The 55,649-nt window shown below is 63.1% G+C and carries 56 protein-coding genes (2 of these 56 cut by a window edge); 27 read left to right on the top strand and 29 right to left on the bottom strand.

The window, feature by feature from the left end; translation table 11 throughout:
- From fliF to fliR, 13 genes are all read left to right on the top strand, one after another.
- Window positions 1-1,523 carry the 3' portion of a flagellar basal-body MS-ring/collar protein FliF gene (gene fliF, locus ASD07_RS13505; protein WP_055930743.1) on the top strand. The gene continues 214 nt to the left of window position 1, outside the view, so only the last 1,523 of its 1,737 coding nucleotides appear in the window; its start codon lies off the left edge, out of view; the stop codon is at window positions 1,521-1,523.
- Window positions 1,516-2,514, top strand: coding sequence for a flagellar motor switch protein FliG (fliG, locus tag ASD07_RS13500; RefSeq protein WP_055930739.1), 999 nt, complete (start codon window positions 1,516-1,518; stop codon window positions 2,512-2,514). Before fliF ends, fliG begins: the two co-directional genes overlap by 8 nt.
- Window positions 2,514-3,260, top strand: coding sequence for a flagellar assembly protein FliH (gene fliH / locus ASD07_RS13495; protein ID WP_055930736.1), 747 nt, complete (start codon window positions 2,514-2,516; stop codon window positions 3,258-3,260). The genes fliG and fliH overlap by 1 nt, the downstream gene beginning before the upstream one ends.
- 1 nt (window position 3,261) lies before the next feature.
- A complete protein-coding gene (fliI, locus tag ASD07_RS13490) occupies window positions 3,262-4,665 on the top strand; it encodes a flagellar protein export ATPase FliI (protein ID WP_055930733.1) in 1,404 nt (467 codons plus the stop codon).
- A 34-nt stretch (window positions 4,666-4,699) separates the two neighbouring features.
- Complete coding sequence (fliJ, locus tag ASD07_RS13485; protein ID WP_055931840.1) at window positions 4,700-5,140, top strand: flagellar export protein FliJ; 441 nt, start codon at window positions 4,700-4,702, stop codon at window positions 5,138-5,140.
- Between the two features lie 12 nt (window positions 5,141-5,152).
- Entirely contained in the window at window positions 5,153-6,649 is a 1,497-nt protein-coding gene (locus ASD07_RS13480; RefSeq protein WP_055930730.1) for a flagellar hook-length control protein FliK, read from the top strand.
- A 129-nt stretch (window positions 6,650-6,778) separates the two neighbouring features.
- Complete coding sequence (fliL, locus tag ASD07_RS13475; RefSeq protein WP_055930727.1) at window positions 6,779-7,297, top strand: flagellar basal body-associated protein FliL; 519 nt, start codon at window positions 6,779-6,781, stop codon at window positions 7,295-7,297.
- A gap of 14 nt (window positions 7,298-7,311) precedes the next feature.
- A complete protein-coding gene (gene fliM / locus ASD07_RS13470; protein ID WP_055930724.1) occupies window positions 7,312-8,292 on the top strand; it encodes a flagellar motor switch protein FliM in 981 nt (326 codons plus the stop codon).
- A gap of 15 nt (window positions 8,293-8,307) precedes the next feature.
- Window positions 8,308-8,727 (top strand): flagellar motor switch protein FliN, encoded by a 420-nt coding sequence (fliN, locus tag ASD07_RS13465; protein ID WP_055930721.1) that lies wholly within the window; start codon window positions 8,308-8,310, stop codon window positions 8,725-8,727.
- Complete coding sequence (fliO, locus tag ASD07_RS13460; RefSeq protein WP_055930718.1) at window positions 8,724-9,341, top strand: flagellar biosynthetic protein FliO; 618 nt, start codon at window positions 8,724-8,726, stop codon at window positions 9,339-9,341. Before fliN ends, fliO begins: the two co-directional genes overlap by 4 nt.
- Window positions 9,331-10,077 (top strand): flagellar type III secretion system pore protein FliP, encoded by a 747-nt coding sequence (fliP, locus tag ASD07_RS13455; protein WP_055930715.1) that lies wholly within the window; start codon window positions 9,331-9,333, stop codon window positions 10,075-10,077. The genes fliO and fliP overlap by 11 nt, the downstream gene beginning before the upstream one ends.
- A gap of 11 nt (window positions 10,078-10,088) precedes the next feature.
- Window positions 10,089-10,358, top strand: coding sequence for a flagellar biosynthesis protein FliQ (gene fliQ, locus ASD07_RS13450; RefSeq protein WP_055930712.1), 270 nt, complete (start codon window positions 10,089-10,091; stop codon window positions 10,356-10,358).
- Window positions 10,359-10,361: 3 nt separating this feature from the next.
- The gene (gene fliR, locus ASD07_RS13445) at window positions 10,362-11,219 is read left to right on the top strand and encodes a flagellar biosynthetic protein FliR (protein WP_082507294.1); all 858 of its coding nucleotides are present in this window, start codon (window positions 10,362-10,364) and stop codon (window positions 11,217-11,219) included.
- On the opposite strand, the gene flgL is transcribed toward fliR, so the two are convergent.
- The 12 genes from flgL to flgB form a co-directional block, all read right to left on the bottom strand.
- Complete coding sequence (flgL, locus tag ASD07_RS13440; RefSeq protein ID WP_307144384.1) at window positions 11,177-12,406, bottom strand: flagellar hook-associated protein FlgL; 1,230 nt, start codon at window positions 12,404-12,406, stop codon at window positions 11,177-11,179. The two genes, fliR and flgL, sit on opposite strands and share 43 nt — an antisense overlap.
- Before the next feature lie 21 nt (window positions 12,407-12,427).
- Complete coding sequence (gene flgK / locus ASD07_RS13435; RefSeq protein ID WP_082507293.1) at window positions 12,428-14,377, bottom strand: flagellar hook-associated protein FlgK; 1,950 nt, start codon at window positions 14,375-14,377, stop codon at window positions 12,428-12,430.
- Window positions 14,378-14,439: 62 nt separating this feature from the next.
- Window positions 14,440-15,357: a flagellar assembly peptidoglycan hydrolase FlgJ gene (gene flgJ / locus ASD07_RS13430; protein WP_055930707.1), complete on the bottom strand. Its 918-nt coding sequence runs from the start codon at window positions 15,355-15,357 to the stop codon at window positions 14,440-14,442.
- Window positions 15,358-15,367: 10 nt separating this feature from the next.
- Complete coding sequence (locus ASD07_RS13425; protein ID WP_055930704.1) at window positions 15,368-16,474, bottom strand: flagellar basal body P-ring protein FlgI; 1,107 nt, start codon at window positions 16,472-16,474, stop codon at window positions 15,368-15,370.
- Between the two features lie 2 nt (window positions 16,475-16,476).
- Window positions 16,477-17,133: a flagellar basal body L-ring protein FlgH gene (locus ASD07_RS13420; RefSeq protein WP_055930701.1), complete on the bottom strand. Its 657-nt coding sequence runs from the start codon at window positions 17,131-17,133 to the stop codon at window positions 16,477-16,479.
- 15 nt (window positions 17,134-17,148) lie between these two features.
- Window positions 17,149-17,931 carry a flagellar basal-body rod protein FlgG gene (gene flgG, locus ASD07_RS13415; protein ID WP_055930698.1) on the bottom strand — a complete coding sequence of 261 codons (783 nt, stop codon included), beginning with the start codon at window positions 17,929-17,931 and terminating at the stop codon, window positions 17,149-17,151.
- 302 nt (window positions 17,932-18,233) lie between these two features.
- Window positions 18,234-20,582, bottom strand: a complete 2,349-nt coding sequence (locus ASD07_RS13410) for an EAL domain-containing protein (RefSeq protein WP_055930695.1) — start codon at window positions 20,580-20,582, stop codon at window positions 18,234-18,236.
- A 106-nt stretch (window positions 20,583-20,688) separates the two neighbouring features.
- Entirely contained in the window at window positions 20,689-21,432 is a 744-nt protein-coding gene (gene flgF / locus ASD07_RS13405; protein ID WP_055930692.1) for a flagellar basal-body rod protein FlgF, read from the bottom strand.
- 20 nt (window positions 21,433-21,452) lie between these two features.
- Entirely contained in the window at window positions 21,453-22,994 is a 1,542-nt protein-coding gene (locus ASD07_RS13400) for a flagellar hook protein FlgE (RefSeq protein ID WP_055930689.1), read from the bottom strand.
- A gap of 24 nt (window positions 22,995-23,018) precedes the next feature.
- On the bottom strand, window positions 23,019-23,711 hold the full coding sequence (locus ASD07_RS13395) for a flagellar hook assembly protein FlgD (RefSeq protein ID WP_055930686.1): 693 nt from the start codon (window positions 23,709-23,711) through the stop codon (window positions 23,019-23,021).
- A gap of 2 nt (window positions 23,712-23,713) precedes the next feature.
- Window positions 23,714-24,118: a flagellar basal body rod protein FlgC gene (gene flgC, locus ASD07_RS13390; RefSeq protein WP_055930683.1), complete on the bottom strand. Its 405-nt coding sequence runs from the start codon at window positions 24,116-24,118 to the stop codon at window positions 23,714-23,716.
- The gene (gene flgB, locus ASD07_RS13385; protein WP_055930681.1) at window positions 24,118-24,537 is read right to left on the bottom strand and encodes a flagellar basal body rod protein FlgB; all 420 of its coding nucleotides are present in this window, start codon (window positions 24,535-24,537) and stop codon (window positions 24,118-24,120) included. Before flgB ends, flgC begins: the two co-directional genes overlap by 1 nt.
- 128 nt (window positions 24,538-24,665) lie before the next feature.
- Here flgB and flgA point away from each other — a divergent pair, with 128 nt between their 5' ends.
- The 4 genes from flgA (at window position 24,666) to ASD07_RS13365 (ending at window position 27,882) form a co-directional block, all read left to right on the top strand.
- Complete coding sequence (gene flgA / locus ASD07_RS13380; protein ID WP_055931835.1) at window positions 24,666-25,352, top strand: flagellar basal body P-ring formation chaperone FlgA; 687 nt, start codon at window positions 24,666-24,668, stop codon at window positions 25,350-25,352.
- A gap of 95 nt (window positions 25,353-25,447) precedes the next feature.
- Entirely contained in the window at window positions 25,448-25,771 is a 324-nt protein-coding gene (gene flgM / locus ASD07_RS13375; protein WP_055930678.1) for a flagellar biosynthesis anti-sigma factor FlgM, read from the top strand.
- Between the two features lie 6 nt (window positions 25,772-25,777).
- Window positions 25,778-26,242, top strand: coding sequence for a flagella synthesis protein FlgN (locus ASD07_RS13370; RefSeq protein ID WP_229207136.1), 465 nt, complete (start codon window positions 25,778-25,780; stop codon window positions 26,240-26,242).
- 74 nt (window positions 26,243-26,316) lie between these two features.
- A complete protein-coding gene (locus tag ASD07_RS13365; protein WP_055930671.1) occupies window positions 26,317-27,882 on the top strand; it encodes a hypothetical protein in 1,566 nt (521 codons plus the stop codon).
- A 76-nt stretch (window positions 27,883-27,958) separates the two neighbouring features.
- Here ASD07_RS13365 and motD read toward each other — a convergent pair whose 3' ends face one another.
- From motD to ASD07_RS13325, 8 genes are all read right to left on the bottom strand, one after another.
- Window positions 27,959-28,720, bottom strand: a complete 762-nt coding sequence (gene motD, locus ASD07_RS13360; protein WP_055930669.1) for a flagellar motor protein MotD — start codon at window positions 28,718-28,720, stop codon at window positions 27,959-27,961.
- A gap of 1 nt (window position 28,721) precedes the next feature.
- A complete protein-coding gene (locus ASD07_RS13355; protein WP_055930664.1) occupies window positions 28,722-29,468 on the bottom strand; it encodes a flagellar motor protein in 747 nt (248 codons plus the stop codon).
- A complete protein-coding gene (locus tag ASD07_RS13350) occupies window positions 29,450-30,181 on the bottom strand; it encodes an RNA polymerase sigma factor FliA (protein WP_055930661.1) in 732 nt (243 codons plus the stop codon). The genes ASD07_RS13355 and ASD07_RS13350 overlap by 19 nt, the downstream gene beginning before the upstream one ends.
- A 17-nt stretch (window positions 30,182-30,198) precedes the next feature.
- Window positions 30,199-30,999: a hypothetical protein gene (locus tag ASD07_RS13345; RefSeq protein WP_055930658.1), complete on the bottom strand. Its 801-nt coding sequence runs from the start codon at window positions 30,997-30,999 to the stop codon at window positions 30,199-30,201.
- Window positions 30,992-32,341, bottom strand: coding sequence for a flagellar biosynthesis protein FlhF (gene flhF / locus ASD07_RS13340; protein WP_055930656.1), 1,350 nt, complete (start codon window positions 32,339-32,341; stop codon window positions 30,992-30,994). Before flhF ends, ASD07_RS13345 begins: the two co-directional genes overlap by 8 nt.
- Before the next feature lie 211 nt (window positions 32,342-32,552).
- On the bottom strand, window positions 32,553-34,679 hold the full coding sequence (gene flhA, locus ASD07_RS13335; RefSeq protein WP_055930653.1) for a flagellar biosynthesis protein FlhA: 2,127 nt from the start codon (window positions 34,677-34,679) through the stop codon (window positions 32,553-32,555).
- A 15-nt stretch (window positions 34,680-34,694) separates the two neighbouring features.
- On the bottom strand, window positions 34,695-35,831 hold the full coding sequence (flhB, locus tag ASD07_RS13330) for a flagellar biosynthesis protein FlhB (RefSeq protein ID WP_055930650.1): 1,137 nt from the start codon (window positions 35,829-35,831) through the stop codon (window positions 34,695-34,697).
- 81 nt (window positions 35,832-35,912) lie between these two features.
- Window positions 35,913-36,944, bottom strand: coding sequence for a fumarylacetoacetate hydrolase family protein (locus ASD07_RS13325; protein ID WP_055930648.1), 1,032 nt, complete (start codon window positions 36,942-36,944; stop codon window positions 35,913-35,915).
- Window positions 36,945-37,035: 91 nt separating this feature from the next.
- Between ASD07_RS13325 and ASD07_RS13320 the strand changes: the two genes are divergently transcribed.
- The 3 genes from ASD07_RS13320 (at window position 37,036) to ASD07_RS13310 (ending at window position 38,385) form a co-directional block, all read left to right on the top strand.
- Window positions 37,036-37,437, top strand: a complete 402-nt coding sequence (locus ASD07_RS13320; RefSeq protein ID WP_055930646.1) for a DUF2061 domain-containing protein — start codon at window positions 37,036-37,038, stop codon at window positions 37,435-37,437.
- 130 nt (window positions 37,438-37,567) lie between these two features.
- Window positions 37,568-37,945: a VOC family protein gene (locus ASD07_RS13315; RefSeq protein WP_055930643.1), complete on the top strand. Its 378-nt coding sequence runs from the start codon at window positions 37,568-37,570 to the stop codon at window positions 37,943-37,945.
- 8 nt (window positions 37,946-37,953) lie between these two features.
- Window positions 37,954-38,385: an EF-hand domain-containing protein gene (locus tag ASD07_RS13310; protein WP_057245423.1), complete on the top strand. Its 432-nt coding sequence runs from the start codon at window positions 37,954-37,956 to the stop codon at window positions 38,383-38,385.
- Here ASD07_RS13310 and ASD07_RS13305 read toward each other — a convergent pair whose 3' ends face one another.
- Window positions 38,386-39,102 carry a pseudouridine synthase gene (locus tag ASD07_RS13305; protein WP_055930637.1) on the bottom strand — a complete coding sequence of 239 codons (717 nt, stop codon included), beginning with the start codon at window positions 39,100-39,102 and terminating at the stop codon, window positions 38,386-38,388.
- A gap of 143 nt (window positions 39,103-39,245) precedes the next feature.
- Here ASD07_RS13305 and ASD07_RS13300 point away from each other — a divergent pair, with 143 nt between their 5' ends.
- Complete coding sequence (locus tag ASD07_RS13300; RefSeq protein ID WP_055930634.1) at window positions 39,246-39,539, top strand: hypothetical protein; 294 nt, start codon at window positions 39,246-39,248, stop codon at window positions 39,537-39,539.
- A gap of 127 nt (window positions 39,540-39,666) precedes the next feature.
- Here the strand turns inward: ASD07_RS13300 and ASD07_RS13295 are convergent, their stop codons facing one another.
- The 4 genes from ASD07_RS13295 to rluC are packed head-to-tail and all read right to left on the bottom strand — an operon-like array spanning window position 39,667 to window position 42,716.
- A complete protein-coding gene (locus ASD07_RS13295; protein ID WP_055930631.1) occupies window positions 39,667-40,665 on the bottom strand; it encodes a S49 family peptidase in 999 nt (332 codons plus the stop codon).
- Window positions 40,662-41,027, bottom strand: coding sequence for a Rieske 2Fe-2S domain-containing protein (locus ASD07_RS13290; protein ID WP_055930627.1), 366 nt, complete (start codon window positions 41,025-41,027; stop codon window positions 40,662-40,664). The genes ASD07_RS13295 and ASD07_RS13290 overlap by 4 nt, the downstream gene beginning before the upstream one ends.
- The gene (locus ASD07_RS13285) at window positions 41,027-41,686 is read right to left on the bottom strand and encodes an HAD-IA family hydrolase (RefSeq protein WP_055930624.1); all 660 of its coding nucleotides are present in this window, start codon (window positions 41,684-41,686) and stop codon (window positions 41,027-41,029) included. Before ASD07_RS13285 ends, ASD07_RS13290 begins: the two co-directional genes overlap by 1 nt.
- Window positions 41,687-41,696: 10 nt before the next feature.
- The gene (gene rluC, locus ASD07_RS13280) at window positions 41,697-42,716 is read right to left on the bottom strand and encodes a 23S rRNA pseudouridine(955/2504/2580) synthase RluC (protein WP_055930622.1); all 1,020 of its coding nucleotides are present in this window, start codon (window positions 42,714-42,716) and stop codon (window positions 41,697-41,699) included.
- 562 nt (window positions 42,717-43,278) lie between these two features.
- Here rluC and ASD07_RS13275 point away from each other — a divergent pair.
- The 4 genes from ASD07_RS13275 to glp are packed head-to-tail and all read left to right on the top strand — an operon-like array spanning window position 43,279 to window position 50,829.
- A complete protein-coding gene (locus ASD07_RS13275) occupies window positions 43,279-46,452 on the top strand; it encodes an Rne/Rng family ribonuclease (RefSeq protein ID WP_055930619.1) in 3,174 nt (1,057 codons plus the stop codon).
- Complete coding sequence (gene chrA / locus ASD07_RS13270; protein ID WP_055930615.1) at window positions 46,445-47,806, top strand: chromate efflux transporter; 1,362 nt, start codon at window positions 46,445-46,447, stop codon at window positions 47,804-47,806. Before ASD07_RS13275 ends, chrA begins: the two co-directional genes overlap by 8 nt.
- Before the next feature lie 13 nt (window positions 47,807-47,819).
- Window positions 47,820-48,932, top strand: coding sequence for a GTP 3',8-cyclase MoaA (moaA, locus tag ASD07_RS13265; protein WP_055930612.1), 1,113 nt, complete (start codon window positions 47,820-47,822; stop codon window positions 48,930-48,932).
- 7 nt (window positions 48,933-48,939) lie between these two features.
- Window positions 48,940-50,829, top strand: coding sequence for a gephyrin-like molybdotransferase Glp (gene glp / locus ASD07_RS13260; RefSeq protein WP_055930609.1), 1,890 nt, complete (start codon window positions 48,940-48,942; stop codon window positions 50,827-50,829).
- Here glp and ASD07_RS13255 read toward each other — a convergent pair.
- From ASD07_RS13255 to ASD07_RS13240, 4 genes are all read right to left on the bottom strand, one after another.
- Complete coding sequence (locus tag ASD07_RS13255) at window positions 50,826-51,767, bottom strand: substrate-binding domain-containing protein (protein WP_055930606.1); 942 nt, start codon at window positions 51,765-51,767, stop codon at window positions 50,826-50,828. The genes glp and ASD07_RS13255 overlap by 4 nt on opposite strands.
- A gap of 68 nt (window positions 51,768-51,835) precedes the next feature.
- The gene (locus ASD07_RS13250) at window positions 51,836-52,171 is read right to left on the bottom strand and encodes a hypothetical protein (RefSeq protein WP_055930603.1); all 336 of its coding nucleotides are present in this window, start codon (window positions 52,169-52,171) and stop codon (window positions 51,836-51,838) included.
- Window positions 52,172-52,174: 3 nt separating this feature from the next.
- A complete protein-coding gene (locus ASD07_RS13245; RefSeq protein ID WP_055930600.1) occupies window positions 52,175-53,425 on the bottom strand; it encodes a DNA recombination protein RmuC in 1,251 nt (416 codons plus the stop codon).
- Entirely contained in the window at window positions 53,425-53,817 is a 393-nt protein-coding gene (locus ASD07_RS13240; RefSeq protein ID WP_055930597.1) for a group II truncated hemoglobin, read from the bottom strand. Before ASD07_RS13240 ends, ASD07_RS13245 begins: the two co-directional genes overlap by 1 nt.
- 91 nt (window positions 53,818-53,908) lie before the next feature.
- Between ASD07_RS13240 and ASD07_RS13235 the strand changes: the two genes are divergently transcribed.
- Both ASD07_RS13235 and ASD07_RS13230 read left to right on the top strand, forming a co-directional pair.
- Window positions 53,909-55,138, top strand: coding sequence for a sensor histidine kinase KdpD (locus tag ASD07_RS13235; RefSeq protein WP_055930594.1), 1,230 nt, complete (start codon window positions 53,909-53,911; stop codon window positions 55,136-55,138).
- 3 nt (window positions 55,139-55,141) lie between these two features.
- Window positions 55,142-55,649, top strand: partial view of a response regulator gene (locus ASD07_RS13230; protein ID WP_055930590.1) — the 5' portion only. Its footprint extends 488 nt past the window's final position; 508 of the gene's 996 nt are visible here — the first part of the coding sequence; it begins with the start codon at window positions 55,142-55,144; its stop codon lies beyond the right edge, outside the window.

Genomic DNA, 55,649 nt, shown 5'->3' with positions numbered 1-55,649 from the left:
GCGCCATCACCGCTGCGCTGGACCAGATGCAGGTCAAGTACAAGCTGGCCGAAGGCGGCCAGGCCATCCTGGTGCCGGCCGAGCAAGTGCACAATGTGCGCCTGCGCCTGGCCCAGCAGGGCTTGCCGAAGGGCGGCAATGTCGGCTTTGAAGTCATGGAAAACCAGAAGCTGGGCGTGTCGCAATTCCTGGAACAGGTCAATTACCAGCGCGCGCTGGAAGGCGAGCTGGCGCGCTCCATCCAATCCATCGGCGCCGTCGAGTCGGCGCGCGTGCACCTGGCCCTGCCCAAGCCATCCGTTTTCGTGCGCGACCAGCAGAAGCCAACCGCTTCGGTCATCCTGCAACTGCATGCCAACCGCATGATCGATCCAGCCCAGGTCAGCGCCATCGTGCACCTGGTCGCCTCTTCCGTACCGGAACTGTCGCCGGCCAATGTGACCGTGGTCGACCAGGCCGGCAACCTGGTGTCCGACGTCAACAAGAACGGCAACGCGGCCAACAACGCCAAGAACCTCGATGCATCCCAGCTCAAATACGTGCAGGAGATGCAGAAGCAAGTCATCAAGCAGGTCGAATCGATCATCACGCCGATCGTGGGCGAAGGCAATGTGCGCGCGGAAGCGGTGGCCGACGTCGACTTCTCCGCCATCGAACAGGCCGCTGAAACGTACAAGCCGAATTCGCCGCCAGCCGCTTCCGCCATCCGCAGCCAGCAGAGCAGCGAGACCAGTGGCAATGCCAACGCCAATCCGGGTGGCATTCCCGGTGCGTTGTCGAACCAGCCGCCCGGCGTCGCCACCGCCCCGCTGACCACCACCCCGCCCGGCGCTGCCGGTGCGCCGGGCCAGCCGGGCACGGGTGCGGCGAGCACCGCGACCGGCCCCAGCCATAAGGAATCGACAACCAATTACGAAGTCGACAAGACCGTGCGCTATGAACAGAAGGCAATGGCCGGACTGAAGCGCATGACCGTCGGCGTCGTAGTAAACTATCGTCGGACCATCGATAAAAACGGCAAGGTCGTGGTCAAGCCGCTGAGTGCTGACGAAATGGCCAAGATCAACAGCCTGGTCAAGGAAGCCATGGGCTTCAACCAGGACCGCGGCGATTCCGTCAGCGTGGCCAATGCGCCATTCGACGGCGTCGACAGGGAGCCGGAAGCAGCGCTGGAATGGTGGCGCGACCCGGCCAACCTGCCGCTGGCCAAGGAATTGGCGAAGTTCCTGATCACGGCCTTGATCCTGCTCTACATCTTGCTGCGTATCGTGCGTCCAATGATGCGTCCGGTGTTCAAGAAGATCGATGCGATCAACGAGCCGGAACCGGAACCGGAACCAGCGCCGATCGTCGAGCCGCTGGGCCCGACGCCGGAAGAAATGCTGGCGGAGGAGATCGCCAAGATGGAAGAAAATACTGCCCGCACCTACCGCGACAACCTGGCGCTGGCGAAGAAACTGGCCGCGGAAGATCCGCGCATCGTCGCCAACGTCATCAAGGAATGGATAGGCAACAATGACTGAGAATACCGGACTGCAAAAGGCCGCCATCCTGATGCTGGCGATGGGCGAAGGCGAAGCGGCCGAGGTGATGAAATACCTCGGCCCGCGCGAAGTGCTGAAACTGGGCGCCTCGATGGCAACCATGAAGAACATCCCGCATGAGATGGTGGTCGACGTGCTGGACGATTTCCGCGACCAGTACGCGGCCGCCTCCACCGTGGGCATCGATTCGGACGAATACATCCGCCAGGTGCTGACCAAGGCGCTGGGCGACGACAAGGCCTCGGTGCTGCTGTCGCGCATCCTGGGCGGCAAGGATGCCTCCGGCATCGAGTCCTTGAAGTGGATGGATTCGCAATCGGTGGCCGAACTGATCCGCAACGAACACCCGCAGATCATCGCCACCATCCTGGTCCACCTTGAGCGCGACCAGGCTTGCGAAATCCTGGGCCACTTCACCGACCGCCTGCGCAACGATGCGGTGCTGCGTATCGCCACGCTGGACGGCGTGCAGCCGCAGGCCTTGCGCGAACTGAACGACGTGCTGACCAAGCTCCTGTCCGGTAATGAAAATATCAAGAAATCGACGCTGGGCGGCGTGCGCGCCGCGGCCGAGATCCTGAACTTCATGTCCGGCGAGCAGGAACAGAACGTGATGGACAACATCAAGAACTACGACAACGACATGGCGCAGAAGATCATGGACGAGATGTTCGTGTTCGACAACCTGATCGACGTCGACGACCGCGGCATCCAGCTGCTGCTGCGCGAAGTGCAGTCCGAAATGCTGATCATCGCGCTGAAAGGCGCGTCGCCGGACTTGCGCGACAAGGTCTTCAAGAACATGTCGGCGCGTGCCTCGGAAATGATGCGCGAAGACCTGGAGAACAAAGGCCCGGTACGCCTGTCCGAAGTGGAGACGCAGCAGAAGCAGATCCTGCAGATCGTGCGGCGCCTGGCCGATGAAGGCCAGATCGTACTGGGCGGCAAGGGCGAGGATTCCTTCGTTTGATGGCGAATATTCCAAAAGAACAGCAGACCGCGTACCAGCGCTGGGAATTGCAATCCTTCGGCGACACGCGCCCAAGCGCACTGGCGCAGCGCGAACGCGAGGAAGAGGAAGCACGCGCCATTGCCGCTGAAGAAGCCGCGGCACAGGCAGAAGTAGCGCAGGCAGAATACGCGGCGGAGCAGCCCCGCGCCCCCGACTATCCGAGCGAAGAAGGACTGGCCGCCATCCGCGAGGAAGCGCGCCAGCAGGGCTATGAGGCCGGCTTCAAGGCCGGCCACGACGACGGCGCCGCACAGGCGCTGGATGAGGCGCGCGCTGCCACCGAGCAGGCTATCGCGCCGGTGCGCGACATTGCCGGCAACTTCAGCGCCGCGCTGCGCGACGCCGACCAGGCCATCAGCAACGAAGTGCTGGAACTGGCGCTGCACCTGGCCAAGGGCATGATCAAGACCGCCCTGCGCGTGAAGCCGGAGCTGATCCTGCCGATCGTGCGCGAAGCCATCGAATACCTGCCGGTGCTGCAACAGCCGGCGCTGCTGATCCTGAACCCGGAGGATGCTGCCGTGGTGCGTGAAGGCATTGCCGAAGAACTCGACAAAGGCGGCTGGCGCGTGATCGACGACCCGACCATCGAGCGCGGCGGCTGCAAGGTCGATACCGCCTCCAACCAGATCGATGCCACGGTGCAGTCGCGCTGGCAACGCCTGAGCCTTGCGCTGGGCAAGGACCTGGACTGGATCGACTGAGATGGGCGCCGCCGACCCACAAGTGCACGCAGGCCGCTGGCGTTCTTACCTGAACGATTGCGCCACCCTGATCGACTTCGTCGAACCGATGCAGGTGTCGGGCCGCGTCACGCGCGTGGCCGGCCTGGTGATGGAGGCGGTCGGCCTGCGCCTGGCCGTCGGCGCCGCCTGCACCGTGCCCCTGCCCTCCGGCGGCAAGGTCGAGGCCGAAGTGGTCGGCTTTGAAGGCGACAAACTGTTCCTGATGCCGCAAAGCGATGTCGAAGGCATCATTCCCGGCACCCGCGTGTTCCCGGTGGAACAGAGCGTGCCCAAGCCGGGCAGCGTCAACCACCCGCGCCGCCGCCCCAGCGACCGCGCGCGCCACCTGCCGGTCGGCCCCGAACTGCTGGGCCGGGTGGTCGATGGCGCCGGCCGCCCGCTGGACGGCCTGGGCCCGATCCAGACCAGCGATTCGGCGCCGATCAATGTGCGCCCCGCCAACCCGCTGGGCCGTGCGCCGATCGTGGAAACGCTGGACGTGGGCGTGCGCTGCATCAACGCCATGCTGACCGTCGGGCGCGGCCAGCGCATGGGCCTGTTCGCCGGTTCCGGCGTCGGCAAATCCGTCTTGCTCGGCATGATGGCACGCTACACCGAAGCGGACGTCATCGTGGTCGGCCTGATCGGCGAGCGTGGCCGCGAGGTCAAGGAATTCATCGAACAGATCCTGGGCGAGGAAGGCTTGCGCCGTTCCGTGGTCGTGGCCGCGCCGGCCGATACGCCGCCGCTGATGCGCATGCAGGGCGCAGCCTATTCCACCGCGATTGCCGAGCACTTCCGCGACAAGGGGCAGAACGTGCTGCTGATCATGGACTCCCTGACCCGCTACGCGATGGCGCAGCGCGAAATCGCGCTGGCCATCGGCGAACCGCCGGCCACCAAGGGTTATCCGCCGTCCGTGTTTGCAAAATTGCCAGTGCTGGTGGAGCGTGCCGGCAACGGCGAACTGGGCGGCGGTTCGATCACCGCTTTCTATACCGTACTGACCGAGGGCGACGACCAGCAGGACCCGATTGCCGACTCGGCCCGAGCGATCCTGGATGGCCACATCGTGCTGAACCGCCGCCTGGCCGAAGCCGGCCATTACCCGGCGATTGATATCGAACAGTCAATCAGCCGCGCCATGCACTCGATTACCTCGCACGGCCACCAGAACCAGGCGCGCAAGCTGAAACAGTTGTTTTCCCGCTACGAACGCAGCCGCGACCTGATTGCCGTAGGGGCGTACACACCGGGCACCGATCCGGTGCTTGACCAGGCCATCAACCTGCACGATAAGATTGAACAATTCCTGCAGCAGCAAATTACCGAGCAGGTCAACATGCCCGAGAGCTTGGGCCAGTTAACCACTCTATTCGACTGATTGGCGCGTTTGGCCTTGCATATAATTGACCATCATGGCCTCTACCCAGCAACTTGAAACCCTGATCGACCTGGCGCAGCGGGAAACCGACGATGCCGCCAAGCGCCTCGGCGCGGCCCTGAAGGCCGTGGCCGAGGCGGAAGAGAAGCTGAACATGCTGGTTGGCTACCGCGACGAATATGGCCGCCGCTTCGATGCTTCGCAGCAGCAAGGCATCACACCCATGGCGTATCGCAATTTCCAGGCTTTCATGGAGAAACTGGACACTGCGATCCAGGGCCAGCAGGAAGTGCTGCGCCATAGCAAGGTGCGCGGCGACCAGGAGAAGCAAATGTGGCAAGACGCTGAACGCAAGCGCATGTCGTATTCCACCTTGCGCGACCGGGCCGAAGCCCAGGAGCTCAAGAAGGAAGCCAAGCGCGACCAGAAGGCCATGGACGAACACGCCTCCCGCCAGGCATTTTTCAAACGCTAGACCGATTCGATCATGCAAACCCAGACTGTACAGAACTCCCCTCTTCTTTCCGGCAACACGGCTGCTGGCCGTTCGTCCAATGCTGCGCAGGAAGACAATCAGTTTGCACAGGCCCTGAACAACCAGATCGAACGCCAGGCCAAGGCCCTGCCGCCTTCGCTGCAAGCGCAAGCCAATGGCGCGGCACGCCGTGCCGAGGCGCCAAAACCGGCCGCACAGCAACCGCACGCACAGGCAAGCCAGCAGCCGAAGCCGGCCTCCAGCACAACGGCCCAGGGCAACAAGCCAGCCGCGCCAGCGCCGCCAAAGGCCCCGCCAAGCAACCAGGCCAACAATACCGCGGCAAGCGCGGAGGCGCAGTCCGCCGCCAATGCTGCGGGCGCCGACGCGCCCGCAGCGCCCGCAGCGCCCAACGCTGCCCCTGCAGCCGGCGCCGCCACCGGCGCCGATGCAGCCACCGAACAGGCCGATAGCCAGCAAGCCGCCAGCGACGCGGTGGCCGACATGCTGGCCATGATCCAGGGCCTGGCCCAGCCCACCTCCGCCGACGCCGCCAGCGCTGCTGCTGCGGCTGCCGCGGCGGCTGCCGCAGCAGCAGCGCTAGCCGCAGGCAAAGACGGCCGCGCAAGCGATGCCGGACTGGCCGGCGACGCCATGCTGTCCAGCAGCGGCGGCACGACTGCCAGCGCCGAGCGCTTGCCTGAAGAAGGCATGGCCCTCGACCAGGCCGCGCTGCAGGCAGCGAAAGCCAGCGCACAGGAACAGGATCCGGCCGGGGCGGACGCCCTGGCCAAGGCGCGCCACGGCGCAGCCAGCGAAGCCGGCGACGCCGGTGCAGCCTCCGCCACTACTGCCGCCAGCGACAAGGCGGCGACCCAGCCGCGCAGCGACTTCCAGGCCGTCCTGCAGCAAGCCAGCGCCGACGCCGGCAAGGCCGCCGACGCAGCTGCACAAGATGCCAGGCACACAATCCAGCCGCAGGCAAATCCCCTGCAAGCGGCCGCTACCGCCCTCGCCCCAGCCGGCGCCGCGAATGCGCAAGCCGCCCAGGCCCTGGCCAGCAACCAGCTGCACGCCCGCGTCGGCAGCCAGGGCTGGGACCACCAGCTGGGCCAGAAAGTGGTGTGGATGGCCAACGGCGGCGAACAGAGCGCCACCCTGACCTTGAACCCGCCCGACCTCGGCCCACTGCAAGTGGTGCTGAGCATCTCCAATGACCAGGCCAGCGTCGCCTTCACAGCGGCCCAGCCGGAAGTGCGTGAGGCGCTCGAACAGGCGCTGCCGAAGCTGCGCGAAACCATGGGCGAAGCCGGCATCATGCTGGGCGACACCAGCGTGTCCTCCGGCAGCCAGGACCAGCAGAAGGCCTTCGCCGAAATGGAAGCCGCCGCCGGCCGTGGCCGTGGTCGCGGCGTCGCCAATGGCCAGAATGACAATGCCGAGAACACGGCGCAGGCCGCCCCCCAGCTGCGCCGCAGCGTACTGGGCGCCGTCGACACCTTCGCCTAAGGCAGAGATAGCCCTGCTTCCTGCCTCTTTTCGGCGCATCGCTCCCCGAAAGCTTTCGCGATAATGACATAATGGCGTCATGATCCAACTCTTGCATCCAAGGCAGCAGAATTGAAAGCGAATCCAAAAATGAAGGCTGATGCTAAGGCAGAAGCAGCACCGCCGGCCGGTGGCGGAAAGAAAAAGCTGATCATCATCCTGGCTGGCGTGTTGGTACTCGCGCTGGCCGGCGGCGGCGGCGCATGGTTCATGCTGAAGAGCGATAGCGGCGAAGAACATTCGGAAGAAGCCAAGCCGAACAAGAAGGCCAAGAAGCCGGCCAAGAAAGCCGGTCCGCCAGTGTACGTTCCGGTGGACCAGTTCACGGTCAACCTGCAGCCGGAAAATGGCGACCAGTACCTGCAACTGGCGATCACGCTGCAGGCCGGCAGCCTGGAAGAGTCGGAAGTCATCAAGACCAATATGCCCAAGGTGCGCAGCCGTATCCTGCTGCTGCTGTCGAGCAAGCATGCGTCCGAGATCAATACCCCGGAGGGCAAGCAGCAACTGAGCAAGGACATCATGGAAGCGGTCAACCTGCCGTTTGAAAGCGGCGGCGAGGCGCAGGAAGTTTCCGAAGTATTGTTCACCGCATTCATCATCCAGTAAGGCGCGGGTGAAGCATGGCTGATAATTTTCTCTCCCAGGAAGAAGTCGATGCCCTCTTGAAGGGCGTCAACGGCGACCAGGACGACGTCGCAACGCCCGAGGAGACCACGGGTGTCCGCACCTACAACCTGGCGACGCAGGAACGCATCGTCCGGGGCCGGATGCCGACCCTGGAAATTATCAACGAGCGTTTCGCGCGCCTGCTGCGCGTGGGCCTGTTCAACTTCCTGCGCCGCAGCGCGGAAGTGTCGGTCGGTTCGGTGCGCGTGTCCAAGTATTCCGAGTTCATCCGCAACCTGGTGGTGCCCACCAACCTCAACCTGGTGCACATGAAGCCGCTGCGCGGCACGGCCCTGATGGTATTCGACCCGGGCCTGGTGTTCTTGCTGGTTGACAACCTGTTCGGTGGCGACGGCCGCTTCCACACCCGCGTCGAAGGGCGCGACTTTACCCAGACCGAGCAGCGCATCATCCTGCGCATCCTCGACATCGTGTTCGAGGCCTATACCAAATCGTGGGAACCAGTGTACCCGGTGGAGTTCGAGTACATCCGTTCCGAAATGAATACGCAGTTTGCCAACATCGCCACTCCGAACGAGGTGGTGGTGGCGTCGACCTTCACCATCGAACTCGGTTCGGTGTCGGGCCAGATCCACTTCTGCATGCCCTACTCGATGATCGAGCCGATCCGCGACGCGCTGACCTCCTCGCTGCAGGGCGAAGCGCTGGAAGTGGACAAGCGCTGGATCCGCCTGATGACGCAGCAGATCCAGATCGCCGAGGTGGAACTGGTGGCCAAGCTCGGCACCGCCAAGGTCAGCTTCGACGAGATCCTGAACATGAAAGCCGGCGACGTGATCCCGCTGACCATCCCGGAAACCATCGAGGCGACCGTGGATGGCGTGCCTGTGCTCGACTGCACCTACGGGGTGTTGAACGGGCAATACGCATTGAAGGTGGAGAAACTGCTGGCAAACGCGGATAATATGAAATAAAGCTAGGAGAGAAACATGGCGGATAATCAAGACGACGATACAAGCATGGATGACGATTGGGGCGCCGCGATTGCCGAGCAGGCCGCTGCCGAAGCGGCTGCCATGCAGAACCAGGCCGCCACTGCCGCCGTGTTCAAGGACTTTTCCAAGCAGCCCAACAAGACCGAAACCCATAACGATATCGACTTCATCCTCGATATCCCGGTCCAGCTGACGGTGGAACTGGGCCGCACCAAGATCGCCATCAAGAACCTGCTGCAACTGGCGCAGGGCTCGGTGGTGGAACTGGACGGCCTGGCCGGCGAACCGATGGACGTGCTGGTCAATGGCTGCCTGATCGCACAGGGCGAGGTGGTGGTGGTGAACGACAAGTTCGGTATCCGCCTGACTGATATCATCACGCCTTCCGAACGCATCCGAAAACTGAATAAATGAAGCAGAGCACAACTGCCTTGCACTTGCTGCGGCCGCTGACCATCGCGGCTGCCCTCTGCCTCACTGGCGCACCCGTGCTGGCGCAGCAAGCCCCCGCCCCCGAGACCATTTCCAGCAGCACGCAAGCAGCCCCGGCCAACGCCGCCAATCCGGCCGCTCCGGTCGCTGGCGCCGCGGCCGCGACGCCCGAACAGCAAGCCGCCCTGGCCGGCGCCCGCGCCGCCAATACCCAGGCGCCGAACAATGTGCTGGCCGCGCAGGCCCCGTCCGCTGCCGGTTCGCTGCTGCAGACCATCCTGTCGCTGGGCTTCGTCATTGCCCTGCTGGTCGGCCTGGCCTGGCTGCTGAAGCGCTTCGGCCCGAAACACATTACCGGCGGCAGCAAGGTCAAGCTGGTCGGTGCCCTGAGCGTCGGCGCGCGCGAGCGCATCCTGGTGGTGGAAGTCGGCGAGCAATGGATCGTTGTGGGCGCCTCGCCAGGCCGCATGAATGCGCTGGCTACCATGCCGCGCCAGGACAGCGGCGAAGCCGAACTGGCGGGTGCACAGGCCGCGCCGGGAGCCAATTTCGCCGAGTGGTTCAAACAGACGATTGACAAGCGCAATGGCAAATAAACGCGCACTGTGCCTCGCTGCCGGCGCCGTGCTAGTCCTGCCGCTGATTGCCGCCGCCGAACCGACCATCCCAGCCTTCACCAGCACGCCCGCGGCGGGCGGCGGCACCAATTACGGCCTGACGCTGCAAACGCTGATCCTGATGACGGCGCTGACCTTCATCCCGGCGGCGCTGCTGATGATGACCGGCTTCACCCGCATCGTGATCGTGCTGTCGCTGCTGCGCCAGGCGCTCGGTACGCAGTCGGCACCGCCCAACCAGGTCATCATCGGCCTGTCGCTGTTCCTGACCTTCTTCGTCATGAGCCCGGTGTTCGACAAGATCTACAGCGAGGCCTGGGTGCCGCTGCAGGACAACAAGATCAGCATGCAGCAAGCGATGGAACGCTCGGCCGCGCCGCTGAAAACCTTCATGCTGAAGCAGACCCGCCAGTCCGACCTGGCTCTGTTCGTGAAAATTTCACGCAGCCAGGAATTGCAGGGGCCGGAAGACGTGCCGCTCAAGATCCTGGTGCCGGCCTTCATTACGTCCGAGCTGAAGACCGCCTTCCAGATCGGCTTCGCCATCTTCATCCCCTTCCTCATCATCGACATGGTGGTGGCGTCGGTACTGATGTCGATGGGTATGATGATGATGTCGCCCGCCGTGATTTCGCTGCCGTTCAAGCTGATGCTGTTCGTGCTGGTCGATGGCTGGCAACTGCTGCTGGGTTCGCTTTCCCAGAGCTTCTACTAGCGAGGTGTGCGATGACGCCTGAAACAGTCATGACCATGGGCCGCCAGGCCATGGAAGTCACGCTGATGGTGGCGGCGCCGCTGCTGCTGGTGGCGCTGCTGATCGGCCTGGTGGTCTCGATCTTCCAGGCCGCCACCCAGATCAACGAAGCGACCCTGTCCTTCATCCCGAAACTGGTCGGCGTATTCGTCACCCTGGTGGTGGCGGGGCCGTGGATGATTTCCGTGATGGTCGACTACATGCGGCAAGTGCTGACCGGCATTCCATCGCTGGTCTCGTGAGCGATGCTGGTCGTTACCGCCGCTGAACTCAATACCTGGATCGCCGCCCTGCTGTGGCCGGCGGCCCGCATCCTGTCGCTGATCGCGGCCTCCCCTATTTTCGGCAATGCCCGCATCCCGCAGAACGTCAAGCTCGCGCTGGGCATACTGATCGCCATGGTGGTCGCACCGGCCGTGCCTGCCATGCCGGCCCTTGATCCCGCCGGCTGGGCCGGGCTTTCAGTGCTGGCGCGCGAAATCGTGATCGGCGCCGGCATGGGGTTCGCTTTGCGATTGGTCTTCGCGGCAGTGGAAATGGCGGGCGAGATTTCCAGCCTGACCATGGGCCTGGGTTTCGCCAGTTTCTTCGACCCGATGTCGCAAGGCCGCTCCTCGGCGGTATCGCAATTCCTGGTGTGGGTGGTGACGCTGGCCGTGCTGGCGGTGAATGCCCACCTGGTGCTGATCGAAGCGCTGGCGGAAAGCTTTTACACCCTGCCGGTGGCAGCCATTCCCTTCCACAACGATGGCTTCTGGGATTTGGCGCTGTGGGGCTCGAAGATCTTCACGGCCGGCCTGCAGTTGTCGCTGCCGATCGTCGCGGCGCTGCTCATCACCAACGTCGCGCTGGGCGTCCTGACGCGCGCCGCGCCGCAGCTGAACCTGTTCGGCATCGGCTTCCCGATCACCCTCGGCGTCGGCTTCCTGACGATCACAATGACCCTGCCCTACATGAGCATGCCGATCCAGGTGCTGGTCAACGAGGGCATAGAAAAAGCGCGGCAATTGCCGCGCGAGTGGGATAGCAGGAAAGCCCGGCCGCCGATGCCGGGCAAACCTCAGATCAAATTGAACAACGACAAGCCTGCCAGCGCCTTGTAGGATTTTTGCGCTGCTTCCAGCGTGGTTTGCTGCTGCGTGAAGCGCGAGATGGCTTCCACCGGATCCAGGTCGACCAGGTCGGAAATCTGGCTCGAGTACTGCAGGTTCAAATCCTCGCCTGCGCTGTCGAGATGATCGAGCTCGCTCAGGCGGGCGCCCACCGAGGCGCGCACCGACAGCACATTGTCCAGCGAATTGGTGATGTTCTGGTTGGCCAGGTTCAGCGCATTGGTCAATGCGGTGCCCGCCTGTGGCGTACCTGATGGACCGCGCAACGCAGCGATCAGCGTGGTCATGGTTTCGAACACCGACTGATTCTTGCTCGGATCGACATTGAACACGTCGCCGTTGGCCGGTGCGCCTGTGACGTCCATCTGGATGCCATCGAAGGCGATCGGCTGGCCGGACACGAATGGTACGTTGGAGGCGACCGCGGTGCCGGCAGTAACGTCGTTGACGGTATACGTGGTCACCGCCGGCGTACCGGTCACGCTAAAGTTCAGCGTGTAGTTGTGGCCCGTCACAGCCGAGGGTGTCTTCACCACGCCCGGCGAAATGATGCCGGTGCCGCCGCGCGTGTAGTTGGCAGGGTCGACGCTGGTCTGGAAGGTGCCGTTGCCGGTGATATTGCTTTCAAAGATAGCCGAACCGGTTTCGCTGGTGGCCAGCTTGCGCGACGACGCCACCTGCAGTTCGCGCTGGCCCTGGTCGCCGTTGTAGGTGGCGCCGGTAGCGGAACGGGTAAACGGCTTGATGTCGCTCTTGTAGCCGGAGAACAGGTAGGCGCCGGTGCCGTCGGTGGCATTGGCCTGGCCCAGCAAGTCTTCCAGGCGCCCTTCCAGTTCCTTGGCCAGCGCTTCGCGGTCGGCCAGGGTAAAGCCGGGGTTGCCGGCTGCGACGATCTTGCTCTTCACTTCCTGCAGCAGGTCGTCGGTGTTGGCCAGCGTATTGTCCACCAGCGACAGCGAGGAATTGGCATTGCTGCGGTTGGTGACGAACTGGGTGTTTATTGACTTCGACTGCGACACTTCCAGCGCGCGCGCCGAGGCAACCGGGTCGTCCGACGGGTTCACGACACGCCGCATGGTCGATAACTGCATCTGCGTCTTCTGCAACTGCGCCTGCAGCGTATTCAGCTGGCTGACGCCGTTCTCGTAAATCGTCCGGGTGGCAATACGCATGACCATGATGCTATTCCTTCAAAAATCTTACCTGCCCAGCGACAGCAGGGTATCGAACAATTCGCTGGCGACCTGGATCACTTTGCCAGATGCCTGGTAGGCCTGCTGGTAGCGCAGCAGGTTGGAAGCTTCTTCGTCCAGGTTCACCCCGGACACCGAATCGCGCGCGGCCTGGGCCTGCGCCACCGTGGTATCGGCCGCTGCGCCGGCAATCTGCACTTCGCGCGTCTTGTTGCCGACGAAGTTGACCATCTGCGCATAGCTGGCCTGGAAGGTCGCATGGCCATCGTCCAGGATGTTCTTCGTCTGCAGGCCGGCCAGCAGCACGCCATTGCGCGCGTCGCCTACGCCGCTGCCCGGCGCAATGGTGAACTTGTCGTTGTTGGCCGGGCTGCCGGTGATCTCGAATTCAATCCCCTGGAACGCCATCTTGGCCCCGGCGGTGTAAGGCACCGGCGTACCCGCCGGGTAGCTCGTGGTGGTGCCGTTGACCGTGACATCCACCGCCGTCGGGAAGCCGCTGAGCTGGTTGGTCGCACTGTTGTAGGTCAGCGTCACCGGCGCGGCAAGCTGGTTGCCCGGCAACAAGTAGTTCGAATTCACCGCACCAGCGCTGATCTTGCCGGTGCCGGTGTTCGTGGCCGGCAGCGAGGTGCTGATCGGCGCACCCAGCGCAATCTTGTTACGGTCCTTCAGTTCGACGCCGAAATCCTGCGCCGCGTTATAGGTCGGGCGCACCAGGAAATGGTCGGGGCCGCCTGCGGCACCGGTGATCGAAAACGCCACGCCGTCGATCACTTGCGGCTGGGCCTGCGGATACGGTGCGATGGTCGTGGTCGCGCCATCGCTGGCGCGCGTCACGACGAAGTCGGTACCGTTGTAGTTGATGTCGTAATCGGAGGTGGTCAGCTTGGCCGCGTCGACCACCACCGCATCGATTTTCACCGTGCTCGACGACGAATTGCGGGAGTCGTAGCCGACGTAGGCGTGGATGTCCTTGAAGAAGTTGCCGCCCAGGTTGCCATCCAGGTCGATGCCGAGCTTATGCTGGTCGTTGAAGGCGTCGGCCAGGCCGGCCGCAATCTTGCCCAGGTTGGCATTCGCCACGTCCAGGCCGCTGTTGCGGAAGTCGATCAGGCCGCCCAGCTGGCCGCCGGTCAGGACGCTGTCCGGCAGTTGCGAGAAGGCGCCGCTCTGGGTTCGGTAGCCGACCACGATGCGCTCCGGGTCGGACGGCGAGGTGGCGGTGGCCAGTTCCTGGCTGCGGTTGCCGATCACCAGCGGCTGGCCGGTGCCGAACGAGACGTTCAGCATATTGTTCTCAGCCGGAATCACCGTAACCTTGATCTGCTTGTTCATCTCGGCGATCAGGGCATCGCGCTGGTCCATCAGGTCGCTCGGCAGGGCCGAAGGATCGACCGACAGGCCGGCAATCGTGTTGTTCATCTCGGCGATACGGCGCGCAAAGGAATTGATCTCGTTGACGCTGGAGGTAACGCCGGTGTTGACACCTTCGTTCAATTCCTTCATGCGGCTGGACAGGCCGTTGAAGCGCGAAGCCAGCGACTCGGCCGCCGACAGCATGGCCTGGCGCGCCGCGGTCGATTGCGGGTTGGAGTTGGCATTCTGCACGCCGCTGAAGAAGCTCTGCAGTGCCGGCCCCAGGCCGACCGTGGTATCGGCCAGCAGGTTGTCGATCTGGCTGACCTGGTTGAAATAGGTGTCGAGGTGGGACTGGTTGGTCTGCGCGCCCAGCAGTTGGCGATTCAGGAAATCGTCATAGACGCGCTTGATCTGCGCCACTTCAGTGCCAGTGCCGATGAAACCTTCGCCGCTCTGGATCGGCTGCGTGGTGCTTTGCACCGTTACCTGGCGGTTATAGCCGAGCACATTGGCGTTGGTAATGTTGTGCCCAGTGGTGGCCAGGCCCGTCTGGGCAGCCAACAAACCACTTTTACCGATGCTGAGTAAGGACATTTTGATAATTACCTTCGCTAGATATTCAGTTTACGGCACATCCGGACAAAACTTGATGTTTGTCAGGCAAGAGTGCGCTTGATAATGCCGGCCAGCTTGCTGGCATAGTTGGGGTCGGTAGCGTAGCCGGCCCGCTGCAGGCCCATGGCGAAGCCGGCGGCATCGGTGCCGTTGGCTGCTGCCAGCGCTTTTTCATAGCGCGGATTGCTGCTCAGCAGGCGGGCGTAGTCCTTGAAGCTATCGGCATAGCTGTCATAGGCGCGGAACTTCTCGACGCGGGTCTGTGCCTTGCCGTTGATATATTCGGTTGTGGCCGTTTCGACAACACGGCCCTTCCAGTCCGGGCCAGCCTTGATGCCGAACAGGTTATGGCTGTTGCTGCCATCGCGGCCCTTGATTTCGCGCCGGCCCCAGCCGGTTTCCAGGGCCGCCTGGCCCAGCATGAACTTGGCCGGAATGCCGGTGGCGCGGCTGGCCTCTTCGGCGTGGCTGGACAGCTTGTCCTGGAAGCTGCGCACATGGGCCGGCTTGTCGGAGGCGGCCGCCGGGTTCGCGCCGGCCTTGGCCACGGCCGCGGCGCCGCCGCTGGCCTCGATCGAACGTTGCAGCCTGGCTTGATCCATCAGGGCGCGCGTCATGGCCGGATCGGTCGGCACGCCATCCAGCGGCAGCGTTTTCGACAACTGGCGCACCAGCACATCGGCCAGGCCCAGGCCCTTTTTGGCGATGTCCTGGCTGGTCTGCTGGTCGAGCATGGTGGTGAACATCTTCGATTGCTGGCTATCCATCAAGCCATCTTGCGGCGTGGCGTCGCGCATGCTCTTCATCATCATGTTGACGAACATGGCTTCGAACTGGGTCGCCGTGGCTTTCAGCGCTTCCGGCGAACCGGCACGCGCCGACTGGCGCAGCTCGGACATGCCCTTGGTATCCATGGCAAGGTTGGAGCTCAGGTCGGCGGTAGCGGTACGCGGGATCATGGCGACGTCCTCAAATGATTTCCAGCTCGGCGCGCAGCGAACCTGCTGCCTTCATCGCCTGCAGGATGGCCAGCAAGTCTTGCGGGGAGGCGCCGATGGCATTGAGGGCTTTCACCACGTCGGCCAGCGACGCGCCGCCTTTCAGCATGATGACCTTGCCGGAATCTTTCTTGATGTCGACACTGCCCTGCTGGGATACCACGGTCTGGCCACCGCTGAGCGGGTTCGGCTGGCTGACCTGGGTGTCGGCATTGACCGATACTGACAGGTTGCCGTGCGAAATGGCGCACGTCTCAAGCGTCACTTCCTGGTTCATCACCACCGAACCGGTGCGGGCGTTCATGATGACTTTGGCGGCCTGGCGCGCCGGGCGCACGTCCATGCTTTCCAGGTCGCCGATGAAGGCCACCCGCGCATCGCTCGAGGATGGCGCGGTGACGCGGATGGTGCGGCCATCCTGCGCATAGGCCACGCCGGCGCCGTATTTATCGTTGATGGCGTGGACCACGCGGCTGGCGGTGGCAAAGTCGGTGTTGTTCAGTTCGAGGCGGATCTGGTTGCCGTCGCCCAGCGTGGTCGGCACCGCGCGTTCCACCGTAGCGCCGCCGGAAATGCGGCCGACCGACAGATGGTTGACGACGACTGCGGCGCCGCCACCCGGCGCTTGCGCACCGACGCCGCCCACCAGCACATTGCCTTGCGCCATGCCGTAGACCTGGCCGTCGGCGCCTTTGAGCGGCGTCATCAGCAGCGTGCCGCCGCGCAGCGATTTGGCGTTACCCATCGAGGACACGGTAACGTCGATCTGCTGGCCCGGTTGCGCAAAGGCCGGCAGGTTGGTGGTGACCATGACGGCTGCCACGTTCTTCAATTGCAGCGTGGTGCCAGGCGGCAGCGCCACCCCCATCTGCTGCAGCATGGACGCCACCGATTGCACGGTGAACGGGGTTTGCGTGGTCTGGTCGCCGGAACCATCGAGGCCGACCACCAGGCCGTAACCCATCAACTGGTTCTGCCGTACGCCGGCAATGCTGGCCAGGTCTTTCAGGCGCTCAGCCTGCACGGCAGGCGCCAGCAGCAAGGCGGCGCAAAGGGCGAGGAGCTTGAAATTGTTCATGATCAGAAAGGCAGCAGGCTGAGGAAGAAGCGCGACAGCATCGACTGCACTTCAGCGCCATCGATATTGCTCTTGGTGCGGTATTCGACGCGCGCGTCGGCAATCGAGGTCGAAGCCACCGAATTGCCGTTGATCGAGTCCGGGTTCACCATGCCGGAGATGCGGATATATTCAGTGGCCTTGTTCATGCCGACCTGCTTTTCGCCGGCAATGACCAGGTTACCGTTCGACAGCACTTCCACCACGGTGGCGCCGATGGTGCCGCGGAAGCTGTTGCTCAGGGATTGGCTGTCGGCATCGGCAAATTTGTTGTCGGCGCTGGTGGCGATATTGGTGCCCAGCTTGTTCTGCAGCAGGCCGGGCACGCCGAAGTTGACGCTGCCCGACTTGTTGCCGGCGCTGGCGCCATTCTTGACGGCGGAGGTGCTTTCCGTGATGACGACATTGATGACGTCGCCCACATGGCGCGCGCGGCGGTCTTCGAACGCCGGGCGATAGCTGCTTTGCTGGTAGATCGCGCCATTGTTCTGCGCCACCGGCGGGTATGGCGGCGGCAGCGGACGGGCGCTGGTCGGGCCGTTGACGATCGAAGTCGGCGCAGCAACGCAGGCGGACAGCAGCACAGGCGCGATGAGGATGGCGGCAAGACGGAATCGCATGGCGGGCTCGCTCTATTACAGCTGCGACAGGCGCTGCAGCATCTGGTCGGAAGTGGTGATCGCCTTCGAGTTGATTTCGTAAGCGCGCTGGGTCTGGATCATGTTCACCATTTCCTCGACCACGTTGACGTTCGAAGTTTCCACGTAGCCCTGCATGATCACCCCGGTACCGTTGGTGCCCGGCTGGTTCTGCGTCGCCGCGCCGGACGAACCGGTTTCCACGTACAGGTTCTCGCCCTTCGATTCCAGGCCGGTCGGGTTGATGAAGGTTGCCAGCTGGATGGCGCCGATCTGCTGCGGTGCGGCCTGGCCCGGCAGGGTGACCGACACGATGCCGTCACGCGCCACCGTAATGCTGGTGGCATTGATCGGGATGGTGATGGCCGGCTGCAGCACGAAGCCGCTGGAAGTCACCATCTGGCCATTGTTATCGCGCTGGAAGGAGCCATCGCGGGTGTAGGCCGTGGTGCCGTCCGGCAGCAGTACCGGGAAGAAGCCATTGCCGTTGACCATCAGGTCCTTGTCGTTGCCGGTCGACTGCGGGTTGCCCTGGGTGTGGATGCGCTCGATAGCCACCGGGCGCACGCCGGTGCCGAGCTGCATGCCCGATGGAAGCTGGGTCTGCTGCGAGGAAGCAGCGCCCGGCTGGCGGATGTTCTGGTACAGCAGGTCTTCGAAGACGGCGCGCGACTTCTTGAAGCCATTGGTGCTCACGTTCGCCAGGTTATTGGACACCACGTCCATCTGGGTCTGCTGCGCTTCCATGCCAGTCTTGGCAATCCACAGTGATCGAATCATTTGCCTGCCCCTTCAACAGTAAAACTAAGCGGTTTTTCTATGCAGGCATTATCCCGCGGCAAGGGTCAACTCAAAACGCCGATCTGGCCGGTTTTCCCCCGCCTATTCAAGTGTGTGGCATGGATCGATTAGCTCTGCTACTGCTTACGATTTGCCAAGTATTGCCAGAAAGACAGAGCACGAGTATTGCTCGGCCTGGTAGCCGGGGCATTATTGATGCGAACCCGGCCCGCAATCGAAACATTATGGGTGATGCCACTCGCCACAAGTCCATTCCTGCTCTGGGCGATAGAGCTGGCCGGTTAGCCGGCCGCGACGGAGTCGCGCACGAGGTTCGCTGGCTGTGCGGCCGGCAAAGGCTCGGGCCGCCCTACCCCATAACCCTGGGCGAAATCGACACCCATCGCACGCAAACAGGCCAGCACCGCATCGTCCTCGACGAATTCGGCGATGGTCTGCTTGCCCATCACATGCGCGATCTGGTTGATCGACTCCACCATGGCGCGCTCGGTCGGGCTGTGCAGGATGCCTTTGATGAAGCTGCCGTCGATCTTCACGTAGTCGACCGGCAGGTGTTTCAGGTAGGCGAAGGAAGACATGCCGGCACCGAAGTCATCGAGTGCGAAGCGGGCGCCTTGCGCTTGCAGGTCCTGGATCAGGGTTGCAGCCTGGGCCAGGTTGGCCACTGCCGCCGTTTCGGTGATTTCGAAACAGACGTCTTCCAGCGCCACGCCGGTGAGGCGCTGCTGCTCCAGCACGAACTCCAGCAAATCATCGTCGCACACGGAGGCGCCGGACAGGTTGATGGCCCAGCTGGTGCCAGCCGGTTGCTGTGCCAGCGCTTCAAAGGCGTGGCGGATCACCCAGCGATCGAGCAGCGGCATCAGGTCGTAGCGTTCGGCAGCCGGGATAAAGGCCATCGGCGGCACCAGACCGCCTTCCTCGTCCAGCATGCGCACCAGTACTTCGGCATGGGCCCGGCCGCCAGGTCGCAGCGGGGCGATGGTTTGCAGGTGCAGGCAGAAGCGGTCGTTTTCCAGCGCGGCGCGGATGCGCGAGACGGCTTCCATTTCCGTCTGCCGCACCGAGAGTTCGGCGTCGTCGTCGCTGTACAGGTGGATGCGGTTGCGGCCCTTTTCTTTCGCCATGTAGCAGGCGGCGTCGGCCGACTTCATCACTTCCTTCAGGCTGCTGCTGCGGCTATCGAGCAGCACCAGGCCGATGCTGACGCCGATGCGGTAGCTGCGCACGCCCCAGGCGAAATGCAGGTCGACCACGGCCTTGCGCACTTTCTCTGCGACGCGCAAGGCGTCTTCGTGGCTGCACTGGGTCAGCATGATGCCGAATTCGTCGCCGCCCAGACGGCCGACGATATCGCGCTCGCGCAGCGTGGCTTGCAGCAGCTGGCTCACTTGCTTGATCAATTCGTCGCCTGCGGCGTGGCCGCTGGTGTCGTTGATGATCTTGAAGCGGTCCAGGTCGAGGTACAGCACCGCATGCTCGCCGCCGCCGCCCTGGCGCAGGGCAGCCAGCAATTCGCGCAGGCGGCGTTCGAATTCGCGCCGGTTCATGATATCGGTCAGCTCGTCGTGCGTGGCCTGGTAACTCAGTTGGGCGGCGTGGCGGCGTGCTTCGCTGGCGTCGTGCAGCACAATGACCTGGCCGATGGCGGTTCCGTCGGGCGCGTGAATCGATGCTTCCGAGAGGTCGACCGGGAGCAGCTCSCCGTCGCCTGCCAGCACATGCAGCGCACCGCCCTCGCCTTCCAGCCGGCATACTTCATCCAACGGGCGGCCCAGCATGTCGGCGCCGGACATACCCAGCATCTGTTCAGCATTGCGGTTGCTGTAGCTGACGCGCTGCTCGCTATCCGTGGTGATGACGGCGTCGGCAATCGAACCCAGGGTCACCTGCATCAATTCTTTTTCGGCGAAGGCTTCCGCTTCGCTTTGGCGCAGTTGCTGCAGCAGGCGCTCGCGGCGGGCGAAGGAGCGGCGCAAGTAGCCGTGGCCGCTCCACGCCAGCAGCACTGCCGCCAGCACCAGCACGGCCAGCAAGGCGTTCGAGACCTGGCGCGCCGCGTCGTTGATGGCGGCCGCAAAGCCGATGGCGAGCGGCGTCAAGCGGCGGTCGATTTCCTGGATTTCCAGCAGTACCACCGGCGAGGAACGTGCGGCCGGCGGCATGCCATGCACGCGTTCCCCCAGCTCGCGCAGGCGCAGCAAGTGCTGGTCGCTGTGTTCCCAATAAGTGATGGCGCGCGCCATCAGGTACAGGTCTTTGAAATTGCGGTACAGCCAGACCATGCCGCGCACGTCTTCCTCGGCGTTGCGGCCGCCGAGGAATCCTTCGCGCACCACTTCCCGGTCCATTTGTTCCTTCTCCATTTCGCGCCGCGCGCGCATGTCGGACAGCGGCACTGCCAGTTCGGATTGGAATTGGGTGTAGTCCTGCTCGTCGGAAGTGACCAGGTAGCGCTGCAGGGAGGCGATGGCAGCCTTCTGGCCTTTGGACCAATGGCTTTCGCCGCTAACGTAGGCACGCAGCGTGGCGGCGATGGACAGGCTGAACACCGCGACCAGGGCGAGCGCAGCCACGGCCAGCACAAACGGCAGGACCACGGCGGCATATCGTTCCTCGCGAGGAGCCATGAACAAGGACAGCTAAACAGAAAGATTCCATGATGAGGAATCCAGGCGCGACGCGCAATGGTTCGCGCGCCGCACGTTGCCTCATAGCAACATCATTGACGCAATATTAATTCAAAGCCAAGATCTGTGTCGCTTTGGCAGCATTGTTTTCCGCGTTCTTCAACAGGCTCATTTGCGTTTCGAAGGAGCGCGCCAGGGTAATCATATTGACCATGGCATCGATCGGGTTGACGTTGCTGCCTTCCAGCGTGCCGTCCGCCAGGCGCACGCCCTGGTCGGGATCGGCCGGCAGGCCGCTTTGCTGGCGGAACAGGCCATCGTCGCCGCGCACCAGGCCTTTGACGTCCGGGTTCACCAGCTTGATGCGGCCCAGCACATTCGAGGGGCCAGGCTGGGTCTGGGTAGTGTCGATGGCCGACACCGTGCCATCGGCGGCAACGGCCACCTGGGCGTCGGGCGGAATGGCGATCGGGCCGTTCTCGCCCACCAGGGTCAGGCCGGCAGCCGTTTGCAGCATGCCGTTTTCGCTGACCTTCAGGCTGCCGTTGCGGGTGTAGGCCTCGGAGCCGTCGCTCGACTGCACGGCAATGAAACCATCGCCGCGCAAGGCCACGTCCAGCGCCCGCCCGGTCGTCTGCATAGCGCCGGCGCGGAAGTCCGAGCCGACGGTGTTGTCGACCACGAAGGTCCGGGTCGGCAAGCCTTCCGCCACCACGGGAACGGCGCGGAAGGAATCGAGCTGGGCGCGGAAGCCGGTCGTGGTTGCATTGGCCAGGTTGTTCGAGGTGGTGGCCTGCTGCTCCAGGATGTGGCGCGCGCCGGTGGCGGCGGTGTAGACAAGGCGGTCCATCGCTTGCTCGCTTTATCCGGTTAACGCAGGTTGACCAGGGTTTGCAGCACCGAGTCCTGGGTCTTGATGGTCTGCGCATTGGCCTGGTAGACGCGCTGCGCAGTGATCATGTCGACCAGTTCCTTGGTCAGGTCCACGTTCGACGATTCAACCGACGAGGAACGCAAATTGCCAAGGCCGCCCTGGCCCGGCGCACCGACCTGCGGCGCACCGGACGCCGAACTTTCCGCCCAGACGTTGTTACCGAGCGGGATCAGGCCGTCCGGGCTGGCGAAATTGGCCAGCACGAATTGCGCCAGGGGACGCGACTTGCCGTTGCTGTACTGGCCGATGATGGTGCCGCTGGCGTCAGCCGAGAAACGCTGCAGGCTGCCCGAAGAGTAGCCGTTCTGCGTCGATTCCTTTTCGCTGGTCGGCGAACCGTATTGGGTGGTGCCGACGAAGTTGGTGGAGATCGTCATGACCAGGTCGGCCCCGTTGTCCGGGAAGATCGGCAGGTTGATCGAGAACGGCAGGGTCTGCGGCGGCACCATCAGCGCCATTTTCGCTGCGCTCAGCTGGCCGTTGGTGTCGAAGCCCAGGGTGCCCACTTTCACGGCCGGCACTGTAATTGCCGCTGCCAGTTTCTGGTCGATGATGTCCGGGCTGTTGCCGGGGATGGCGCCAACGTCGGTCGGGGGCGTGTACACGGCGGCCAGTTTCGCCAGCTGGGCGGCAGTCGCACCGGCAGCGGTAGCGGCGGCGGTCATGGCGGCGCCGGCGGCTGCGGAGTAGGCCTGCTGTGCTGCCAGCATGCCGGCTGGATTGTTCGCGGCTGCGGCAGCATCGTAGGCCACGCGGGCTGCCTTGGCAGCCGGGTCGGCCAGTACGGCCTGCGCCACGGCCTTGGCACTGACCTGCACGCCATCGCTGCCGGCGTACACATCCCATACGCCGCTGCCCTTGTTCACGTAGAACATCGACATGGTGTGGGCATTGCCCAGGCTGTCGAACACGTCCATCACGGTCTGCTTGTTGTAGGTCAGCGGATCGCCAGCATCGAACGGCACTTTGCTCGGGATCGGCGAGGTGGACGACAGGTTGATCTTGAAGTTCGCTTCGGTGGTCTCGACCGGGGTCAGGTCGGCGGTGTCGATCTTGATCGGCACCGGTGCGCCGGCCAGGATGACGCCGTCCTTGGTGGCCAGGTAGCCGGTGATGGCATTGCCCTGGGCATTGGTGATGATGCCGTTCTTGTCGAGCAGGAACTGGCCGTTGCGCGAGTACTGCACTTCGCCGCTGGGCGCCACGGTGCGGAAGAAGCCGCCGCCATTGATCGAGATATCGAGCGGGTTGTTGGTGGTTTCGATGTTGCCCTGCGTGAATTGCTGCGCGATGCGCGAAATGCTCACGCCGATACCCGGGTTGTTGCCGGCCACGCCGTTCAGCGAGTTGGCGTACAGGTCGGCGAACTGTGCCTGCGAACCTTTGAAGCCCACCGTGCTCGCGTTGGCGATGTTATTGCCGATAACGTCGAGCGACTTGCCTGCGGCGTTCAGACCGCTGAGACCTTGTTGAAACATGGTATTTCCCCTATCAGGTTGGGCTTACAAAACTTGTTTGATGTCGTCCATGGTCAATTGACCGATGGCAGGAACATTGAGCCTGGTGCCGCCGGCGCCGGTGGACACGCTGGCCACGGTGCCGAAAGTCAGCGCCTGCAAGCCTTCGGCAGCCTTGCCGCCCAGGGTGCCGCTGACTTCCACGCTGTACATGCCATCGGGCGCGGTGCTGCCGTCAGCCAGTTTGCCGTCCCAGCCCAGCGGCAGCACGCCGGCATCGACCGACTGCAGCGAGAGCGAGTGCACCACCTTGCCGCTGGCATTCTTGATATCGATCTGCAGCGTGTCGACCGCGTTCTTCATCTCAACACCGAACAGGCCTTTGCTTGAAGCCAGTTGCAGGTTCTTGCCGGCCGCCAGCACGCCGTGGTTGATCAGGTTGGTCGCCTGCAGCGAAGCCGAATTGGCGTAATCCTTCTTCAGCGATTCGATCGTCTCGTTCAGCTTGTTGATGCCGGTGACGGTCTGCAATTGCGCCAGCTGGCTGGTCACTTGTGCGTTGTCCAGCGGGTTCAGCGGGTCCTGGTTTTTCAGCTGCGTGATCAGCAGCGTCATGAATTTGTCCTGGTCGGCAGTTACGCTCTTGTCGGAGCCGGTACTGCCGCGGGTATTGACCGCGTTGAGCAGGGCTTGCGTCGGCGTGCTGCCGCCAGTGACGGGGGTATTGGTGATGGCCATGGTTACTGTCCGATCGTCAGGGTTTTCAGCAGCATGGTCTTGGCTGCATTCATGGTTTCAACATTGGTCTGGTAAGAGCGCGAAGCCGACAGCATATTGACCATCTCATCGACTACGTTCACGTTCGGCATCGTCACATAACCCTTCTCGTCCGCCAGCGGATGCTTGGGGTCGTAGACTTGCTTGAGTGGCGACGGGTCTTCCACCACCTTGCTCACTTTGACCGAGGTGGCGGCGCCGTTGGCGCTCGGGGTGGCTTCGAACACCACCTGCTTGGCGCGGTAGGCTTCACCGCTGGCCGAGGTGGCGCTGTCGGCGTTGGCCAGGTTGGAGGCGACGACGTTCAGGCGCTGGGCCTGGGCGCTCATGGCCGAACCGGAAACGTTGAAAATGCTGAACAAGGACATTACTGGCCTCCCTGGATCGCGGCCAGCAGGCCTTTGATCTGCGAATTAATAAAGGTCACGCCTGCTTCGTAGCGCAATGCATTGTCGGCAAAGTTGTTACGTTCAACATCCATGTCGACCGTGTTGCCATCGACTGCGCCCTGCGCCGGGTGGCGGTACAGCAGCGGCGTGCCGTCCGGCAGCGTGCTGCCATCCTGCGGCGGACGCGGGAAGTGCTTGTTGGCCGTGGTTTGCAAGGGCTGCGGCGTGGCCGCGCGCTGCATGGCTTCCTGCAAGTTGGCGGAAAAGTCGATGTCGCGCGCCTTGTAATTCGGCGTGTCGGCATTGGCAATGTTCGACGCCAGTACGGCCTGGCGCTTTTCACGCAGGCTGAGGGCGGTTTCGTTGAACAGCAGGTAGTTGTCGAGTTTGCCTAACATGGCGCTTCTCCGCTTGATGACAGGTTCGATGATACGGAGCAATGTGCTTGCTTGATCGGAAGAGAAAGGCGGGGTTTTTGCCCTTATTCGCGGCTTGCGGCTTGCGCGCCGGGGCTAAGATGGGCAGCATGAAACAAGTCCTCATCATTGCAAGCCTGTTTGCCGTCAGCCTGGCCCATGCCGCTCCGGCCCGCATGGAGCCTGCTGCCCTGCGCCAGGTCGCCGAGCAATTCCTGCAAGTCCAGACTGCCGGCCTGCCGGGCAAGGTCACGGTCAGCGTCGGCGCGGTCGACCAGCGCCTGAACCTGGCGCCCTGCCCGGCCCCGGAAGCGTTCCTGATGCCGGGTGCGCGCGCCTGGGGCAAGACCACGGTCGGCGTGCGTTGTGCGGCGCCTTCGCCGTGGACGGTATATATTCAGTCCCAGGTATCGGTGTTAGGCAGTTATGTGGCCGCCGCCGTACCGCTGGTCCAGGGCCAGGCGATCGAAGATGCCCAATTGGCAATGATGCAAGGCGAACTGACCGCCCTGCCGCCGGGAATTGCGACCGACAAGGTGCAACTGGTCGGCAAGTCCAGCAGCATGTCGATTTCGGCCGGCACCCCGCTGCGGGTGGACATGGTCAAGGCCAAGCCGGTGATCCTGCAGGGCCAACTGGTCAAGCTGGTCACCAAGGGCAATGGCTTCTCGGTGTCGGCCGAGGGCAAGGCAGCCGGTTCGGCGGCCGAGGGCCAGGTGGTGGCAGTCCGCACCGGCAATGGCCAGCAAATCAGCGGAATTGCCCGCCTGGGTGGAATGGTCGAAGTAGCTTTTTGAACAAGTTTCACGATGCCAGCTAAAGTTTGGCCGCAGATTGCCGTTATAGACTCGTATGCCGGGGTAAAGTACTCCAACCAGACGAGGATAAAGCTGTGAAGATCAACGATACATTGAAGAACACGCCGGGCTTGCCAAGTTCGCCCGCGACGGGCACGAACGCGCGCAGCGCGGACAAGGCCGCCGCAGCGACTTCCACCGCACCACAGGCAGGTACCGACAATGTGCGCCTGTCCTCGCAAGGACAGGCAATGGCGGCCAGTGGCGCTGCCGCCAGCAATGCCGTGTTCGACACGAAAAAAGTCGAGCGCATCAAGATGGCAATTGCTGACGGCCAGTTCCAGGTCAACTCGGAAAAAGTGGCAGACGGTTTGCTGGACACGGTCCGCGACCTGCTGCACGCACGTAAGCAACGCTAAGGAAACATGATGGCCGCTGTCTCCCCTAAACACAGCCTGCAGGCTGAGTTGAGCAAGATCACGGAATTGCTGGATGTCCTGAAACAGGAACAGCAAGACCTGGTAGCGGCCGACATCGACCACCTGACCTCGCTGACTCCGCACAAGTCGGCCCTGGTCAACGAAATGGCCACCCTGGCCACCGCGCGCCACCGCGCCCTCGCCGAGGCCGGTTATCCGGCGCTGGAACTGGGCATGGAATCGTGGCTGGAAGCCCAGCATGACGACGCCGCCAATATATTGTGGCAGCAACTGCTGGACCAGACCCGCGCGGCCAAGGAATTGAACCGCCTGAACGGCGTGTTGATCAACAAGCACCTGGGCCATACCCAGGGCGCACTGCAAGCCTTGCGCCCGGGGCAAACCACGGTCTACGGACCGAGCGGCATGACCACCGGCGGCACCACGCGCCGCGGCTTCATCGCCGGCTAAGCCTTTCGCAACCGGCACACCGCCGGACCTTTCGAATTAATGACTTTTTATGCAACCTTCTGCATAATGGGCGAATGCGCACATTTCTCTCAGGAATTATTCTGGCGGCCACGACCGCCCAAGCCGGTGCTGCCTCCGTTCATTCCGCCCTTGGCGGTGAACAATTCGGACTGCAGCCCGCCGACAACTACCGCCTGAGCAACGGCCGCTGCAACGACTGCGGCCAGAAGCAGGCCTTGTGGTACTTCCAGGATGAGGTGATTGCCCTGCCGGCTGCCGGTGCCAAGGATGCACCGGGCCTGGTCTGGCTGGGTTCGCCACAACTGGTGCCGCAGGCGCGCTTTGACGGAAAAGCGCTGCACACGGCCGATGGCGGCACGCTCGATTTCCGCCTGGCGCCGAAGATCGCGACCAACCGTTCCTACTTCAACGCCAGCTCGGAAGCCTTCTTCCGCCAGCGCGAAGTGCGCGTGCGCGGCCAGTGGGACGAGGCCGGCCAGCAGTTCGTGGCACGCACCATCTGGCCGCGCGACTATGTGATCGATGCGGGCAAGCTGCCAGTACAGCCCTTGTCCGGCGACGACGACCTGCAGGGTTTCGTACGTCATGCGGACGGCGGTGCGCGCGGCGAGTACGCGGTGCGCAAGGTATGGCAGCGGCCTGGCGCCGCGCCGGCCGACTTGTCCGGCAAGCCGGTGCTGGCCATGATGCTCAGCGGAGCCCAGGGCGACGACGACGAAGCATATGGCGGCCATTTCGCCATCGCCACCGGCCGGCTGGGGCCGCAGGGCGAGTGGTCGGACTGGCTGGTGAATAACTTCTACGGCCTCGATTCGACCAGCGAGAAAGGTATCGTCGCTTCGGCCCTGCCGATGGATAACTACCTGATGGACTTGAACAGCGGACAGCAGTATTACCGGCCGTCGTACATGCTGGTGGCGGTGTTGAAAGATCCGCGCACCGCGCAGGCCTACCAGGGCAATGTGAACCAGGTATTCCGCGCCTTCTATGCCCACCATTTCAGCTACCAGCACGCGGCTGCCAACTGCACCGGGATCAATGTCGACGTACTGCGCAAACTGGGCTGGCAATGGCCCCTGCAGGGTCCGACCAATCGCCTGAAGGCCGTTGGCGCTTTTGCCTACATGGCGGCGAAGGAAATGAGCATCGCCAGCGGCAAGAAGGCCTACAGCTATTTCACCGAGGAGCAGACGCGCCTGCATCCGGCGGTGGCGTTTGATGCGTTGGGCAAGGATTTGCTGAATGTGCTGGGCGGCCAGGCCGGGCGCCAGTTGAGCGGGTTCGAGCAGCAGCTGAAGTCGGATGTGGAGGCGGTGATGCTGGTGCGGATTCCGCAGATCCCTTCCAGCCGCGCGTTCGGTTCGGCGCCGGCGTATTCGATCGACGAGTTCATGGCGCGCGCGCCGGAGGATCGCAGCAAGTGGCAGGTGGTACCGGTGGAGCCACGGCCATTTCCTGAAGAGTTGATGGACGAGCAGGCGAAGCAGAACTTGCAGAAGTCGGCGTGGCCGGTGGCGGCGCTGGTACTGCTGGTTGCGACGATCGGAACTGCATGGCATTGGCGGCGCAGGCAGAAGCTGCGGGAGCAGGTGCCGCATCCGGAGCGGCTGCGCGCCTAAACCCGGTAAATCAGGGTCAGACCCAGGTCTGCGGCGGTCGCGTGTCAGGGTCTGACCCTTGGGTCTGACCCTGGTTTTACGGGTTGGGAATTTCGGTAGCCGGATCGGGGACCCCTGACAAAATCGTCACAGCCACCCGCCGATTCCGCGCCCGCGTCTCGGGATCGTCATTCGACGCCACCGGCTGGTTGTCCGCATGTCCCACCGCCGTCATGCGCGAAGCGGCAATCCCGGATTCGATAAACAGCCGCACCACAGTCCCCGCCCGCACTGCCGACAACTCCCAGTTCGACGGAAAAGCCGCATTCCTGATCGGCACATTATCGGTATGCCCCTCCACCTGCACATTGTGCGGGTCATCCTTCAGCAGCGTCGCCACCGCGGTCAGCGCCTCGCGCGACTCCCCGGTCAGCCTTGCATCGCCCGGATTGAACAGCACCGAAGCATTGATTTCCACGCTCACGCCCCGGCTATTCTGGGTCACCCTTACCTTGCCCTCTTTCACCAGCGGCGCCAGGGTACTGGCCAGGTCCTTGGCCAGCCGCGTCATCTGCTCCTTCTCCTTCTTGATCGCCTCGTTGCGCTTGCGCGAAGCGGGATTGGGAATCGGCAGGCTCTGGACTTCGGTATTGGTCGGGGGGGCAGCGCCAGCCCCGCCAAACGCATCGCCCAGCGCGTCGGAAAACACCTTGTACTTGCCAACGTTGACCGACGATACCGCGTACATCACCACAAAGAAGGCAAACAGCAGCGTGATGAAGTCGGCGTAAGAGATCAGCCAGCGCTCATGGTTCTCGGCGTCGTCGTCGAACTTGCGGCGTGCGCGGCGGTACTGCATGTCACGGCTCCCGCATCAGGGTCGCGATCCGCTCATCGATAACGCGCGTGAAGTCGCCGGTGGCGATGTCGTACATCACCGTGGCCGTCAGCTCCTGCAGGTAGACCTGGCGCGTGACGATGGTCTTGAGCTTGTTGGCGATCGGGTAGAAGAACAGGTTGGCCAGGCCGACCCCGTAAATGGTCGACACGAAAGCCACCGCAATGCCGGAACCGAGCTTGCTCGGGTCGGTCAGGTTTTCCATCACATGGATCAGGCCCAGCACAGCGCCCAGGATGCCGATGGTCGGCGAATAGCCGGCCGCCGATTCCCAGATGCGCACCGCCTGGCGCTCCGCCGTTTCGAAGGCGGTGATTTCCATGTCCAGCATCTGCCGCATCTTGTCCGGGTTGATGCCGTCCACGATCATGCGCAAACCCTTGGCGATGAACTTGTCCTTGGCGCCCAGCATGGGGCGCTCCAGCGCCAGCAGCCCGTCGCGGCGGGCCAGCATGCTCCAGTTATTGATATCGCGCGCCAACTGGGCGCGGTTGTCCGGCGGCGGCTTGAAGACCCAGCGCAGCATGGTCAGGCCACGGCGCAGGGTCGGCAAACGGGTTTGCAGCATGACAGCGCCGAACGTGCCGACTACCACGATGGCGAAGGCTGCCGGCTGCAGCAGGGAAGTGATCTTGCCGCCCTCCAGCCCCTGGCCGACGATGATGCCGGCCAGCGCCAGCAGCACTCCGGCTACGCTGGACCAGTCCATGCCTGCTCCCGCAGCGAGGCACGCAGGCGCGCCACGGCTTGTGTGTGCAACTGCGATACCCGGGATTCGGAGACGCCCATCACGGCGCCGATCTCCTTCAGGTTCAGCTCTTCCTCGTAGTAAAGGCCCATCAGCATTTTCTCACGTGGGGGTAGCGCATCAATCGCATCGATCACGGCCTGGCGGAAGTCGGTGTCGAGCAGCGCGCGCAGCGGATCGGCATCTTCATCATGGGCGTAGCGGTCGAGGAAGCTGTCGTTGCCGTCTTCCGCGTGAAAATCTTCGTAGTACACCAGTTGGTGGCCGCCGCCCTCGGACAGCATTTCCTGGTAATCGGCCAGCGACAGTTTGAGCGACTTCGCCACTTCCGACTCGGTCGGCGGGCGGCCCAGGCGCTGCTGCAGCGTGGCCATGGCGGTTTCAATCTTGCGCATGTCCTGCCGCATCGAGCGCGGCATCCAGTCGGAAGAGCGCAATTCATCGAGCATGGCGCCGCGGATGCGCATCACCGCGTAAGTCTCGAACTGGGCGCCGTGGGTTTCTTCATACCTGTTAATAGCGTCCAGCAAGCCGATCATGCCGGCCTGTACCAGGTCATCCACTTCCACACTGGGCGGCAATTTTGCCTTCATATGGTGGGCCAGGCGCTTGACCAACGGCATGTGCGTCGTCAGCAAGGAATCCTTGTCCACCTTCCCTTTGACCGTGTACATAAAGGTTCTAATTCTTTTCAGGCTCTAAAATGGTTGCAGCTCCCCATCGCAAAACGCCCTGCCAGCTGGCGGAAGGCCACTGACGCCCCGGCCAGGGGGAAGGCGTCCACCACCGCACGACCCAGCCGGGCTGCACGCTGCAGGTATTCGTCGGCCGGCACAGACCCCATGGAAACGAGGTTGACTGCCAGGTAACGGCTTGCCGCATGTGCCATATTATCGTAAACCACCCTTGCTTCGGCCTCCGAAGCGCCGGTGACCAGGATGCCGAACGGCCGGCGCCCAAGTTCATGGTTGAGCCGCTTGATCATCATATAAGCATTCTTGATCGAAGTGGCACTGTTTGACACCTGCACCACGATCTCGGAACTGGCCATCAAGGGTACCGGGAAGGCTTCGCCATCAAATTCGCCGTCCACCAGCACGATGCCGCTCTGGCTGGCCAGCACGCCGAAAGCCTTGGCCAGGCGGCGCCCTTCGTCCGGGCCGCGGCGCGATTCGCCGCGCGTCATCGACACCACATTGAAGCCTTGCGGCGCCGCATGCAGCACCTGGTTCAGGCCGCAGTGCTGGCGCGCCACGTCGAGCAGGCTGGCGCCGTGGTCCAGGCCCAGGCGCGATACCACGCCGTGCGCGCTGGCGCAGGCGTCGACCAGCAGCACGTCGTTGCCCGCCTGCGACAGCGAGGCGCCCAGGTTAACCAGCATGGCGCCTTTGTCGTCCTGCGGCGTGGCCGACAGGAACGTGATGATGCGTGGCCGGGGGCCGGCCAGCATCCGGCGCAGGCCCTCGGCCTGGTCGAAATCGAAATTAGCCAAAGCGTACCTCGCGCAGCATTGGGTCGTGCACGGCGCCGGCTACCAGCAGCGGCAGTTCGGCGTCGCCGTATTTCGGGGCGGACTGGCCGCCGAAGGCGCGTCCCACCAGCGCCGCCGGATCGGCCAGGTGCAGGTCTTCCGGCACGCGCTGGCCGTTGGACGCGTAGAACAGGCGCAGCTTGTGGCGGATCACCACGTCCAGCGCGGAGCCGATCGAGGCGGCTTCGTCCAGCTTGGTGATGATGGCGCCGGCCAGGCCGCTGCCCTGGTAGGCGCGCACCACTTCGGACAGGGTTTCCTGGGTCGAGGTGGCATTCATGCACAGGATGCGCTGCACGTCGGTGCCAACGCCCTGCAACATGGCGACCTGCTCGGCCACCATCTGGTCGCGCTGGCTGACGCCGACAGTGTCAATCAGCACGGTGTGCTTGTTGCGCAGTTCATTCAGGGCGATGCGCAGGTCGGCTTCGTCTTTCACCGAGTGCACCATCACGCCCAGGATCTTGCCGTAGATGCGCAGTTGTTCGTGGGCGCCGATACGATAGGCATCGGTAGTGATCAGCGCCAGTTTTTCCGGGCCGTGGCGCATCACGCAGCGCGCGGCCAGCTTGGCGGTGGTGGTGGTCTTGCCGACACCGGTCGGGCCGACCAGGGCGAACACGCCGCCTTTTTCCAGCAGCGCGTCTTCGTTGCTCATGGCGTTGATGTTGCGGGCCAGGACGGTGCGCATCCATTGCAACGCCTCGGCGCCGTCGCGGGCGGCCGGCAGCTTGTCGGTCAGGTAGCGTGCCAGGCTGGCGGAGAAGCCGGCGGCCAGCATTTCGCGCAGCACCACGGTCTTGTGCGGCTCGCGCTGCTGGGTGTTGGCGAAGGCCAGTTCGTTGAGCTGGGTTTCCATCATGCCGCGCATGGCGCGCAGTTCGCTCATCATGCTGGTCATTTCGGCAGCGGCCGTGGCTTTGGCGCTGGCGACCGCCTCCGCGACCAGCGAGGAAATGCGGTCCATGTCGACTGCCGGCGCGGCAGGTGCCGGTGCAGGTGCGATCGGGCGGGCCGGTGCGCGCGGCGCGGCTGGCGCCTGGCGGGCAGTGGCGCGTACCACCGCGGCGGCCGGCTGGGAGACCAGGGCCGGCGCCAGCTCCAGGTGCGGCGCGGGCGCTGACATCGGCGAATCCGGGGAGTGCGGGGCCAGGGCTGCGGCATCGTCGCCGGCCAGGGCCAGGATTTCCACCGCGCCGTCGACAGCGCGGTTGGAGAGGATCACCGCATCCGGGCCAAGCGCTTCGCGTACCTTGCGCAGCGCTTCACGAGATGTTGGGGCGGTAAATTTTTTAACGTTCATTTCCTGCTACTCCGGCTTATTCGCACATGGTCAAATTATTGACGATGCGTCGGGGTAACAATCGGTGGAATAGCTTGGGAAATGCCGCTTAATTCAAAACCGGCAAACCTGGGTCTGACCCGCAGGGTCAGACCCAGTCAGCGCCGCGGCCACCGGTTTGGGTGGTGCGCCGTTGATATTCGTCGAAAGTCAAAGACCTGGATTACCGGTTTTACTGCGCACCCACCAGCGAAGTAACCCGGATGGTCTTCGTCTCCGGAATCTCCGAATGCGACAGCACCTTGAGCTGTGGCAGCGCACGGCGCAGGAATTTGGACAGCAGTGGACGCAGGGCCCCCGGCACCAGCAGCACCGGCGTCACACCCAGCGCCTCCTGCTGCTGCGTTGCCGTCGCAGCCTGCTGCGCAATGGTATCGGCCAGCCCCGGCTCGATACCCGCTGAATCGCCGCCACTGGTCATGGCCTGCATCAGCAAACGTTCCAGGCGATTGTCCAGGGTCATGACCGACAGCTCGCCCCCGGCCGGGAACAGCTGCTGCACGATCGCCCGGCCCAGCGCCACACGCACTTGCGCGGTGAGGTCGTTCGGATCCTGGGTATGCGGGGTGAACTCGGCCAGCGTTTCGATAATGGTGCGCATATCGCGGATATGCACGCCCTCCGCCAACAAGTTCTGCAGCACCTTCTGCAAGGCCGACAACGACAGCATCTTCGGCACCAGGTCTTCCACCAGCTTCGGCGAATCCTTGCCCAGGTGATCCAGCAGCGACTGCACTTCGGCGCGGCCAAGCAGTTCGGAAGCGTGCGAAGTAATCAGGTGATTCAGGTGGGTTGCCACCACGGTGCCGGCATCGACCACGGTATAACCCATGCCGGTAGCCTGGTCGCGCAGCGAAGCATCGATCCAGATCGCTGGCAGGCCGAAGGCCGGGTCGGTGGTCACCATGCCGGGCAGCGTGCCGCTCGCCATGCCCGGATTGATCGCCAGGTACTGGCCGTTGAACGCCTCGCCGGTGCCAACCTCCACGCCCTTCAGCGTGATGCGGTAGGCGGAGGGCTTCAGCTCGAGGTTGTCGCGGATATGCACCGGCGGCGCCAGGAAGCCCACTTCCTGCGCAAACTTCTTGCGGATGCCCTTGATGCGCTTCAGCAGTTCTCCGCCCTGGGTCTTGTCGACCAGCGGGATCAGGCGATAGCCCACTTCCAGCCCGAGGGTATCGACCGCCAGCACGTCCTGCCAGGTTGCCTCTTCCTGCTCGGGCGCAGCCTGCGCCCCGGCCGCTGCACCGGCCGCACCGCCGCCGCCCGCACCGCCGGCCTCTTGCGTGGCATCCGCTTCCGCTTTCTCCTTCGCCTTTTTCTGCAGCATGTAGCCGGAACCGATCAGGGTCGATGCCAGCAGGATGAACACCAGGTTTGGCATACCGGGAATCAGGCCCATGCCGCCGATGATGGCGCCAGTGATGAACAGCACTTGCGGCTTGGCGAACAGCTGGCTGATCACCTGGGTGCCGATGTCGGTTTCGGAGGCCACGCGCGACACCACGATACCGGCCGCGATCGAAATCACCAGCGAAGGAATCTGCGCCACCAGGCCGTCACCGATCGCCAGCAGCACGTAGTTTTTCAGCGCGTCGGCAAAGCCCATGTCGTGCTGGATCATGCCCACCAGCAGGCCGCCCACCACGTTGATCACGGTAACCAGGATGCCGGCCACCGCATCGCCGCGCACGTATTTCGAGGCGCCGTCCATGGCGCCGTAGAACTCCGCCTCCTGCGACACTTCATTACGGCGGCGCTTCGCCTCCGGCTCGCCGATCAGTCCCGCATTCAGGTCGGCATCGATCGCCATCTGCTTGCCAGGCATTGCGTCCAGGGCGAAACGTGCGCCCACTTCAGCGATACGGCCCGCGCCCTTGGTCACGACCACGAAGTTAATGATGGTCAGGATCACGAACACCACGATACCGACCGTGTAATTACCGCCGATCAGGAAGTGGCCGAAGGCCTCGATCACCTTACCTGCCGCATCCGGGCCGGTGTGGCCTTCGGTCAGCACGACACGGGTCGACGCCACGTTCAACGACAGGCGCAGCATGGTGGACACCAGCAGCACCGTCGGGAAAGCCATGAAGTCCAGCGGCTTGACCGTATACAGGCTGGTCAGCAGCACGATGATCGACAGTGCGATGTTAAAACTGAAGAACAGGTCGAGCACGAACGCCGGCAACGGCAAGATCATCATCGCCAGCAGCATGATGATCAGGATCGGTGCGGCCAAGGATTGGCCGTTGCCGACGATGCCTCTCATCCACGGCGGCATGTTCAGGGCGTTCATTCTCTTTTGCTCCGTTTATTTCTTGTTCAGTGGATCCATATCGTCCGGCACATCGAGCCTGGTTGGACGATCCGGGTAACGCAGGCCTGGACGATAGGCCTTGATCTGGTATACATAAGCCAATACTTCCGCCACGGCGGCGTACAGGCGCGGCGGGATTTCGTCGCCGATTTCGGTATGCTTGTGCAGCGCACGCGCCAGCGGCGGCGCTTCCAGGATGGCGACGCGGTGCTCTTTCGCCAGTTCGCGGATCCTGGCCGCCACCTGGTCGGTACCCTTGGCCACCACGCGTGGCGCGCCCTGCCCGCCTTCGGCGTACTTCAGCGCCACCGCATAATGGCTCGGGTTGGTCACCACGACGTCGGCGGTCGGCACTTCCTGCATCATGCGTTTCTTCGCCATGTCGCGCTGCAGTTGGCGGATCTTGCCCTTGATCTGCGGGTTGCCGTCCGACTCCTTGGACTCCTGGATCAGCTCCTGGCGCGTCATCTTCAGCTTGTTCGCGTAATGCCACATCTGGTACGGCGCGTCGATCAGGGCGATAAAGCCCAGTGCACCGACGATCACGATAAAGCTGAAGCCCAGCATATTCATCACGTGCGTGCTGCCGGCGTGCAGCGGCTCCACCATCAGGCCGATCGCCTCCTGCTGCTGGCGCGAAATGACCATATACGCCACCACGCCCACCACGATGGACTTGACGATGGCCTTGAGCAGTTCCACCAGCGAGTTTGTGGAAAACATATTGCCGATGCCCGTGATGGGATTCAGCTTCATGAAATTCGGGGTAAAGGCCTTGGCCGAGAACAGCCAGCCACCGACCAGCAGCGGCGACGCCAGCGCCACCACCATCACGGCGACGGCGATCGGCAGGCAGGCCAGCATGACCTGCACCACATCGACCAGGATGCGGTTCACCAGGACATCAGGATTGAACACTTGCTCGCGCGTCAGCGACAGCCCCGAGGTGAGGCTGCGGCTCAATTCGCGCACCAGGCCGGAACCGGTCATCCACAGACCGGCCCCCGCTGCCATGAGAACGGTAAAGGTCGCGACTTCGCGCGACCTGGGTACGTCCCCTTCTTCACGCGCCTGCTCGAGGCGCCTCTGTGACGCGGGTTCTGTTTTCTCGGCTTCGCTGTCTTCAGCCATTGACCGCTCCTGTTATCGACCGTGCCATTATCGCTGCGGCCGGGCAAGAGCTATCGCTGGAAAAAGCGGGGAAAACCGGCCTTACTCGGCCCCGTCGGCGGTGGTCGCGGCCTCTGGTACGGTCTTCGGACGGCCCAGCTGCCAGACCTGCTGGTCGATGGCGCCGAAAATGGACTTGCCGTCCGCATCCAGCATCTCGATCTTGATGGTGTCGCCGAAGGACATGAAGGAAGTTGTCGTTTTACCATTGGCAATCATCTCCAGGCAGCGCTTTTCGGCGATACAGGAGTAGCCCTTTTTCACATCCTTATTCGATACAGTGCCGGAGCCGACGATGGTGCCGGCGCGCGCGTTGCGGGTTTTCACAAGGTGCGAGATCAACTGGGCGAAGTTGAAGACCATGTCGACGCCGGCATTCGGCTGGCCCACCAGCTTGCCGTTCCAGGTGGAACGCAGTGGCAGGTGCACCTTGGCATCCTTCCAGGCATCGCCCAATTCGTCCGGCGTGACGGCTACCGGGGAGAAGCTGCTGGCCGGCTTGGACTGGAAGAAGCCGAAGCCCTTCGCCAGTTCTTCCGGGATCAGGTTACGCAGGGAAACGTCATTGACCAGCAGCAGCAGGCGGATCTGCTGGAAGGCCAGGTCCGGCGCAGCGCCCATCGGCACGTCGTCGGTAATGACTGCGATTTCCGACTCGAAATCGATGCCCCATTCCTCATGCTTCAACTCGATGTCGTCGCAGGGGCCGATGAAATCATCGCTGCCGCCCTGGTACATCAGCGGATCTTCCCAGAACGAGGCCGGCATTTCCGCGTTGCGCGCCTTGCGCACCAGCTCAACGTGGTTGACGTAGGCGGAACCGTCGGCCCACTGGTAGGCGCGCGGCAGCGGGGCCATGCAGTTCGCGGGTTCGAAGTCGAAGCTGCGGCGCGCCTTGCCCTCGTTAAGCTGGCGGTACAGGTCATCGAGCTGGGGCGAGATGAAAGCCCAGTCATCGAGCGCGCGCTGCAAGCTGCGGGCAATGCCATCGGCGACCACGGCGGTCTTCAGGTCGCGGGAGACGACGACCAGCTGGCCATCGCGGGTGCCGTCTTTAAGGGTGGCGAGTTTCATATGGGAATGCTATCGAATCGGTAGAGATAATCAATTTTACCTCTTAGATACGAATCATTACCATTTGACTCAAGCAGAAAGGATTTCGACCATGGCAGCAATCGCAGCGAAGAAAATGAGCCAGGCAAGCACCCACATGGGGATTGCGTTCGGCCTGATGTACGTGCTGACCGGCTCGCTGGCATTCGGCGGCCTGGCTGCCGTGCTGGAGCCGGTGATCAACGTCGCGCTGCTGCCATTCCATGAGCGCGGCTGGCACACATTACGGATGCACTTCAATGCGCGCCGGCGAGCGCTTATCGCGGCAGAAAAGGTCTCGCAAACCATGATGCATGCGCTGATTGCGTTTGCCACGCTATACGCCGCTACCGGCTCGCTCGCCTTCGGCGGCCTGGCTGCTGTGCTGGAACCGATCATCAACGTGATTGCCCTGCCGTTCCACGACCGCCTGTTTGACCGCCATGTGCTGCGTCGCGCCCATGCTTCCGCCTGAGCAGTACTTCACCGTCCGGCCAAAGAGCCCTCCGCCCCTTCGTTTCGCGCCCCTGGCCGGTGTGCGACAACTAACCGACACGAACTCCCATGCGGCCTAGTCTCCCCACATCAGGGAACAGGGGACATTCATGCTTGCCGACAAAGATGCGATTGCAATGATCGCGGTGAAAGACCTGGCTGCGGCCGCCAGGTTCTATGGCGAAGTTCTTGGACTTGAAAAGCTCGACAGCCCGGAACGGGAAGTGCTGTTTTTCCGCAGTGGCGCGACAAGGATTAATGTCTATCACTCGCCATATGCGGGCAGCAACAAGGCGACTTGCCTTATGTGGAACGTAGGGAGCGAACTGGAAGCGATCGCAGCGCGCTTGAAGGCAGACGGCGTCAAGTTCGAACACTACGACATGCCCGGCCTGAAGCTCGAAGGCGACATCCACCGCGGCGACCGAATGAGCGTCGCATGGTTCAGCGATGTCGACGGCAACATCCTCAGCATTGTGAACGGATAGGAGGCCATATGAATCCGAAAGCACTTCCCTTGATTGTTGGCGCGCTTCTTTCAGGCCGGTTGCTGGCGGCCCCGCCGGATGTGGAAAAGGAATTCGCTTCGATGGATGCCGACCGTGACGGCAAAGTGTCCACAACCGAGCATGCAGCCGCGGCCAGGCAGATGTTCGGGAAGATGGACGCCAATCAGGATGGCAAGGTGAGCGCCGCGGAAATGGCTGCGGCCCACCAGGCGATCACTGGCCAGGCGGCGAAGAAGAACGATATGCCGGCGGCCGAGAAAATCAAGGCTGTCGATTCCGACGGGGACGGCGTGCTCACAGCCGAAGAGCACAGCAAAGCGTCGGCATCCATGTTCGCAAAAATGGATACCGACAAGGACGGCTTCCTGGGCAAGCAGGAGATGGCCGCTGGACACGCGGCCATGATGAAGAAGCCGTAATCAGGCCGGCGCCAGCAGCGCAAGCTGTTCAGGTGTGAGATAGCACCATTCGCCTTCCTGCAGGCCGAGAGCGTCGAGTTGCAGTTGGCCGATGGCGGAACGATGCAGCGCGGAACAGTGATTGCCGGCAGCAGCCAGCATGCGCTTGACCTGGTGGTATTTGCCCTGCTCCAGCACGATCTCCAGCAGGTTTTCACCGCGCTTGATGCAGGTGACAGCGGCCAGCGGGGCCGGCTCATCGTGCAGCTGCACGCCGGCCAGCATCTGTGCCACCAGCTCATCGCTTACCGGTTCCGCCGTGGTGGCCAGATAGACCTTGGGCACATGGCGCTTGGGCGAAGACTGGGCGTGGATGAACGGGCCGTCGTCGGACATCAGCAGCATGCCGGTGGTGTCGTGGTCGAGCCGGCCGACCGGTTGCACTTCGCGCCAGGTGAATTGCTCAGGAAGCAAGGTCAGCACACCAGGATGATGGCTGGGCTTGCGGGAGCATTCGTAGTCGGAAGGCTTGTACAGTGCAATATAGAGATGTTCGCGATAAACCCACTCTTCGCCGAACACTTCCAGCACCAGGCCGTTGGTTTCGATAGTCGCTTTATAGTTGTCCTGCACTTCGCCGCCGATGGAAACGTCACGGTCTTCAATCAGCGCGCGGCAGTATTTACGGGTGCCGAAGCCTTGCGACTGCAGGATTCGGTCGAGGGATAATTTACTCATGGGGCGGAATTTTACCGGATTTACGCTACCGCAAGCCTCCCTATTGATGCAGATCAAAGGGCGTGACAGTCGAGTTGGTACACTTAAATAGCATTAGGAATCTGCTGACTGGGCTATAGGAATTTCTTTGGGAGATCTCAGCAATGAAGCTCTATATCAACCGTAGGTCGTTGGCACAGGCCCATGCCGCTTCTCTGGAAACCAAATTGGCTGTAGCGCGCTGGAGCGGCCAGGCTGGCGTTATGCCGCAAGCATTGTGGCGGCGCCAGCAGGAAACGGAATTGCTGGAGTGGCTGGTACAAGGCGGTTTTTCCACCGAAGACCTCGACGCAGAAACGAAAACAGCGGCCAGGGGCCGCCGTTCTCTTGCCTCCCAAAGAGACAGTGACGAGGAATGTGAATTCACTCAAGTCCGCATCCGTAATGCGGCTGCGTAGTCTGCCTCAAGATTTGATTGCTGATCGCCCTCCCCTTGAATCGAACTACACCGTCAATATAGTCCACGTCGGGGAAATGGCAAGCAAAAATGCCAATGTTAATTGCTGAGCCATTCGCGGCCGCAGCCTAGCGCAAGCTAGGCTTGGCCGCGTCTGCAGCGGCCTTGATCGCGCCATAACCAACGGCAGCACCAAACTTCTTCAGCACGCGCTCAGGCAGGTTCTCATGCTGGGTATAGTCGACAATGTCTTCTGCTTTCACCACGTCGCGCGCCACGCTGTCCACGCTGCCCAGGTCATCGGCCAGGCCCATCTCGATGGCGCGCGCGCCAGTCCAGTAGAGGCCGGAGAACATGTCGGGCGTTTCCTTCAGCCGCTTGCCACGGCCGGTACGCACCACCTCGATGAATTGCGCGTGGATTTCTTTCAGCATGGTCTGGGCATGCTGCTTCTGCTTTTCCGACTGTGGGCTGAACGGGTCCATGAAGCCCTTGTTCTCGCCAGCGGTCAGCAGGCGCCGTTCGACGCCCAGCTTTTCCATGGTGCCGGTAAACCCGAAGCCGTCCATTAGGACCCCGATCGAGCCGATGATGCTGGCCTTGTTGACGTAGATGCGGTCGGCGGCGGACGCGATGTAATAGCCGCCCGAGGCACATATTTCATCGACCACCACATACAGCGGCTTTTGCGGATAGCCGTGGCGCAGGCGGCGGATTTCGTCCACGATCATGCCGGCCTGGACGGCGCTACCGCCCGGACTGCTGATGTGCAGGACGATGGCGACCGAGCCGGTGTCCGAGAAGGCCTTATTCAGTGCGGGAATGACGACGTCGGCAGCGCCGCTGCCTTCGGCTTCGATGCTGCCCTCGATTTCGATCAAGGCAGTATGGCGGCCAAGGGCCTCGGCGTCGCCGCCCATCAGGTTGACGCCAAAGTAGCTGGCCAGGGCGAAGAAAATGATGGCCAAGGTCGACACCTTGAAGAAGATGCTCCAGCGGCGGTTGGCGCGTTGTTCTTTCAGCGTGGCGAACACCAGCTTTTCCAGCACCTCGCGCTCCCACTTGATGGGCGGGTTCTCGGCTGGCGCGGCCGGCTGGCTGTTATTGTTGTCGTTGTTATCACTCATGGTCGTGGGCGAACATAGTCGTCAGGCTGCCAGTAAATGTTTTCATCGCGTTCAGTCACGGCAATCGGGCGCAGGCGGCCGCCGCGGCATGGGCCGCCGGCGCACTGGCCATTTTCCGGCATATAAATGGCGCCGTGCGTGGAGCACATGATATAAAGGCCGCTCGATTCGAAGAACTCACCCTCGGCCCAGTCCAGTTCAATCGGCACATGGGCGCAGCGGTTCAGGTAGCCATACACCTTGCCGCCGTAGCGCACCACAAAGCCGGTGGTGTCTTCGCCGCCGGCGCGCAGCGGGAAGCGGATGCCTTTGCCACCCTCCAGCAGCAAGTCGGCAGCGCACACCAGGACTTCAGCATCCATCACGCATACTCATTCAGCCACTGGTGCAGCTGCGGCACTGTGCGCGCCGAGAACACCGGGTTGCAGGCAGACAGTTGCTCCAGCGGATGGGCGCCATATTCGACGGCGATGCCCGATGATCCCGCATTTTGCGCCATCATGAGGTCGTGTGTGGTGTCGCCAATCATGACGGTGCGACGCAAATCCTGGCCCAGTTCGCGCGTCAGTTCCTGCAGCATCGCGGGATGTGGCTTGGAAAACGTTTCGTCAGCGCAACGCGTCGCATCGAAGGTCGACAGCAGCCCTGCCGCATTGAGCGCGCGGTTCAGGCCTACGCGACTCTTGCCGGTGGCAACGGCGAGGAAGAAGCCTTGCTGCGACAAATCCTGCAACATTTCAGGCACACCATCGAACAAGGTCAGTTCGTGGTCTTTTGCCAGGTAGTGATAGCGGTAGCGCTCAATCATGCGCGGATAGACCTTGGGGTCGAGGCCGGGCATCGCCACTTGCATGGCTTCGCCCAAGCCCAGGCCAATGACATGGGCTGCCTGCTCCCGGCTGGGGATGGGCAGGGCCAGGTCCCTGGCGGCGGCCTGGATGCATTTCACGATGGTGGCGGTGCTGTCCATGAGCGTGCCATCCCAATCGAAGACGATCAGGTCAAATTGCTTACGCGGCATTATTTTTTTCTCAATTCAATGGTTTCCCCAAGCTTACCAAGAATCGCTGGCATTCGGCGGCCAAAGGCGCATTCAGGGTCATTTGCTTGCCCGTTTCCGGATGGGTAAACGTAATCTGGTGGGCGTGCAGGAACATGCGTTTCAGCGCACCACGTGTTTCAGTCGCTTTCTGCAGCGCCTTGTTGAGCGCGAAATCGCCGTATTTATCGTCACCTGCGATAGGGAAGCCCGAAGATTGCAGATGAACGCGAATCTGGTGGGTGCGCCCGGTCTTCAGCTCGGCCTCCAGCAGGGCAAAGCCTTCGAATTTCTGCAGCAGGCTGAATACCGTGTGCGAAGCCTGTCCATCGGCTTGTACCCGCACCCGCCGCTCGCCATCCGCCAGCGTGAATTTATGCAAAGCCAGCTTGACGTGCTGGCGCTTGTTCTTCCAGTCGCCCACGGCCAGGGCCAGGTAGCGCTTGTCGGTCAGGCCGTCGCGCATCTGGTCATGCAGGTTGGTCAAGGCCGTACGCTTCTTGGCGATCAGCAGCAGGCCGGAAGTTTCCCGGTCGAGGCGGTGCACCAGCTCCAGGAACTTGGCGTCCGGGCGGGCAGCGCGCAGTTGCTCGATGACGCCAAACGAGACGCCGGAACCGCCATGCACGGCAACGCCGCAGGGCTTGTTAATCACCAGCAAGTTGGCGTCTTCGAAAATGACTTCGAACTCGGCGGCAGGGACAATGACTTCTTGCTTTTCAGCAATTCGAATTGGTGGAATGCGGACCAGGTCGCCGTCATTCAGGCGGTACAACTGGTCGATGCGGCCTTTGTTGACCCGCACTTCACCCGAGCGCAGGATACGATAGATGTGGCTCTTCGGCACACCTTTGCAAACACGCAACAGGTAGTTATCGATCCGCTGACCGGCCTCTTCTTCAGTGATCGTCACGAATTGTGCTTGCGGCAGGACCTGTTGGGGGGAAGCGGAATCGGCTTTTTGCGACTTGTTTTGGCCGGGCTTCCCAGAATTTCTCTCTAAGTCCTTCATTTTGAATATATAATCGTTATGCCGCAGTTTATCTGCTGCATGTGTAAAGAATTAAACGTACATTTTACACAGGGGCGTATCTACTGGCCTCGCCAAACGCAAATTCGGTAGAAAAAATTGTATACGCACATTCGTGCGCCGATCAGGGTCGCAACCATTGTTGCCATCGGCTCGAGCGCCCGTGTGCTGAATTAGACTGGCTGGATTGTTAGGATAAGTCCGGCGAGCAAGCACTACAGTCGTTGCTCGCTGGTTGATGAAGTGGATTACGCTTGCCGTTTCGCCAAGGCACCATACAAGATGTCCTGGCCCGACGATGTGCGCACGCCTGCATTCTCCCGCCACCCGGCAACGCTCGGGCCGTTGGATGATGTTGCACGCAGTGCGCAAACTCGGCATGACGATTTGCTTCATGCGCCCAATGCGGCGGCAGCGCTTCGCGCCTGCCGCATGACGAGGCATTTCCCCCTACAGCCTCCTTAATTCACGCGTATATCCTTGTACTTCGCCGTCTCCACGGAGGCGGCTTTGACATGGCCCAAGGGTCGCGGAGTTAATAAAAATGAAACGCATGTTGTTTAATGCTACGCAGCAAGAAGAGCTGCGCGTAGCAATTGTCGACGGTCAAAAGTTGATCGACATCGACATCGAGACCGCCGGACGAGAGCAGCGCAAGTCCAATATCTACAAAGGCGTCATCACTCGAATCGAACCCTCCCTCGAAGCTTGCTTCGTCAGCTACGGCGAAGACCGCCACGGCTTCCTCCCCTTTAAAGAAGTTGCCCGCACCTATTTCCGCGAAGGCGTCGACGTGCGCAATGCATCCGTCAAGGAAGCACTGCGCGAAGGCCAGGAAATCATGGTCCAGGTGGAGAAGGAAGAGCGCGGCAATAAAGGCGCGGCACTGACCTCCTTTATTTCGCTGGCTGGCCGCTACCTGGTGCTGATGCCGAACAACCCGCGCGGTGGCGGTGTCTCGCGCCGGGTGGAAGGCGAAGAACGCCAGGAACTGCGCGAAACCATGGACAAGCTGGACCTGCCGCAAGGCATGTCGGTGATTGCCCGTACCGCCGGCATCGGCCGTACCGTGGAAGAGCTGCAGTGGGACTTGAACTACCTGATGCAACTGTGGCGCGCCATCGAAGGCGCCTCCAAGGCAGCCAACGGCGCCTTCCTGATCTACCAGGAATCGTCCCTGGTGATCCGCGCCATCCGCGACTACTTCCAGCCTGATATCGGCGAGATCCTGATCGACACCGACGAGATCTACGAACAGGCGCACCAGTTCATGTCGCACGTGATGCCGGACATGGTGCATCGCGTGAAGCGCTACAGCGACGACGTGCCGCTGTTCTCCCGCTTCCAGATCGAACACCAGATCGAAACCGCGTACTCGCGTACCGTGCCGCTGCCATCCGGCGGCGCCATCGTGATCGACCATACCGAAGCCCTGGTCTCGATCGACGTCAACTCGGCCCGCGCCACCCGCGGCTCGGACATCGAAACCACCGCCTTCCACACCAACTGCGAAGCCGCCGACGAAGTGGCGCGCCAGCTGCGCCTGCGCGACCTGGGCGGCCTGATCGTGATCGACTTCATCGACATGGAAGTGTCGAAGAACCAGCGCGAAGTGGAACAGCGCCTGAAAGACGCCCTGCACCACGACCGTGCGCGCGTCCAGATGGGCAAGATTTCCCGCTTCGGCCTGATGGAACTGTCGCGCCAGCGCCTGCGCCCTTCCCTGTCGGAAGGTTCGCACGTGACTTGCCCGCGCTGCTCGGGCACCGGCCACATCCGCGATACCGAATCGTCCGCCCTGCAGGTGCTGCGCATCATCCAGGAAGAGGCGATGAAGGAAAATTCCGCCGCGATCCACGTCCAGGTGCCAGTCGACGTGGCTGCCTTCCTGCTGAACGAGAAGCGCGGCGAAGTGCTGAAGATCGAGACCCGTCACCGCATCACCGTGATCCTGATCCCGAACAAGCACCTGGAAACCCCGCATTACAAGCTGGAACGCATCAAGCACGACGATCCACGCCTGGAAGACCACGCTGCCTCCTACACCATGGCCGAAGCTGCCGAGACCGACATGTCGTTCTCCAAGCGCCACAAGGAAGAAGCCAAGCCGCGCCAGGAAGCCGTCGTCAAGACCATTACTCCGGAGCAACCAGCACCGCTGGTGGAACACAAGCCGGAAGCTGCCAAGCCAGCTGCCGCGCCACGTGCTGCCGCCGTCGCAGCGCCGGCAGAAAAAGGCTTCTTCGCCAAGCTGATCTCCTTCTTCACCGGTGGTGACAAGGAAGAGCCAGCGCAGCCGAAAGCACCGGTCATCGTCACCAAAGCACCAGCCAACGCCGAACGCGGCGACCGCAAGGACCGCGGCCAGCGTGGCCGCAACCGCGGCGGTAAAGGCGGCCGTGGTGAACGCGAAGACCGCGAGCCAGGTTCCCGTCCAGGCGCCGAGGAAGCAAAACCGGCCGCAGAAGCGCGCAAGCCACGCGAACAGCGCGAGCCGCGCGAAACGCGTGAACCACGCCAGCCGCGCGAACCGCGCGAGCCACGTGAACAGCGCGAAGGCGCCGAGGCAGCCCAGGCCCAAGGCCAGCGAGCCGAGCGCGAGCCGCGTGAACCACGCCAGCCACGCCAGCCGCGTGAGCCACGCGCTGAGAAACCTGTTGCGGCCGAGGCCAAGGCCGAGGAATTGGCACTGGCTGCAGCCGGCGTGGGTCCGGTTGGCACCGGCTCCGGCGCGCCTGACACGCCGGTACTGGTGAAAGCTGTCGCCAACACCGGCCCAGAGGGCGAAGACGCAGACGGTGCGGAAGGTGGCGATGAGCCGCGCCGCCGCCGCCGCCGCGGTGGCCGTAACCGCAACCGTCGTGAACGTGAAGGCGCCGAGGGCATGGACGGCGTGGACGGTGCCGAAGGCGCCGAAGGCGCAACCGAGGCAACGTTCACCGTTGCTCCAGATGAAGGCGTTGTTGCCCCGGCCGCGGCTCCGCTTGTTGCCGATGCAGCGCCTGCTGCCATCGCTGTGGAACCGGCATCGACCGAGGCTGCCAGCGCCGCTGCTGCCGAAGGCGCCGCCGCTCAAGCTGTGGCTACCGCGGCTGTCGAAGCTCCCGTGGTTGCCGAGCCAGTTGGTGCCGCGCCGGTTGCCACTGCTGCCGCCGCGGCGCCAGTCGAGGCAGCGCCAGCCGAGGCAGCACCAGTGGTTGCCGCTCCAGTGCCGCCAGCCGCTGTGGACCTGCCAGTTGCCGCGCCGGCAGCTGCGGAACCGGTCGAAGTGGAAGCTGTTGCAGCTGCTCCAGCTTCGCCACAAGGCGTGCTGCCGTTCGCGGATGCCGCTCAGGCAGTCGCCGAACCGGCAACCGCGGAAGAAGTCGCTGCCGACGTGGTCGAGCCAGCGGCCGCTCCGGTTGCTGCTGCGCCAGCGCCAGCCCCAGTTGCGCCAGCGCCAGTTGCCCCAGCGCCAGCTCCTGTAGCTGCCCCGGCGCCAGCTCCTGTAGCTGCTCCGGCGCCAGCGCCGGCCGCAGCCAAGGCTGACGTCAACGCCATGCTGGCCGCTGCCGGCCTGTCGATGGCAGTGACCGACCCGGCCAAGGCGCGTGCCGCGCAGGAGGCGGCCGCCGCAGCCGCCACCTCCCAGCCGATCCGCGTGCCTCGCGAGCGCAAGCCGCAGGAAGCTGTCGCCAGCGAGCCGCTGGTGCAGGTTGAAACCAAGGTGAATGGCTAAGCAGCCTGGCACTGACGAAAAAGGGAAGCCGAGCGCTTCCCTTTTTCATGTCCCATTGTCGGAAGCCTTCCTGTACTGGCTCAAATTGGGCTTCATCAGCTTCGGCGGCCCGGCTGGCCAGATCGCCCTGATGCATGCCGAACTGGTTGAGCGCCGGCGCTGGATCTCCGAACAGCGCTTCCTGCACGCCCTGAACTACTGCATGCTGCTGCCCGGCCCCGAGGCCACGCAGCTTGCCATCTACATCGGCTGGCTGATGCACCGCACCCTGGGCGGCATCCTTGCCGGCGTGCTTTTCGTACTTCCTTCACTTTTACTGCTGATCGGCCTGTCCTGGGCCTACATGGCCTATGGCAGCCTGCCCGCCATCGCCGGCATCCTGTACGGCATGAAGCCGGCCGTCGTTGCCATCGTGCTGGCCGCGGCCTGGCGCATTGGCAAACGCACGCTGCGCAATCGCCCGCTGCTGGTGATCGCACTGGGCGCCTTCACTGCCATCAGCTTCATCAAGCTGCCCTTCCCTGCCATCGTCGCCACGGCTGCCCTGCTGGGCTGGCTGGGCGGCCGCCTGCGCCCGGACCTGTTCGCGCTGGGCGGCGCCGCGCACGGCCCGGCCGCAACGCAAGGCGCGCATGCCGCCGCCCTGATCGACGATGACACGCCAACCCCGCAGCACGCCCGCTTCAGCTGGGCCGCACTGGCCCGCGTCGCCGGCGCCGGCAGCGCATTGATGGCGGCTGGCTGGCTGCTGCTGGCCTGGATATTCGGCGTCGACAAACCGCTAGCGCAAATGGGCTGGTTCTTTACCAAGGCCGCCATGATGACCTTTGGCGGGGCTTACGCCGTGCTGCCCTACGTCTACCAGGGTGGCGTCGAGCATTTCCAGTGGCTGACAGCGGCCCAGATGGTAGACGGCCTGGCCCTGGGCGAAACCACGCCCGGCCCGCTGATCATGGTGGTCGCCTTTGTCGGCTTTGTCGGCGCCTGGACGCAGGAGGCGATTGCCGGCCATCCCGCCCTGGCAGGCGTGCTGGGCGCCACCGTGGCGGCCTGGTTCACCTTTGTCCCTTCGTTCGTCTTCATCCTGGCCGGCGGCCCGCTGGTCGAATCCACGCGCGGCAATATCCGCATGACCGCGCCGCTGACCGCCATTTCCGCCGCCGTGGTGGGCGTCATTGCCAGCCTGGCACTATTTTTCGGCGTCCACGTGTTCTATCCGGCCAACCGCTGGGAATGGCCGGCCGTGGCAATCGCCGCTGCCGCCGCCATCGCCTTGATGCAGTACAAGCAAGGAACAATCCGCGTATTACTAGCCTGTGCAATTGCTGGCGTCGTGCTATCGTACCGGGTGTAACCGCACACCCAGCATGACCGAAAAAATCATCCTCCTGAATGATGGCCGCAGCCAGGCGCCGGCCATCCCGGCAACATTAATGGCGCCCACCGGCAGCCTGTTGGACAGCTTCGCCCGTCCGCTGCACGACCTGCGCATTTCCATCACCGACCGCTGCAACTTCCGCTGCGTCTACTGCATGCCGAAGGAAGTGTTCGACAAGGACTACCAGTACCTGCCGCACAACGCCCTGCTGACGTTTGAAGAGATCACGCGCCTTGCCCGCCTGTTTGTCGAACACGGCGTCGAAAAGATCCGCCTGACCGGCGGTGAACCGCTATTGCGCAAAGACCTTGAGCGGCTGGTCGGCATGCTGGCCGAACTGCGCACCGTGAGCGGCAAACCGCTCGACCTGACCCTGACCACCAATGGCTCCCTGCTGGCCCGCAAAGCCCGGTCGCTGAAAGACGCCGGCCTGCAGCGTGTGACCGTCTCGCTCGACGCGCTGGACGACGCCACGTTCAAGCGCATGAACGATGTCGACTTCGCAGTGGAAGACGTGCTGCACGGGATCGACGTGGCGCACAGTGTCGGCCTGGGCCCGGTCAAGGTAAACATGGTGGTCAAGCGCGGCATGAACGAGCAGGAGATCCTGCCGATGGCACGCCATTTCAAAGGGTCGCCCGTCATCTTGCGCTTCATAGAATTCATGGACGTCGGCACGTCGAACGGCTGGAACATGCACGACGTGGTGCCATCGGCGGAGCTCGTGCGCATGATTGGCGCCGATATGCCGCTGCTCCCCGTCGATCCGAACTACAGCGGCGAAACGGCCGAGCGCTGGCGCTATGCGGACGGCGGCGGCGAGATCGGCGTAATCTCCAGCGTGACGCAGGCCTTCTGCAAGGATTGCTCGCGTGCGCGCCTGTCGACCGAGGGCAAACTCTACACCTGCCTGTTCGCCTCGCGCGGCCACGACCTGCGCGCCCTGGTGCGCGAAGGCCGCAGCGACGCGGAAATCTCGTCCGCCATCGGCGCGCTGTGGAGCGTGCGCGCCGACCGCTATTCAGAACTGCGCACCATCAACACCGAAGGCCTGGCGCCGGGCGCCGGCCGCAAAGTCGAAATGTCATATATTGGGGGTTGAGCCGGCGATGGGACAAAACATCAGTGCATTGATCCTGGCAGGCGGACGCGGCACCCGCATGGGCCGCGTCGACAAGGGCTTGCAGCCGTTCCGCGGCGGCACGCTTGCCTCCCAGGTGCTGCAGCGGCTTGCGCCCCAAGTAGCCAGCGTGACCATCAACGCCAACCGCAACCTCGGCGCCTACAGTGCACTTGGCGTGGAAGTGCTGCCGGACGAACTGGAAGGCTACGAAGGCCCGCTGGCCGGACTGCAAACCGGACTGCGCCATTGCGCGACCGACCTGCTGCTGACAGCCCCATGCGACTCCCCCTTCCTGCCGGCGGACCTGGCGCAGCGCCTGTACGACGCACTGAATGCGCAAGGCGCCGACCTCGCCGTGGCGTCGACGCTGGAAACCGGCGAAGACGGCAAAACACGCACGCAACTGCATCCCGTATTCTGCCTGGTACGCAAGAGCGCCCTGCCCGCGCTGGACGACTACCTGCAGTCCGGCTCGCGCAAGATGGATGGCTGGTACAAGTCGATCAAGGTGGCCGAAGTGCTGTTCAACGACGCTGCGGCCTTCCGCAACATCAATACGCTGGCCGAATTGCAGAATGAGGAAGATGCCGCCGCCAACCCTTCGCTGAAAGACGTGGCCAGCTGCCTGTCCGGTTACGATCCGGACGCGCTGCCGGTGCGCACCGCGCAGCGCATCATCCGCGACTTCATCCAGCCGCTGCGCGGCATCGAGAAAGTCGCGCTGCGCAGTGCCCTGGACCGCGTACTGGCGGCGGACGTGATTTCACCGATCAACGTGCCGGCGCACGACAACTCCGCCATGGACGGTTTCGCCTTTGCCGGCACCCAGCTGAAAGCCGACGGCAATACCACGCTGAAGGTGATCGGCACCGCCTACGCCGGCCGGCCGTCCGCCTTGAAGCCCGGACCTGGCGAATGCGTGCGCATCATGACCGGCGGCGTCATGCCCGAGGGCTGCGACACGGTGCTGCCGCAGGAACTGGCGGCCGACCTGAGCGACGTCGCCGTGACAATTGCGGCAAACACCGTGCGCACCGGCGACAACCGCCGCTTCAAGGGTGAAGACCTGGCCGCCGGCACGCCAGCCCTGCGGCAAGGCAAGGTGCTGCGCCCGGCCGACCTGGGCCTGCTCGCTTCGCTCGGCCTGGCCGAGGTGCCGGTGCAGCGCCGCCTGCGCGTGGCCTTCTTTTCCACCGGCGACGAATTGCGCTCGATCGGCGAGCCGCTGGCAGAGGGCTGCGTCTACGACAGCAACCGCTACACCCTGTTCGGCATGCTGCAGCGGCTTGGCTGCGATATCGTCGACATGGGCATCGTGAAAGATGACGCGGCATCGCTCGAAGAAGCCTTGCGCACAGCCTGCGAGTGCGCCGATGCCGTGATCACTTCCGGCGGCGTGTCCGTTGGCGCGGCCGATTACACCAGGCAGGTCATGGCCACGCTGGGCGACGTGCACTTCTGGAAGATCGGCATGCGCCCCGGCCGCCCGATGGCTTTCGGCCGCATCCGCTCCAACGGCCACAGCGCTTATCTGTTCGGCCTGCCGGGCAATCCGGTGGCAGTGATGGTTACCTTCTATTTCTTCGCCCGCCACGCCCTGCTGCGCATGATGGGTGCGGACTCGCCTGGCGACCAGTTGCTGCGGGTGCGCTCCGCCCAGCCGATCCGCAAGAAGCCCGGCCGCACCGAATACCAGCGCGGCATCATTGTCACCGCAATGGACGGCACGCGCGAAGTGCGCATCACCGGTTCGCAAGGCTCCGGCATCCTGCGCTCGATGTCGGAAGCGAACTGCATGGTGGTACTGCACGACGAGCAAGGCAATGTGGCCGAGGGCGACCTGGTCGACGTGATCATTTTCGACGGTCTGGTTTAGGGGACCAGCAATGCCTGGATCTCCGGTTTCCCGTAGTTGTCGCGGGTGACCATGACGGCATCGGTCAGGATGGTCTGGTCTTTCATGGCCGCGCCCCGCGCAGCCGCCAGCGCCGCTTTCATGGAGAGATAGCCCATCTGGCGCGGGTCCTGCACCATCAAGCCGTTGATTTCCTGCTTGCTCAATCCATCCAGCAGGAAGTCGGTGGTGTCGAATGCGACGAATCTCTTCTTTCCGGCAAAACCCGCTTGCCGCAGCGCCCGCAGCATGCCGTCGCTGGTCGATTCATTGACGGCGAATATGCCGTCAAGACCAGGGTGTTTCTCCAGCATCAGCGCTGCGCCGCGCGCCGCTTTGCCGCGTGTGCCGCCGCCATATTCGTCGGCCACGATGTTGATACGCGGTGCGTTCTTCTTCATGTAATCGATAAAGCCCTCGGCCCGCTCTTCCGTGGATCCGCTGCCTTCGATGGTGCGCAAGATCGCCACACTGCCCTGCCGGTTCAGCAGGCCGGCCAGGCGTTCGGCCGCCAGCCTGCCTGCCGCAAAATTGTTGGTGGTGATGAAGTTGGTGTGCGCCTTACCGTCCAATGCGGAATCCACGGCAATCACCTTGATCCCTAGCGCAGCAGCATATTCGACCGGCGCCACCAGGCGGCTGCGATCGGTCGCGGCGATGATGACAGCGTCGACGCCCACTCTGGAATAGATGCGCAGGATCTCGATCTGCGAGTCGACGTCGTCGTTGTGCGCCGGGCCGCGCCAGGTCAATTGAACATGCCCGTCCTCCCGCATCGCGCGCTCGACTCCCTGTCGCATGAAAGTCCAGAAAACCTGGTCGCGCGACTTGGGGATGAAGACGACATCCAGGTCCTTGGCCGATACCGGGCACGCCGCCAGAGCGATATAACTCAGCAGGAGCAAGATCCATTTTTTCATGATCTCACTATCTTACCCCCTGCCATGCGCCAGGGAGCGCCTTCAGCCACATCCGATCTCCACCCGATTCAGTAACGGTAGCAGTGCGCCTGCTGCGGCTCGCTGCGCACCAGGGCGGTGGTCCAGGCGGGGTTGGTGGCTTGCTGGCACTTGACCAGGACGTCGGACCAGGCTTTCAGGTTGGCCTCGGACGCGCCCTTCTTCCACGCTTCGTCCATGGCGCGCGCCACTGCTGTTTGCTGGCGCGGGGCGCCTAGCGGACGGCCGAAACTGTCGCGTGCGGGGGCTAAATCAAGGGGTGCGCGCAGGGCCGGCTTTGCGGCCTGGAGTTCAGGTTCGCCGCCCCACGCGCCGACTGAAGCTGGCAACAGCAGTGCTAACGCGAGGCGGGCGGCTGCTTTCATCACTCAGATGGGGCTGTCGGCGTCTGCGTCACTGTTGTCCGCCGCGCCCAGCATGAGCAAGGCTTCTTCAGAGGGCAGCGCTTCGACGGATTTCAGCTTACGGGCCATCTGGCGGCTGCGAACTTCGGCATTTTCGATATTGCGCGCGGCGCGTTCCAGCGTGGTCTTGGTCGCGGCAAGCACGTCGCCGAATTTCGCGAATTCGGTCTTCACGGCGCCCAGCACTTGCCATACTTCGGACGAGCGTTTTTCCAGCGCCAGCGTGCGAAAGCCCATTTGCAGGCTGTTCAGCAGCGCAGTCAGCGTGGAAGGACCGGCGATGCTGACGCGGTTCACGCGCTGCAGTTCATCTGCCAGGCCAGGGCGGCGCATCACTTCCGCGTACAAGCCTTCGGTCGGCAGGAACAGGATGGCAAAGTCGGTCGTCATCGGCGGCGAGACGTATTTTTCAGAGATCGTCTTCGCCTCGCCGCGCACAGCGCGTTCCAGCTCGCGGCCAGCGGCGGCTACGCCTTCGGCGTCGGCGCGGTCGGCCGCCTCCAGCAGGCGTTCGTACTGTTCTTTCGGGAACTTGGCATCGATCGGCATCCACACCGGCGCCCCGCCCTCTTTCTGGCCTGGCAGCTTGAGCGCGAATTCGACGCGGGCATTGGTGCCGGGTATGGTCTCGACGTTCTTGGCGTATTGATCCGGCGTGAGGATTTGCTCGAGCAGCATTTCCAGCTGTACTTCGCCCCAGGTGCCGCGCGTCTTCACGTTGGTCAGTACGCGCTTCAAATCGCCCACCCCCAGCGCCAGCTGCTGCATTTCGCCCAGGCCCTGGTGCACGCGCTCCAGGCGTTCGGACACCTGGCGGAACGATTCGGTCAGGCGCGTCTCCAGCGTTTCATGCAGTTTTTCGTCGACCGTCTTGCGCATTTCCTCCAGCCGCGCGCCGTTATCGGCCTGCAGCTCGCGCATCCTGGTCTCCAGCGCCACACGCACCTCCAGCAGGCGGCGCGTATTCGATTCGGTCAGGACCTCGATCTGGCGGCGCATGGTTTCCAGCTGCTGCACGGTGGCAGCGTGCGACTGCGACAGCATATTGCCCATTTCCTGGCGCTGCGCCTGCGCGGTAGCCTGCAACTGCAGCCGCACTTCACGCTCGACCCGGTCCAATTGGTCGGCAACATCGCCGCCGCGGCTACGCAGCAGCGCAACAATTTGCAGCACGAAGATGACGGCGGCCAGCGCCAGCAGGATGGTCAACTCCATCAATCGGCCTTGTTCCGCATCCAGTCCGCGGTCTGGTAGAACGACTCCATCAGCCGCAAACGCAGGTCTTCTTCGATGCCGACATCCTGCATCGCCCACGCCATGCAGCGCAGCCATTGGTCGCGCTCACTGGAGCCGACTGCGAAAGGCAGGTGGCGTGCGCGCAGGCGCGGGTGGCCGAAGCGTTCGATAAACAGGTCCGGACCGCCCATCCAGCCGCTGAGGAACCAGAACAGCTTGTCGCGCGAGCCGTCGGTGCTGGCCGGATGCATGGCGCGGATGCCGGCGAACTCCGGCTCCAGTTCCATCAGGTCGTAAAAACGGTCAACCATCGCGCGCAGCATGGTTTCACCGCCGATGACTTCGTAAAGGGTGCGTGCTTCATCATTCATAAAGCAATGATAGCGCATGGACGTATTGATGTGGATCAAGCATAGTGTTGATTCTGCGCAAAATGCGCCAACAAACCGCCATCATTGCCAGATGATCCGACGCCTTATCCGAACCCGCCTGCGTGCCCGCAGTGCCGAGGAAATCGCCGACCTGCGCCTGGCTGCGTTAAGCTGGCTCGGAATCACCTGCTTTCCACTGTATTACGCGATTTTCGGCTGGCTGGTGCCGCAGCCTTATGAAAACCTGGCGGCGCGCATGATTGGCACTGCGCTCGGGATCGGCGGCCTGCTGGCACGCCGCCTGCCGCCGCGGCTGCGCGATCGCTACACCCTGGTGCTGGTGACCTACGAGCTGCCCTTTTTCTGCACCTTCATGTTCCTGATGAACCACGCCAACGTGACCTGGTCGCAGGTGATGCTGGTGATGCTGGTTGCGCTGTTCCATTTCGACTTCCACCTCGCGCTGCGTGCCGGCGCCATCGGCATATCCAGCGCCATGCTGCTGGCAATCGCGCTGGGTGCCGGCGACGTGCTCGTTTCCACGGAAGTGCTGCAATTGCTGCCCGTGCAGTTGTTCCTGGCCGGCTGGATGTGGGTCTTCTCGCAAAGCCGGAAAGCGCTGGAAGAAGAAAAGCTGGAAGGCCTGGGCGAAGGCCTGGGCGCCGTGGCGCATGAAATGCGTACGCCGCTGGCCAGCCTCGATGCCAACGTGCGCGGCCTGTCGCGCATGCAGCAGCGCGCCGGGCAGGACAATCCGGTAATGCGCCAGGCACTCGGGCGCATGCAGTACGAGGTGCGCCACATGAATCATATGATCGACCTGTTCCTGCTTAGCGCGCAGGCAGTACGGCAAAAGCTGGACGCGCACGAAACCGTGTCCATGCTCGATACGGTCGAATCGGCGCTGCGCCGCTATCCTTTCACGGGCGAGGTCCAGCGCCAGCTGGTGGCGCTGCAGGTGCGCAGCGATTTCCGCTTCGGCGGCCAGAACGAACTGGCCATCATGCTGCTGCTGAACCTCCTGCGCAATGCGATGCAGGCGGTGCAGCGCGCCGGCAAAGGCCGGGTCAGGATCGTGATCGACGGCGCCCGGCCGGTGCCGCGCGTTCTGGTGATCGATACCGGCTGCGGTATCGCACCGCACCACCTGCCGATGATTTTCCAACGCTTCTTCACATATCCAGAGCATAATGGCGCCGGCATCGGCCTGGCTTTATGCCGCCAGGTGATGCAAGCTTGGCAAGCGAAACTGCATTGTGTCTCACGCGAGCACGCATATGCTATCTTTGTGCTCGAATTCCCCTTAAAAGCAAGCCGTTGAACCATGAAACTGCCCGTTTACGCCCACCCAACCATGACCGTCCTGGTGGACGACAGCGATACCTTCCTCCATAGCCTGGTATTCCAGCTCGATCCTATGCAGGCCAGCGTATGCTTCCATGACCCGCTGCAGGCGCTGGAATGGTTCAAGGCCAATGCCCAAAGCAGCGAACTGCCGCTGCAGGTCGATTTCGACAATCCTAACCAGTCGGCGGAGCAGCGCAATGTGGCAGTGGACCTGGAGCGGATCTACCGGATTTCCGGCCAGCCCCGGCGTTTTTCCATTCCCTCGGTGCTGGTGGTCGACTATTCGATGCCGCAAATGAATGGCGTGGCGTTCTGCCAGGCGATCCAGCACCTGCCCTGCAAGAAGATCCTGTTCACAGGCCAGGCCGATGAAAAGATCGCGGTGGATGCCTTCAACCGCGGCCTGATCGACCGCTATATCAAGAAAAGCGCAGACGATGCGCTGGACCGGCTGGAAGAAGAAGTGGCGGCGCTGCAGAAGGCGT

The sequence above is a fragment of the Duganella sp. Root336D2 genome (genome assembly GCF_001425005.1).
Classification (GTDB): domain Bacteria; phylum Pseudomonadota; class Gammaproteobacteria; order Burkholderiales; family Burkholderiaceae_D; genus Rugamonas.
The sequence above is the reverse complement of the archived record's forward strand: the minus strand, read 5'-3'. Positions and strand labels throughout refer to the sequence as shown.

Excerpts from the sequence above, each read along its gene's own strand:
- fliG (WP_055930739.1), top strand. The coding sequence starts at position 1,516 with ATGACTGAGAATACCGGACTGCAAAAGGCCGCCATCCTGATGCTGGCG.
- fliH (WP_055930736.1), top strand. The coding sequence starts at position 2,514 with ATGGCGAATATTCCAAAAGAACAGCAGACCGCGTACCAGCGCTGGGAA.
- fliI (WP_055930733.1), top strand. The coding sequence starts at position 3,262 with ATGGGCGCCGCCGACCCACAAGTGCACGCAGGCCGCTGGCGTTCTTAC.
- fliJ (WP_055931840.1), top strand. The coding sequence starts at position 4,700 with ATGGCCTCTACCCAGCAACTTGAAACCCTGATCGACCTGGCGCAGCGG.
- ASD07_RS13480 (WP_055930730.1), top strand. The coding sequence starts at position 5,153 with ATGCAAACCCAGACTGTACAGAACTCCCCTCTTCTTTCCGGCAACACG.
- fliL (WP_055930727.1), top strand. The coding sequence starts at position 6,779 with ATGAAGGCTGATGCTAAGGCAGAAGCAGCACCGCCGGCCGGTGGCGGA.
- fliM (WP_055930724.1), top strand. The coding sequence starts at position 7,312 with ATGGCTGATAATTTTCTCTCCCAGGAAGAAGTCGATGCCCTCTTGAAG.
- fliN (WP_055930721.1), top strand. The coding sequence starts at position 8,308 with ATGGCGGATAATCAAGACGACGATACAAGCATGGATGACGATTGGGGC.
- fliO (WP_055930718.1), top strand. The coding sequence starts at position 8,724 with ATGAAGCAGAGCACAACTGCCTTGCACTTGCTGCGGCCGCTGACCATC.
- fliP (WP_055930715.1), top strand. The coding sequence starts at position 9,331 with ATGGCAAATAAACGCGCACTGTGCCTCGCTGCCGGCGCCGTGCTAGTC.
- fliQ (WP_055930712.1), top strand. The coding sequence starts at position 10,089 with ATGACGCCTGAAACAGTCATGACCATGGGCCGCCAGGCCATGGAAGTC.
- fliR (WP_082507294.1), top strand. The coding sequence starts at position 10,362 with ATGCTGGTCGTTACCGCCGCTGAACTCAATACCTGGATCGCCGCCCTG.
- flgL (WP_307144384.1), bottom strand. The coding sequence starts at position 12,406 with ATGGTCATGCGTATTGCCACCCGGACGATTTACGAGAACGGCGTCAGC.
- flgK (WP_082507293.1), bottom strand. The coding sequence starts at position 14,377 with ATGTCCTTACTCAGCATCGGTAAAAGTGGTTTGTTGGCTGCCCAGACG.
- flgJ (WP_055930707.1), bottom strand. The coding sequence starts at position 15,357 with ATGATCCCGCGTACCGCTACCGCCGACCTGAGCTCCAACCTTGCCATG.
- ASD07_RS13425 (WP_055930704.1), bottom strand. The coding sequence starts at position 16,474 with ATGAACAATTTCAAGCTCCTCGCCCTTTGCGCCGCCTTGCTGCTGGCG.
- ASD07_RS13420 (WP_055930701.1), bottom strand. The coding sequence starts at position 17,133 with ATGCGATTCCGTCTTGCCGCCATCCTCATCGCGCCTGTGCTGCTGTCC.
- flgG (WP_055930698.1), bottom strand. The coding sequence starts at position 17,931 with ATGATTCGATCACTGTGGATTGCCAAGACTGGCATGGAAGCGCAGCAG.
- flgF (WP_055930692.1), bottom strand. The coding sequence starts at position 21,432 with ATGGACCGCCTTGTCTACACCGCCGCCACCGGCGCGCGCCACATCCTG.
- ASD07_RS13400 (WP_055930689.1), bottom strand. The coding sequence starts at position 22,994 with ATGTTTCAACAAGGTCTCAGCGGTCTGAACGCCGCAGGCAAGTCGCTC.
- ASD07_RS13395 (WP_055930686.1), bottom strand. The coding sequence starts at position 23,711 with ATGGCCATCACCAATACCCCCGTCACTGGCGGCAGCACGCCGACGCAA.
- flgC (WP_055930683.1), bottom strand. The coding sequence starts at position 24,118 with ATGTCCTTGTTCAGCATTTTCAACGTTTCCGGTTCGGCCATGAGCGCC.
- flgB (WP_055930681.1), bottom strand. The coding sequence starts at position 24,537 with ATGTTAGGCAAACTCGACAACTACCTGCTGTTCAACGAAACCGCCCTC.
- flgA (WP_055931835.1), top strand. The coding sequence starts at position 24,666 with ATGAAACAAGTCCTCATCATTGCAAGCCTGTTTGCCGTCAGCCTGGCC.
- ASD07_RS13370 (WP_229207136.1), top strand. The coding sequence starts at position 25,778 with ATGATGGCCGCTGTCTCCCCTAAACACAGCCTGCAGGCTGAGTTGAGC.
- ASD07_RS13365 (WP_055930671.1), top strand. The coding sequence starts at position 26,317 with ATGCGCACATTTCTCTCAGGAATTATTCTGGCGGCCACGACCGCCCAA.
- motD (WP_055930669.1), bottom strand. The coding sequence starts at position 28,720 with ATGCAGTACCGCCGCGCACGCCGCAAGTTCGACGACGACGCCGAGAAC.
- ASD07_RS13355 (WP_055930664.1), bottom strand. The coding sequence starts at position 29,468 with ATGGACTGGTCCAGCGTAGCCGGAGTGCTGCTGGCGCTGGCCGGCATC.
- ASD07_RS13350 (WP_055930661.1), bottom strand. The coding sequence starts at position 30,181 with ATGTACACGGTCAAAGGGAAGGTGGACAAGGATTCCTTGCTGACGACG.
- flhF (WP_055930656.1), bottom strand. The coding sequence starts at position 32,341 with ATGAACGTTAAAAAATTTACCGCCCCAACATCTCGTGAAGCGCTGCGC.
- flhA (WP_055930653.1), bottom strand. The coding sequence starts at position 34,679 with ATGAACGCCCTGAACATGCCGCCGTGGATGAGAGGCATCGTCGGCAAC.
- flhB (WP_055930650.1), bottom strand. The coding sequence starts at position 35,831 with ATGGCTGAAGACAGCGAAGCCGAGAAAACAGAACCCGCGTCACAGAGG.
- ASD07_RS13325 (WP_055930648.1), bottom strand. The coding sequence starts at position 36,944 with ATGAAACTCGCCACCCTTAAAGACGGCACCCGCGATGGCCAGCTGGTC.
- ASD07_RS13320 (WP_055930646.1), top strand. The coding sequence starts at position 37,036 with ATGGCAGCAATCGCAGCGAAGAAAATGAGCCAGGCAAGCACCCACATG.
- ASD07_RS13315 (WP_055930643.1), top strand. The coding sequence starts at position 37,568 with ATGCTTGCCGACAAAGATGCGATTGCAATGATCGCGGTGAAAGACCTG.
- ASD07_RS13310 (WP_057245423.1), top strand. The coding sequence starts at position 37,954 with ATGAATCCGAAAGCACTTCCCTTGATTGTTGGCGCGCTTCTTTCAGGC.
- ASD07_RS13305 (WP_055930637.1), bottom strand. The coding sequence starts at position 39,102 with ATGAGTAAATTATCCCTCGACCGAATCCTGCAGTCGCAAGGCTTCGGC.
- ASD07_RS13300 (WP_055930634.1), top strand. The coding sequence starts at position 39,246 with ATGAAGCTCTATATCAACCGTAGGTCGTTGGCACAGGCCCATGCCGCT.
- ASD07_RS13295 (WP_055930631.1), bottom strand. The coding sequence starts at position 40,665 with ATGAGTGATAACAACGACAACAATAACAGCCAGCCGGCCGCGCCAGCC.
- ASD07_RS13290 (WP_055930627.1), bottom strand. The coding sequence starts at position 41,027 with ATGGATGCTGAAGTCCTGGTGTGCGCTGCCGACTTGCTGCTGGAGGGT.
- ASD07_RS13285 (WP_055930624.1), bottom strand. The coding sequence starts at position 41,686 with ATGCCGCGTAAGCAATTTGACCTGATCGTCTTCGATTGGGATGGCACG.
- rluC (WP_055930622.1), bottom strand. The coding sequence starts at position 42,716 with ATGAAGGACTTAGAGAGAAATTCTGGGAAGCCCGGCCAAAACAAGTCG.
- ASD07_RS13275 (WP_055930619.1), top strand. The coding sequence starts at position 43,279 with ATGAAACGCATGTTGTTTAATGCTACGCAGCAAGAAGAGCTGCGCGTA.
- chrA (WP_055930615.1), top strand. The coding sequence starts at position 46,445 with ATGGCTAAGCAGCCTGGCACTGACGAAAAAGGGAAGCCGAGCGCTTCC.
- moaA (WP_055930612.1), top strand. The coding sequence starts at position 47,820 with ATGACCGAAAAAATCATCCTCCTGAATGATGGCCGCAGCCAGGCGCCG.
- glp (WP_055930609.1), top strand. The coding sequence starts at position 48,940 with ATGGGACAAAACATCAGTGCATTGATCCTGGCAGGCGGACGCGGCACC.
- ASD07_RS13255 (WP_055930606.1), bottom strand. The coding sequence starts at position 51,767 with ATGAAAAAATGGATCTTGCTCCTGCTGAGTTATATCGCTCTGGCGGCG.
- ASD07_RS13250 (WP_055930603.1), bottom strand. The coding sequence starts at position 52,171 with ATGAAAGCAGCCGCCCGCCTCGCGTTAGCACTGCTGTTGCCAGCTTCA.
- ASD07_RS13245 (WP_055930600.1), bottom strand. The coding sequence starts at position 53,425 with ATGGAGTTGACCATCCTGCTGGCGCTGGCCGCCGTCATCTTCGTGCTG.
- ASD07_RS13240 (WP_055930597.1), bottom strand. The coding sequence starts at position 53,817 with ATGAATGATGAAGCACGCACCCTTTACGAAGTCATCGGCGGTGAAACC.
- ASD07_RS13235 (WP_055930594.1), top strand. The coding sequence starts at position 53,909 with ATGATCCGACGCCTTATCCGAACCCGCCTGCGTGCCCGCAGTGCCGAG.